Origin of the sequence: Acinetobacter pecorum (genome assembly GCF_014837015.1) — a bacterium.
GTDB classification, from domain to species: Bacteria; Pseudomonadota; Gammaproteobacteria; order Pseudomonadales; family Moraxellaceae; genus Acinetobacter; species Acinetobacter pecorum.
The window spans coordinates 94,621-152,291 of record NZ_JACSPT010000001.1 but is presented as its reverse complement, the minus strand read 5'-3'; the positions used below and the strand labels follow the sequence as shown (position 1 = coordinate 152,291).

At 44.7% G+C, this 57,671-nt stretch carries 51 protein-coding genes and 1 tRNA gene (1 of these 52 running past the window's edge); 23 read left to right on the top strand and 29 right to left on the bottom strand.

Annotated elements, in window-relative coordinates; all coding sequences use genetic code 11:
- From topA to H9629_RS00650, 4 genes are all read right to left on the bottom strand, one after another.
- Positions 1 to 675: the 5' end (the start) of a type I DNA topoisomerase gene (gene topA / locus H9629_RS00665; protein WP_191730350.1), read on the bottom strand. 1,968 nt of this gene lie to the left of the window's left edge; 675 of the gene's 2,643 nt are visible here — the first part of the coding sequence; its start codon is at positions 673 to 675; its stop codon lies beyond the left edge, outside the window.
- Between the two features lie 30 nt (positions 676 to 705).
- Positions 706 to 1,155 carry an ammonium transporter gene (locus H9629_RS00660; protein WP_144724526.1) on the bottom strand — a complete coding sequence of 150 codons (450 nt, stop codon included), beginning with the start codon at positions 1,153 to 1,155 and terminating at the stop codon, positions 706 to 708.
- A gap of 70 nt (positions 1,156 to 1,225) precedes the next feature.
- Positions 1,226 to 2,230: a hypothetical protein gene (locus tag H9629_RS00655; RefSeq protein ID WP_064102232.1), complete on the bottom strand. Its 1,005-nt coding sequence runs from the start codon at positions 2,228 to 2,230 to the stop codon at positions 1,226 to 1,228.
- Positions 2,231 to 2,610: 380 nt separating this feature from the next.
- The gene (locus H9629_RS00650; RefSeq protein WP_064094860.1) at positions 2,611 to 2,856 is read right to left on the bottom strand and encodes a SlyX family protein; all 246 of its coding nucleotides are present in this window, start codon (positions 2,854 to 2,856) and stop codon (positions 2,611 to 2,613) included.
- Positions 2,857 to 2,890: 34 nt separating this feature from the next.
- Here H9629_RS00650 and H9629_RS00645 point away from each other — a divergent pair, with 34 nt between their 5' ends.
- Both H9629_RS00645 and H9629_RS00640 read left to right on the top strand, forming a co-directional pair.
- Positions 2,891 to 4,795 carry an ATP-binding cassette domain-containing protein gene (locus H9629_RS00645; RefSeq protein WP_144724523.1) on the top strand — a complete coding sequence of 635 codons (1,905 nt, stop codon included), beginning with the start codon at positions 2,891 to 2,893 and terminating at the stop codon, positions 4,793 to 4,795.
- A gap of 107 nt (positions 4,796 to 4,902) precedes the next feature.
- On the top strand, positions 4,903 to 5,838 hold the full coding sequence (locus H9629_RS00640) for an LpxL/LpxP family acyltransferase (RefSeq protein ID WP_144724522.1): 936 nt from the start codon (positions 4,903 to 4,905) through the stop codon (positions 5,836 to 5,838).
- Between the two features lie 489 nt (positions 5,839 to 6,327).
- On the opposite strand, the gene H9629_RS00635 is transcribed toward H9629_RS00640, so the two are convergent.
- Positions 6,328 to 7,458 (bottom strand): endonuclease/exonuclease/phosphatase family protein, encoded by a 1,131-nt coding sequence (locus H9629_RS00635; protein WP_064094863.1) that lies wholly within the window; start codon positions 7,456 to 7,458, stop codon positions 6,328 to 6,330.
- Positions 7,459 to 7,646: 188 nt separating this feature from the next.
- Here H9629_RS00635 and asd point away from each other — a divergent pair, with 188 nt between their 5' ends.
- The 5 genes from asd (at position 7,647) to truA (ending at position 13,696) form a co-directional block, all read left to right on the top strand.
- Positions 7,647 to 8,765, top strand: coding sequence for an aspartate-semialdehyde dehydrogenase (asd, locus tag H9629_RS00630; RefSeq protein ID WP_064094864.1), 1,119 nt, complete (start codon positions 7,647 to 7,649; stop codon positions 8,763 to 8,765).
- 138 nt (positions 8,766 to 8,903) lie between these two features.
- Positions 8,904 to 10,415 carry a FimV/HubP-related protein gene (locus H9629_RS00625; RefSeq protein ID WP_191730349.1) on the top strand — a complete coding sequence of 504 codons (1,512 nt, stop codon included), beginning with the start codon at positions 8,904 to 8,906 and terminating at the stop codon, positions 10,413 to 10,415.
- 66 nt (positions 10,416 to 10,481) lie between these two features.
- Positions 10,482 to 11,867 (top strand): fimbrial protein FimV, encoded by a 1,386-nt coding sequence (locus tag H9629_RS00620; protein WP_191730348.1) that lies wholly within the window; start codon positions 10,482 to 10,484, stop codon positions 11,865 to 11,867.
- Between the two features lie 47 nt (positions 11,868 to 11,914).
- Positions 11,915 to 12,883, top strand: coding sequence for an asparaginase domain-containing protein (locus H9629_RS00615; RefSeq protein WP_191730347.1), 969 nt, complete (start codon positions 11,915 to 11,917; stop codon positions 12,881 to 12,883).
- A gap of 15 nt (positions 12,884 to 12,898) precedes the next feature.
- Positions 12,899 to 13,696, top strand: coding sequence for a tRNA pseudouridine(38-40) synthase TruA (gene truA, locus H9629_RS00610; RefSeq protein ID WP_191730346.1), 798 nt, complete (start codon positions 12,899 to 12,901; stop codon positions 13,694 to 13,696).
- A 49-nt stretch (positions 13,697 to 13,745) separates the two neighbouring features.
- On the opposite strand, the gene H9629_RS00605 is transcribed toward truA, so the two are convergent.
- Entirely contained in the window at positions 13,746 to 14,753 is a 1,008-nt protein-coding gene (locus tag H9629_RS00605; protein ID WP_064094868.1) for an AraC family transcriptional regulator, read from the bottom strand.
- 230 nt (positions 14,754 to 14,983) lie between these two features.
- Between H9629_RS00605 and infA the strand changes: the two genes are divergently transcribed.
- The 3 genes from infA (at position 14,984) to H9629_RS00590 (ending at position 16,259) form a co-directional block, all read left to right on the top strand.
- Complete coding sequence (infA, locus tag H9629_RS00600) at positions 14,984 to 15,205, top strand: translation initiation factor IF-1 (RefSeq protein ID WP_001284370.1); 222 nt, start codon at positions 14,984 to 14,986, stop codon at positions 15,203 to 15,205.
- Between the two features lie 133 nt (positions 15,206 to 15,338).
- The gene (locus tag H9629_RS00595) at positions 15,339 to 15,719 is read left to right on the top strand and encodes a hypothetical protein (protein WP_064094869.1); all 381 of its coding nucleotides are present in this window, start codon (positions 15,339 to 15,341) and stop codon (positions 15,717 to 15,719) included.
- 150 nt (positions 15,720 to 15,869) lie between these two features.
- Positions 15,870 to 16,259: a hypothetical protein gene (locus tag H9629_RS00590; RefSeq protein WP_191730345.1), complete on the top strand. Its 390-nt coding sequence runs from the start codon at positions 15,870 to 15,872 to the stop codon at positions 16,257 to 16,259.
- A 71-nt stretch (positions 16,260 to 16,330) separates the two neighbouring features.
- On the opposite strand, the gene leuB is transcribed toward H9629_RS00590, so the two are convergent.
- From leuB to leuC, 4 genes are all read right to left on the bottom strand, one after another.
- The gene (gene leuB / locus H9629_RS00585; protein ID WP_191730344.1) at positions 16,331 to 17,410 is read right to left on the bottom strand and encodes a 3-isopropylmalate dehydrogenase; all 1,080 of its coding nucleotides are present in this window, start codon (positions 17,408 to 17,410) and stop codon (positions 16,331 to 16,333) included.
- A 42-nt stretch (positions 17,411 to 17,452) separates the two neighbouring features.
- A complete protein-coding gene (locus tag H9629_RS00580; RefSeq protein WP_191730343.1) occupies positions 17,453 to 18,016 on the bottom strand; it encodes a hypothetical protein in 564 nt (187 codons plus the stop codon).
- A gap of 87 nt (positions 18,017 to 18,103) precedes the next feature.
- The gene (gene leuD, locus H9629_RS00575; RefSeq protein WP_064102226.1) at positions 18,104 to 18,754 is read right to left on the bottom strand and encodes a 3-isopropylmalate dehydratase small subunit; all 651 of its coding nucleotides are present in this window, start codon (positions 18,752 to 18,754) and stop codon (positions 18,104 to 18,106) included.
- Positions 18,755 to 18,775: 21 nt separating this feature from the next.
- A complete protein-coding gene (gene leuC, locus H9629_RS00570; RefSeq protein WP_064094874.1) occupies positions 18,776 to 20,224 on the bottom strand; it encodes a 3-isopropylmalate dehydratase large subunit in 1,449 nt (482 codons plus the stop codon).
- A gap of 271 nt (positions 20,225 to 20,495) precedes the next feature.
- On the opposite strand from leuC, the gene H9629_RS00565 reads away from it, so the two are divergent.
- From H9629_RS00565 to ovoA, 3 genes are all read left to right on the top strand, one after another.
- Positions 20,496 to 20,732, top strand: a complete 237-nt coding sequence (locus H9629_RS00565) for a DUF2061 domain-containing protein (protein ID WP_005107971.1) — start codon at positions 20,496 to 20,498, stop codon at positions 20,730 to 20,732.
- Between the two features lie 193 nt (positions 20,733 to 20,925).
- Entirely contained in the window at positions 20,926 to 21,801 is an 876-nt protein-coding gene (locus H9629_RS00560; RefSeq protein WP_191730342.1) for a LysR family transcriptional regulator, read from the top strand.
- A gap of 200 nt (positions 21,802 to 22,001) precedes the next feature.
- Positions 22,002 to 24,176 (top strand): 5-histidylcysteine sulfoxide synthase, encoded by a 2,175-nt coding sequence (gene ovoA, locus H9629_RS00555; RefSeq protein WP_191730341.1) that lies wholly within the window; start codon positions 22,002 to 22,004, stop codon positions 24,174 to 24,176.
- Positions 24,177 to 24,219: 43 nt separating this feature from the next.
- Here the strand turns inward: ovoA and H9629_RS00550 are convergent, their stop codons facing one another.
- Both H9629_RS00550 and H9629_RS00545 read right to left on the bottom strand, forming a co-directional pair.
- Complete coding sequence (locus tag H9629_RS00550; protein WP_064094877.1) at positions 24,220 to 24,468, bottom strand: DUF2789 family protein; 249 nt, start codon at positions 24,466 to 24,468, stop codon at positions 24,220 to 24,222.
- A 161-nt stretch (positions 24,469 to 24,629) separates the two neighbouring features.
- Positions 24,630 to 25,280, bottom strand: a complete 651-nt coding sequence (locus H9629_RS00545; protein WP_191730340.1) for an HAD family hydrolase — start codon at positions 25,278 to 25,280, stop codon at positions 24,630 to 24,632.
- A 182-nt stretch (positions 25,281 to 25,462) separates the two neighbouring features.
- Here H9629_RS00545 and H9629_RS00540 point away from each other — a divergent pair, with 182 nt between their 5' ends.
- The 3 genes from H9629_RS00540 (at position 25,463) to H9629_RS00530 (ending at position 28,881) form a co-directional block, all read left to right on the top strand.
- Entirely contained in the window at positions 25,463 to 25,945 is a 483-nt protein-coding gene (locus H9629_RS00540; RefSeq protein WP_064094879.1) for an RNA pyrophosphohydrolase, read from the top strand.
- Positions 25,946 to 26,034: 89 nt separating this feature from the next.
- Positions 26,035 to 28,332: a phosphoenolpyruvate--protein phosphotransferase gene (gene ptsP, locus H9629_RS00535; RefSeq protein ID WP_064094880.1), complete on the top strand. Its 2,298-nt coding sequence runs from the start codon at positions 26,035 to 26,037 to the stop codon at positions 28,330 to 28,332.
- A 48-nt stretch (positions 28,333 to 28,380) separates the two neighbouring features.
- A complete protein-coding gene (locus H9629_RS00530) occupies positions 28,381 to 28,881 on the top strand; it encodes a hypothetical protein (RefSeq protein ID WP_064094881.1) in 501 nt (166 codons plus the stop codon).
- Here the strand turns inward: H9629_RS00530 and H9629_RS00525 are convergent.
- Complete coding sequence (locus H9629_RS00525; RefSeq protein WP_004729442.1) at positions 28,878 to 29,057, bottom strand: DUF7230 family protein; 180 nt, start codon at positions 29,055 to 29,057, stop codon at positions 28,878 to 28,880. The two genes, H9629_RS00530 and H9629_RS00525, sit on opposite strands and share 4 nt — an antisense overlap.
- 621 nt (positions 29,058 to 29,678) lie before the next feature.
- Between H9629_RS00525 and H9629_RS00520 the strand changes: the two genes are divergently transcribed.
- The 3 genes from H9629_RS00520 to H9629_RS00510 all read left to right on the top strand — a co-directional run bounded on the left by H9629_RS00520 (position 29,679) and on the right by H9629_RS00510 (position 32,125).
- Positions 29,679 to 31,199 carry a catalase gene (locus H9629_RS00520; protein WP_064094882.1) on the top strand — a complete coding sequence of 507 codons (1,521 nt, stop codon included), beginning with the start codon at positions 29,679 to 29,681 and terminating at the stop codon, positions 31,197 to 31,199.
- Positions 31,200 to 31,296: 97 nt separating this feature from the next.
- On the top strand, positions 31,297 to 31,740 hold the full coding sequence (locus H9629_RS00515; protein WP_064094883.1) for a thiol-disulfide oxidoreductase DCC family protein: 444 nt from the start codon (positions 31,297 to 31,299) through the stop codon (positions 31,738 to 31,740).
- Positions 31,721 to 32,125: a DoxX-like family protein gene (locus tag H9629_RS00510; protein ID WP_064094884.1), complete on the top strand. Its 405-nt coding sequence runs from the start codon at positions 31,721 to 31,723 to the stop codon at positions 32,123 to 32,125. The genes H9629_RS00515 and H9629_RS00510 overlap by 20 nt, the downstream gene beginning before the upstream one ends.
- 3 nt (positions 32,126 to 32,128) lie before the next feature.
- Here the strand turns inward: H9629_RS00510 and H9629_RS00505 are convergent, their stop codons facing one another.
- The 9 genes from H9629_RS00505 to hcaE form a co-directional block, all read right to left on the bottom strand.
- The gene (locus H9629_RS00505; protein ID WP_064094885.1) at positions 32,129 to 33,184 is read right to left on the bottom strand and encodes an MBL fold metallo-hydrolase; all 1,056 of its coding nucleotides are present in this window, start codon (positions 33,182 to 33,184) and stop codon (positions 32,129 to 32,131) included.
- 418 nt (positions 33,185 to 33,602) lie between these two features.
- Complete coding sequence (locus tag H9629_RS00500; protein WP_064094886.1) at positions 33,603 to 34,538, bottom strand: cation diffusion facilitator family transporter; 936 nt, start codon at positions 34,536 to 34,538, stop codon at positions 33,603 to 33,605.
- A gap of 185 nt (positions 34,539 to 34,723) precedes the next feature.
- The gene (locus tag H9629_RS00495; protein ID WP_064094887.1) at positions 34,724 to 35,632 is read right to left on the bottom strand and encodes a DMT family transporter; all 909 of its coding nucleotides are present in this window, start codon (positions 35,630 to 35,632) and stop codon (positions 34,724 to 34,726) included.
- A 290-nt stretch (positions 35,633 to 35,922) separates the two neighbouring features.
- The gene (gene hcaD, locus H9629_RS00490) at positions 35,923 to 37,152 is read right to left on the bottom strand and encodes a 3-phenylpropionate/cinnamic acid dioxygenase ferredoxin--NAD(+) reductase subunit (protein WP_064094888.1); all 1,230 of its coding nucleotides are present in this window, start codon (positions 37,150 to 37,152) and stop codon (positions 35,923 to 35,925) included.
- Between the two features lie 4 nt (positions 37,153 to 37,156).
- The gene (locus H9629_RS00485; protein ID WP_064102221.1) at positions 37,157 to 38,122 is read right to left on the bottom strand and encodes a 3-carboxyethylcatechol 2,3-dioxygenase; all 966 of its coding nucleotides are present in this window, start codon (positions 38,120 to 38,122) and stop codon (positions 37,157 to 37,159) included.
- Positions 38,123 to 38,192: 70 nt separating this feature from the next.
- On the bottom strand, positions 38,193 to 39,008 hold the full coding sequence (hcaB, locus tag H9629_RS00480; protein WP_064094890.1) for a 3-phenylpropionate-dihydrodiol/cinnamic acid-dihydrodiol dehydrogenase: 816 nt from the start codon (positions 39,006 to 39,008) through the stop codon (positions 38,193 to 38,195).
- A 2-nt stretch (positions 39,009 to 39,010) separates the two neighbouring features.
- Positions 39,011 to 39,337, bottom strand: coding sequence for a 3-phenylpropionate/cinnamic acid dioxygenase ferredoxin subunit (hcaC, locus tag H9629_RS00475; RefSeq protein ID WP_064094891.1), 327 nt, complete (start codon positions 39,335 to 39,337; stop codon positions 39,011 to 39,013).
- Positions 39,337 to 39,855 carry a 3-phenylpropionate/cinnamic acid dioxygenase subunit beta gene (gene hcaF / locus H9629_RS00470; protein ID WP_064094892.1) on the bottom strand — a complete coding sequence of 173 codons (519 nt, stop codon included), beginning with the start codon at positions 39,853 to 39,855 and terminating at the stop codon, positions 39,337 to 39,339. The genes hcaC and hcaF overlap by 1 nt, the downstream gene beginning before the upstream one ends.
- Positions 39,852 to 41,219, bottom strand: a complete 1,368-nt coding sequence (gene hcaE / locus H9629_RS00465; RefSeq protein ID WP_064094893.1) for a 3-phenylpropionate/cinnamic acid dioxygenase subunit alpha — start codon at positions 41,217 to 41,219, stop codon at positions 39,852 to 39,854. Before hcaE ends, hcaF begins: the two co-directional genes overlap by 4 nt.
- 278 nt (positions 41,220 to 41,497) lie before the next feature.
- On the opposite strand from hcaE, the gene hcaR reads away from it, so the two are divergent.
- Complete coding sequence (gene hcaR / locus H9629_RS00460) at positions 41,498 to 42,406, top strand: DNA-binding transcriptional regulator HcaR (RefSeq protein ID WP_064094894.1); 909 nt, start codon at positions 41,498 to 41,500, stop codon at positions 42,404 to 42,406.
- A 375-nt stretch (positions 42,407 to 42,781) separates the two neighbouring features.
- On the opposite strand, the gene H9629_RS00455 is transcribed toward hcaR, so the two are convergent.
- The 7 genes from H9629_RS00455 to H9629_RS00425 all read right to left on the bottom strand — a co-directional run bounded on the left by H9629_RS00455 (position 42,782) and on the right by H9629_RS00425 (position 51,115).
- Positions 42,782 to 43,642, bottom strand: a complete 861-nt coding sequence (locus H9629_RS00455) for an alpha/beta fold hydrolase (protein ID WP_064094895.1) — start codon at positions 43,640 to 43,642, stop codon at positions 42,782 to 42,784.
- A gap of 278 nt (positions 43,643 to 43,920) precedes the next feature.
- Positions 43,921 to 45,192 carry an OprD family outer membrane porin gene (locus H9629_RS00450; protein ID WP_191730339.1) on the bottom strand — a complete coding sequence of 424 codons (1,272 nt, stop codon included), beginning with the start codon at positions 45,190 to 45,192 and terminating at the stop codon, positions 43,921 to 43,923.
- An 802-nt stretch (positions 45,193 to 45,994) separates the two neighbouring features.
- On the bottom strand, positions 45,995 to 47,014 hold the full coding sequence (gene dmpG / locus H9629_RS00445) for a 4-hydroxy-2-oxovalerate aldolase (protein ID WP_191730338.1): 1,020 nt from the start codon (positions 47,012 to 47,014) through the stop codon (positions 45,995 to 45,997).
- 11 nt (positions 47,015 to 47,025) lie between these two features.
- On the bottom strand, positions 47,026 to 47,922 hold the full coding sequence (locus H9629_RS00440; protein ID WP_191730337.1) for an acetaldehyde dehydrogenase (acetylating): 897 nt from the start codon (positions 47,920 to 47,922) through the stop codon (positions 47,026 to 47,028).
- A 21-nt stretch (positions 47,923 to 47,943) separates the two neighbouring features.
- Positions 47,944 to 48,741, bottom strand: coding sequence for a 2-keto-4-pentenoate hydratase (locus H9629_RS00435; protein ID WP_064102217.1), 798 nt, complete (start codon positions 48,739 to 48,741; stop codon positions 47,944 to 47,946).
- Between the two features lie 407 nt (positions 48,742 to 49,148).
- Positions 49,149 to 49,817 (bottom strand): HAD-IA family hydrolase, encoded by a 669-nt coding sequence (locus tag H9629_RS00430; RefSeq protein ID WP_064102216.1) that lies wholly within the window; start codon positions 49,815 to 49,817, stop codon positions 49,149 to 49,151.
- A 326-nt stretch (positions 49,818 to 50,143) separates the two neighbouring features.
- On the bottom strand, positions 50,144 to 51,115 hold the full coding sequence (locus H9629_RS00425) for an RluA family pseudouridine synthase (protein WP_064102215.1): 972 nt from the start codon (positions 51,113 to 51,115) through the stop codon (positions 50,144 to 50,146).
- A gap of 765 nt (positions 51,116 to 51,880) precedes the next feature.
- Between H9629_RS00425 and H9629_RS00420 the strand changes: the two genes are divergently transcribed.
- The 3 genes from H9629_RS00420 to H9629_RS00410 all read left to right on the top strand — a co-directional run bounded on the left by H9629_RS00420 (position 51,881) and on the right by H9629_RS00410 (position 57,670).
- On the top strand, positions 51,881 to 55,384 hold the full coding sequence (locus tag H9629_RS00420) for an Rne/Rng family ribonuclease (protein WP_191730336.1): 3,504 nt from the start codon (positions 51,881 to 51,883) through the stop codon (positions 55,382 to 55,384).
- A gap of 173 nt (positions 55,385 to 55,557) precedes the next feature.
- On the top strand, positions 55,558 to 57,399 hold the full coding sequence (locus H9629_RS00415; RefSeq protein ID WP_064094903.1) for a long-chain-acyl-CoA synthetase: 1,842 nt from the start codon (positions 55,558 to 55,560) through the stop codon (positions 57,397 to 57,399).
- Positions 57,400 to 57,594: 195 nt separating this feature from the next.
- Positions 57,595 to 57,670: transfer RNA gene (locus H9629_RS00410), tRNA-Lys, on the top strand.
- The last annotated feature ends 1 nt before the right edge of the window (position 57,671 follow it).

Below are 57,671 nucleotides of genomic sequence, written 5' to 3'. Positions count from 1 at the left end.
CAGTTTCACAGCAACCGACTGTACCCGGCCTGCCGATAAGCCGCGGGCAATTTTTTCCCACAGCAATGGCGAAATCATAAAGCCCACCACGCGGTCGAGGAAGCGGCGTGCCTGCTGCGCATTGACTTTGTTGGTATCCAGACGTGCAGGATGCTTGAAGGCATCCTGAATGGCATTTTTGGTGATTTCGTTAAACACTACACGCTGATAACGCGAATCATCACCACCGATGACTTCTTTTAAATGCCAGGCAATCGCTTCCCCTTCCCTGTCCATATCCGTTGCCAGATAGACTTCATCGACTTGCGATGCCAGTTTCTTCAGTTCGGCAACCACATGTTCTTTGCCAGGGAGGACTTCGTATTTGGCTTTCCAGTCATGTTCCGGATCAACCCCCATGCGGTTAATCAGGGCCAGTTGTGATTTTTCAGCTTTTTCTGCATCTGTCAGTTTGGTACGTGTCGCCGGCTTTTTCTCTGTCGATTTTACAGAACCGCCTGTCGGCAAGTCACGTACATGACCCACCGATGATTTTACGATGTAGTTCGGACCAAGGTACTTATTGATTGTTTTCGCTTTTGCAGGCGACTCCACAATCACTAGGGCACGCTTACTTCCAGCGTCGGGAGACTTCGCTGTGCTGCTTTTTGATGTGGACCGAGGAGCGTTCGCCATAATTAACCGTTAATCCTGTTTATTTCTAAATTAAAGTTCAGCCAAAGCATGTAACAGTGCCTTGATGTCATCAAGTTGTGTTGCTCTAAGGTCAGATTCTTCATCCCAATACATGCCGACACAGTTGGCCTGCATATCAATAGCATAAATGCCTTTTAATGCAATGGGAAAATCTTTAAATTTCTCATCACCCTGCACAATTTCGAGTTTATTATCGACAACACGGGCGCGCATCAGGGGCAAACGGGCTTCCGGCATCAACACACTGTAGTACGCAACCATACTGGCACGGCTTTCAGTCGCCTTCGGGATTTTGGTCCAGTCTGGTGCCACTACCAAACGTGGATGCAGACCCATTTTACGGGCTTTGTCACGCATCAGTCCCAAGGCTTTTTCTCGCGGACTCACGCGCAATCCGAAAATCGACCCTATAACGAAAATGATGATGACCACCGTCACCCAGATTCCAGTGTTTTCCATAGTTCAACCTTTATGTTCTATTATTAGAGTTGCATAAGCAGAATATAAAACGCAAGTTTGCACGATGAAATTAATTCAGGAACATTTCATGACTATATAAAATTTCATGACCATTCCAGTAAATATAACCTTTCTCGATCAGCTCCTTAAGCAGCAAGCGGATATCCGATTTGGGAAATAACTGTTCCAGTAAATCACGTAATTCATAAATGTCTTTGGGTTTATCACCCTGCAATTCACGCAGTTTACGCGCCACTTCGAGTTGTACCGGATCAATCCGGCCAAAGTTCTTGAACAGGTCCTGCTGGGCCGACTGGATCGGTGACTTGAGCGATTCAGATTCAACAGGAGCCTCATCAACTTTTAGCTGGGAGATGACCTGATCCAGTTTTGGATTTTCAACCGGACTTTGTTCATCTAAATCGAGTTGCAGCCATTGCTTCAGGACTTTTTTCCGGAAGCTGATTTGCTCGTCATAACGTTTGACAATTTTCAGGTTAATCAACATGCCGACCACATGCTGGGCTTTTAGCGGCATCACTTGCAGAATATTCGCCACTGAATTTTTCAGGCTTTCCACCGTATGGGGCTTGCCGCTCATTTTGCCTAAAGCATCACAGTATTTTTTTACCAGCTGCAAGGCAGGCTTGTTCTTGATGGCTTCCACACTAGGAAGGTAGTTTTTGGCATGATCTGCTGCAATAGTGACTTCATCAGGCTGGATCTGAATCAGGTGACACGGAATATCAGAAGCCTGTAGCATCTGCTGCAACATCTCGCTGCTGTCCATCGCCGAAATCAGCTCAACCTCGGTTTCCGGCTCTAATAGCGCCATGAGCTGTCCGACGATCACGGCATACTCATATTCTTTCTGAGGTGAATCAGGCGTGTCCAGTACTACAACCTGACCACTACTCACCCAGCCAGCCAGCTCGGTTAAATCCTCTAAGGAGAATTCAAATTTTCCGGCACAGCTAAACAGGTATAAAGTCGAATAATGCGCCACAATCTCACGCATTAGCTTGGCGGTGGGGAAATTATTTTCGAGATCGAGTAGAACAACTTTTGGGTGCATGGGACGCAATTCCGGAATGTACCTGAGAGCCATTATTAGAGTAGGAAGTGAGTGAAAGGTCAAATAATTTTATGGATAATCTGCCGATGGCACTGCTATAGACCTGTTTTGACAGAATCTCCCCCAAGATAGGAAATGCCGGCAAGAAAGCTTTTTTTACCAACGGGAATACGGGGGTGGCTAACAGGAAAATTTCTTTTACGTCTGATGATTACACTGCACTTTATTAATTTTATATACTCATGCAAAACGACTTAAAGTCTGAGTCAAAAAAATATTCCTCTGTTCTGAGACTTATAGATTGGTCTATCTTTATTTTTGATTAAAAAACCCTTAGATCAGCTAAGGGTCATTCTTGTAATTAAATCATTGCTTGCAAATTAATAATGCGGTGGCCGATCTGCAACTGGATCAAATTCTGCAATACCTTTAGACAGATCGGAGGACTCAACACGTTGATATAACAGCTGCATTTGCTGTTTCAGGTCAGCAATTTCCAGAGTCTGTTTGGCCACCTGATCATTCAACTGTTCAACTAAATCGTCTAAAAATGCAATTCGCACTTGCAAATCTTCAATGGGTGCGGAAAATGACGCCTGATCATTTAGATTTTGTTGTTTAGTCATTTAAAGTCCTCACTGGGGGATTTCAGGAAACATTATGGCCTATATTACCCTTAGGGATGTCCAACTTGCGTTTGGTGGACCTGCCCTGCTCAACGGCGCGAATTTTAACTTGGAACGCGGCGAACGAGTGTGTTTGATTGGCCGTAATGGTGAGGGTAAGTCTACCTTACTTAAGCTGATTGAAGGAAGCTTGCTGCCGGATAGCGGTGAAGTTTCCTTACAAAATGGCATTACCATTTCCATGCTGGCACAAGATGTGCCGATGGATTCAGGTAAAGTGGCCGATATCGTGGCAGACGGTGCCGGTGAAGCTGCTGAAGTGTTGCGTGCCTATCATGAAGCCAGTGAAGCCTGTGTGCTAGGTGACATGGACGCCTGTGAGCGTATGGGGAACCTGCAACACAAAATGGATCAGCTGGATGGCTGGGCGCTGGAAACCAAGGTCAATTCGATTTTAAGTAAAATGGGACTGGACCCGGAGGCAGATCTTGCCGATTTGTCCGGTGGTCGTAAACGTCGTGTCCTGCTGGCACGTGCTTTACTTACCCAACCCGATGTCCTGTTACTGGATGAACCGACGAACCACCTGGATGTAGAAAGTATCGAATGGCTGGAAAAATTTCTGCTCGATCAGAATAATTTAACCTTACTATTTATTTCGCATGACCGTGCCTTTGTCGATAGCATTGCCACCCGTATTGTAGAGCTGGATCGTGGTCAACTGCGTAGTTATGAAGGTAACTATTCACGTTATCTAGACCTGAAAGCGCAGCAAATGGAAGCTGAAGAAAAACAAAATGCGCTCTTCGATAAAAAGCTGGCTGAAGAAGAAGTCTGGATCCGTCAGGGCATCAAAGCCCGTCGTACCCGTAATGAAGGCCGTGTCCGTGCCCTGAAAGCATTGCGTGAAGAATCTAAGGCACGTCGTTCACAGCAAGGTAAAGTGACGATGGCAACTCAGGATGCCAACCGCTCAGGCAAACTGGTGTTTGAAATCGAGAACCTGAGTGTGAAATTCGGTGACAATGCACCGATCATCAATAATTTCTCCGCACTTGTACTCCGTGGCGATCGTATCGGTCTGGTCGGCGATAACGGTGTGGGTAAAACTACACTCATTAAAGCCATTCTGGGTGAGATAGAACACGGTGGCACGGTGAAGACCGGTACGCAGCTTGAAGTGGCCTATTTTGACCAGTTACGTAATGCGCTGGATCTGGAAAAATCAGTGAAAGATAACGTGTCAGAAGGTTCTGACCATGTGGATGTGAATGGTAACCGCCGTCATATCTATAGTTATTTACAAGATTTCCTGTTTTCGCCAGAACGTGCCCGTACACCAGTCAAAGCTTTGTCGGGTGGTGAGCGTAACCGTATCCTGTTGGCGAAACTGTTACTTAAACCATCAAATCTGATTGTGATGGATGAGCCAACCAATGACCTGGATATGGTAACGTTAGAGTTACTTGAAGAAATGCTCAGTGGCTATACAGGCACCTTACTGTTGATCTCGCATGACCGGGCCTTCATGGACAATGTGGTGACATCTACTTGGGTCTTTGATGGTAAGGGCAATATTGACGAATATGTTGGCGGTTATCAGGATTATCTGGAACAGCGTCCGGACCAAACTGTAGTTGACCAAAAAAGTGCCGTGAAAAAAGCCATGGCCAAAGCAGAAGCCGAGACTGCGCCGGTCGCTGCCAAAAAAGTTAAGCTTAGCTACAAGGACCAGCGTGCACTTGAGCAACTTCCGGCTGAAATAGAAGCACTAGAAAAAGAGCAGACCGAGATCAATGCTCAACTGGCTGATGGTGCTTTATTCGTAACCGATTCTGATAAAGCCTTGAAACTTTCTAACCGTTTGTCAGAAATTGATGAGCTGTTACTGGAAAAATTAGAGCGCTGGGAAGAGCTGGACAATATGAATAACGGCTAAATATTCTCCCAGTCTTTATTAAAGCATCTGTATTCGGACAGATGCTTTTTTATTTCAAGAATCTTCTCTGTTAGACTGCTGCTAATCTTTTAGCCCTATGTTGTTCTATGAGTACCCAGCCTGCATATCAACCCGGTGAATTTCAATGGTCATTCCTGTTACCTCAATACTGGGGTAACTGGCTAGGCATTATTTTCCTGATGATTCTGGCAATCTTACCCTGGGCCATTCAGCACCGTCTGGCTGCCTGGCTAGGCAAGCTTTCCTTTAAATACCTTAAATCGCGTCGTGAAACCACACTTCGCAATCTGCAAGTCTGTTTTCCGAAATGGTCTGCAGAGCAGGTACAGGACAATGCACGTCAGGTGTTTATTGACCAAATGCTGGGTTTGTTTGAGACCTTAAATGCCTGGTATAGCCCGAAATGGTTTCAGGGTCGTGTCAGTATCGAAGGCCTAGAACATATTCAGCAGGCACAAGATAAAGGCCAAGGCATGCTGCTCTTAGGTACGCATTCCACCTTGCTGGATGCTGGCGGTTATCTTTGTGCACAGTATTTTGAACCAGATGTGGTTTATCGTCCGCAGAACAATCCTCTTTTGGACATGCTGATTTATCGTTGTCGTGCCACAATTTATGCTCATCAGATTGATCATGACGATATGCGTGGGCTGGTACGCAACCTGAAAAATGGCCATGCCATCTGGTACAGTCCGGATCAGGATTATGGGTTAAAACAAGGGGTGATGGCACCCTTTTTTGGCGTCCCGGCCGCAACTGTAACCGCACATCGTCGTTTACTGAAAATGACTAAAGCGGCTGCCATTCCTTTATATTTTTATCGTCATGGCGATATCAAAAATCCGCGCTACCATGTGCTCATTGAACCAGCACTGGAAAATTTCCCTGGTGAAAATGAAGTCGAGGATGCCACTCGCGTGAACCGGGTGATCGAGCAGCAGTTACGCATCGCACCGACCCAGTATATGTGGTTCCACCGCCGCTTTAAGACCCGCCCTGAAGGCTATAAATCAATTTACTGATTTGGTTTAATTCCGGGGTTTTAAACCATAACTTAAAATCCTGGATCACTTTACAGTTTTCAGTGACAGGCCACTGATTCAGAAAGTAGCGCTGAAATATGCTGCTTCATTGACTGCGTTTTCATGAGTAATTAGGGATTAATACCCATTACTCTCAAAATACGGCATTAAATTAAATAAATTATTCTTATCATCAAGAATATATTATAAAAATAGGCACTTAAAATAACTTAACCCGAGCTCTACATCCTGTAAAACTCGGGTTAATGAGGTTGTGCTTCCACATATTATAATTAGTTCTGTTTATTTGTGATTTCCCTTTCATCATCATGTCCATGATGTTTTCATTCAGCTTCGTCTTCCTTATGAGAATATCCTTTCTCGACTCCTTGTGCTGATAAACCTAGAATACCCAGATTCCACAGCTTTTCCCATTCGCAAGAAGCGCAAACTCCTGTAAGCAATATCGTACACTTTTCTTCTAAAAACCTAAGAAATTTTACCGCCTTCTTTATAAGCCATCGCAATTTCATCAGTCACTGTTTTTTCCTCTTTATCTGCTTTCTGAATCCCCTCTTTGATAGCTTCTTGGGCTTCTTCTTCATCATCTTCGGTCTGCTCTAATTCTTCCTGAATATGCTCGAACACCCGACCAGTTTGTAAAATCAGAAACACCGGAAAATGATCAGAGCCTACATGGGGGAGACGCTCCATATGTACTAGGGCAAAATCGGTACTATGAAAAACATGATCGAGCGACCAGCGGAAAAAAGGATAATCGGCATGAAAAGTATTTACATAATGACGTCCCACCCGGGGGTCCAATAGTCCGCTGATGCGTTGAAACAGCCGTGTGGTACGTGACCAAGCCACATCATTCAGATCACCCATGACGATACAGCTTTCATCCATATCTTTAATCTGATCACCCACAATCAACAATTCAGCATCACGCAAGGTGGAATCTTTGGCCTCGGTCGGGCTCGGTGGTTTTGGATGCAGACAGTAAAGTCGTACCGGCTGTCCCGAGCGTAAGATCACAGTGGTATGAATTGAAGGAATCTCATCACTTAAAATAAACTTGACTTGAGTATTGCTGAGTTTGAGCTTGCTATACAGGTGCATGCCATACAAGTTATCCAAAGGTACGGCTACACGATAAGTATAATCTGCTTCAATCACTGACAGTTCATTTTGCCAGGTTTGATCCGTTTCCAGCGTTAAGACCAAGTCTGGCTGATGGGTCTGGATCTGTTCAATCAGCAGATGATATTGGTTATTGGTGGTCAGTACATTTGAAACAATCAGGGAGATTTGTCGCTGCGGATCCAGCTGATCCTGCTTGACCTGTTTGACCTGGTTTTTCCAGACAAAGGTATAGGGCAATACCATTTTGAGCTGATAGGCCAAGGCAGCAATCAGACCAATAAAAAGTAGCTGGTTAAACCACGTCCAGGGATGCTCAAGCACTAAAAACAGCACAAAGGTGATAAAGCCCACAACCAGAATTTGTAACCTTGGGAAATCCGCACCTCGAATCCACCATTGGTCACTCGGGATCAGTGACCAGAAACTTAACCAAATGACAATGATTGCCATAATTTGGATAACCCATATCATAAGTGCGCTCTTTAATAAGTTGTTATTTTTTCTAAAAGAAAAGTGACGTTATCAATTTTGTATGTATCATAAAGTAGATATTTTTCTCAAGAATATTGATGTTTTGATTGTGTAGCACTTGCAGTCACCTCCCTTTTTGATACACTCGAATCCCTTTTGATTTTTTTAACGCACCGAGGCAAAGTGACATGAAAGTAGGTCTGGTCGGTTGGCGCGGGATGGTTGGTTCCGTCCTTATGCAACGTATGGTTGAAGAGAATGATTTTGCTCATTTTGAGCCCTTCTATTTCTCTACCAGTAATGCGGGTGGTGAAGCACCGGCATTTGGCGGTAAGACTGCCCCAGCACTTATGGATGCGACAGACATCAATAGTCTGATGCAAATGGATGTCATTATTACCTGCCAAGGTGGCGACTATACCTCTGAAGTTTTCCCGAAACTGAAAGCGGAAGGCTGGAACGGTTACTGGATTGATGCAGCATCCACCTTACGCATGGATGATGAAGCGATTATCGTACTTGATCCGGTCAACATGAACGTGATCAAAGATGGTCTGGTCAAAGGCACCAAAACTTTTGTCGGTGGTAACTGTACGGTTTCCCTGATGTTGATGGGCTTGGGCGGTCTGTTCCAGAACAATCTGGTGGAATGGGCAACTTCTATGACTTATCAGGCAGCTTCCGGTGCTGGTGCGCAAAACATGCGTGAGCTGATCAATGGTATGGGTTATTTATATAACAATACCAAAGAGTTGCTAGATGATCCACGTTCTCCAATTCTGGATATCGACTCCAGAATTGCTGAATTACAACGTGGTGAAGGTTTCCCGTCTGCAAACTTCGGCGTACCTTTGGCAGGTTCATTGATTCCTTATATCGACAAGCAGCTGGAAAGCGGCCAGTCGAAAGAAGAGTGGAAAGGCCAGGTTGAAACCAACAAGATTCTGGGCAACCAGCAGATCGTACCGATTGATGGTCACTGTGTGCGTATTGGTGCCATGCGTTGTCACTCTCAGGCATTGACGTTGAAACTGAAAAAAGATGTACCTTTGGATGAGATCGAAGACATCATTGCAGGTGCCAATGACTGGTCTAAAGTGATTCCAAATACTCGCGAAGCATCCATGACAGATCTGACTCCTGTTGCTGTAACAGGTACTTTAAGCGTTCCAGTCGGCCGTCTGCGCAAGCTGAATATGGGTAAAGAATATCTGGGTGCGTTCACTGTAGGTGACCAGTTACTTTGGGGTGCGGCTGAACCATTACGCCGTATGCTGCGTATTCTGATTGACTATAAGAACGCTTAAGTTTCCGTCAGGAAATAAAGCCCTAAGCCGATCTTTATTGATCGGCTTTTTTGTGTAACTATTAAGTAAGTATTTTACAAAAAACAAACATCCCGTTAATCTATAATTTTCGCTATGCGATAATGACTGAGCTCACAGATGACTGTATATAACAAATTAAAGCTTGCCATTTTAGCCATTGTTGCTTCACAAAATATTCATGCGATAAATGTAGATCCAGTACAAATCCAGTCTGCACCTGGGGAATTACTTTATGCAGAAATGACCTTTCGGCAGTCTGATATCAATTTACCCATTGAGGTCAGTCTGGCTTCGCCTGAAGATTTAATGTCAATTGGTGCATCGCATCAGCCACCGGGTCATCTGAACTTTTTTACCCGGCGCAGCAATAATGGCACAGGTGTCATTACCATTACCTCTTCACGACCAATGACGGATCGGGAACTTAATATTATTGTCAAAATCAAGGAAGGTAATGCTGCACGCCTGCAACATGTGCGTACCATTTTAAGACCTAAAACCGATTTGTTACAGGCAAGCCTAAAACAGAATGAACGTCCGCTTGCGCCAGTTGTAGTCGTCAGTGAAAAAGATATTGCGCTGAACTTACCCGTAAGCAGCCATTACAATATTGCAGCCTCCACATCCCTAAACAAGCAACCGGTTTTAGAAAAGCCGCTGGCATTACAATCGACAACACCCCCTGCCTTATCGAACACTTCGATTCCTAAAACTGCATCGTCTGCGTCAACTGTCACGACAGCAATTCATGCTCAGACGGTCGCTCCCGTGCTTAAAAACGAATCTGTCACGGTATCCCAGACCCAAGCTTCAGATGCCGTACCAAAGCCCGCTACTGCAGCATCAACTCCAAGCAAATCAGCCAGTATGTTGCCAGAAAATCAAACCACGTCAGGGCAAAATAAAGAAGCTGTACAGAAAGCTGCAGAATCCGGTTCTGATCACCAGACAGCCTCCAGTGATCCTTTGGTGAAGAAGTTTGCTGAGGAGCAAGCCAGAAAAGCTGCTGCTTCTGCCCATCCGGTGAAAACTCCACCTCCCGCAACTGCCAAAGCTAAACCAGTCCAAGCAACTTCAAACCAGGTTAAACCGACTTATGTGGTTCAATCTAATGAGTCATTGTGGGGGATTGCTTCAAGAATTGCCGAACAGCAGCAGCGTCCGGTCAATGAAGTCATGCAGCAAATTAAAAAAGACAATGAGCATGCCTTTATTGGTGGAAATGCCAATCGTCTACGTAAGGGTGCAGCACTCAACTTAAACTCGGCCCATACCACACCTGCACCCATTAAAGTCTCTGCAGCATCTCAGACAGAGCGACCTTCCACGCCCGCTGCCAAAACAAAATACCGTTTGAATCAGGCAGAAATGAGTCTGGTGGCTGAGAACCAGCACAATTCTGGACATCTTTCTGCAAACCAGAACACAGAACGCAATCAAACTTCAAAGGAATTGTCATTAAAAGTTATGACAGCCCGAGAAAAAACCGTTAAATTACAGAGAAACGTAACTGAATTAGAATTGGCACTCAATCAGAAGGATCACAGAATTCAGTTATTAAATGCGCGTCTGGCCCAGCTACAACAACAGCTCAAAGCCCAACAAGCAGATAAAAAGCCAATTAATTAAAAAGTTACACATGACGATTTATTGGGATAGGCGAACTTAAACTACTCTATCCCCAAGGGGTAAAACATGCTGATTTATGTGATTCCATTAGTGATATTGATCATCGTATTAATTGTCTTTAAAAAACGACAAGATGCTCAAGAATCAGATAAAGCAAAAACTAAAACGGTAAAAGCGAAAAAACCTGGCTCTGCTTCAAAAGCTGCCCCACAAAGAACCAAAGTGGTAGAGCCAGTCGGGGTCACAAAAAAATCAGCAACGCCATTATCGGCAGAAACTCGTAAAAAAATTGAAGGCCTGATTCAGGAACGTAATTTTTTTGCAGCCGAAGCACAGATTAACCAGGCACTGAATCGGGATAATTCCCAGCATGAACTCTATCTGTTGTTATTGGATATTCATATCTTACAGCAAGATGATTTTGCAATTACTCAACTGATTAATCATATTCGTGCTCTGAAAATCGATGAAATTCTCTCTCAGGCTGAAGAAAAAAGAAGCGCCTATGAAAGAGAAAAATCAGTTAAACCAGATCCAGTTTCTAAGTCTGTTGTTCCCGCATCGAATACAAGTGATTTTGATGAATTGAGTCTTACATCACTTCCTGTGGATAAAAAAGCTGGTTTAGCATTCGAGCAACTACAACAAGAAAGTGCGCCAGTTAAAGAAGAACCAGCACCTCTTGAATTTAATTTTAAGCCGAGTGCTGCGCCTGCCTCAACCACCGCAACAAAGACTGAGCCTGAACAAGACAACAGTTTTGACTTTAATCCAAAGAGCAGCTTTACTCAGAGTGTGCCGACTGAATCAACACCATCAGTGGTTAATGAAGTTCAGTTTGACTTTGAATCTTTTAAAGTAGAGCCAACAACGTCAGAAATTTCTTCTGTAGCTTCTGATCGCCTAGAAACAGATTCTGAAAATAAAACGAATCTTAATCAGATTCCTGATCTTGATCTCAATTTAAGCACTAATAATGAACAGTTACCGGCTAGCGATGAAGAAATTAAGCCTCTAGATTTTTCTTTCTCGCTTGACACGCCAGTACCAGCAGCTGAGAAAACTGCAGTGCCAGCGACTGAGTTTGACCTGTCTAGCTTGACAGCTGCAGCACCTGTGGCAGAACCAGCGTCACAAACCAATCTATCAGGCATGGATTTCAAATTAGATCATTTAGAAACCACGCCAGAAGCGCCTGCTGCGACAGCGATGAGTTTCGATCTTCCTGCTACACCAGCTCAGGCAACGATAGATCAGCATGATCCGCTGGTGCAATCTTTCCCGGAATTACTGGATGTTAATGAAGCAAGTCTTAACCTGGATCTTGCCCAGCAATATATTCAACTCGGTGCCTATACTGCTGCTCGTGAAGTCATTACCGAGCGAGAAGCTGAATATACTCCTGAGCAACAACAACGCGCCGAGCAATTACTGAATCAAATCGCATCTTGATGCATTTAGATTTACACTAAAGCAGTCAATAATTGGCTGCTTTTTTTATGATAAAAAATATTGCATTAATTTATATGGGCGGTACATTCGGCTGCGTGGGAGACCCTCTTGCACCGATGCCTGCTGATTTATTTATTCCAAAGCTCGAACAACTGCTTGCAGAGCAGTATTTTGTCGAATGCCACCATGCACCCGCCATTAAGGACAGTAGTGCCTGTACAGCAGCTGACTGGTTGCAACTGGTACAGTTTATTCAGCAATTGCAATCTCAACAGATCCAGCATTTTGTGATTATTCACGGTACAGATACGCTCAGTTATGCCAGTGCAGTACTGGCACATTTTATTGGAAACTCGGCGCATGTGGTGCTGACCGGTAGCCAATATCCGCTGCTGAATGCTCAAGGCAATGAACAGCGTGAATTTAGTGATGCCCTGGATAATCTTAAATTTGCACTAGATTCCGTCAGCGAATCTAACGCCGGGGTGTATCTGGCATTCCATCATCAGCTGCTACATGCGCAAACTGCACTGAAACAGCATACTACCGAGTTAAATGCCTTTTCAGGTCTTGATGCCAATATCACAATCCAAACCAGTCAAGCGTGTTATCAGATCGAAGCTGAAGATATTGCAAAAGCGGCTAAATTCAACTGCATGAGTATCATGATGCAGCCGATCGATCTGGCTCAGCAGCTGAATAATCTAAATACCTTATTGGCTCGACCACCGCATTTTTTATTTCTGCAAGGTTTTGGCACTGGCAACTTGGCGGTCAATGACGCCATGATTGCACTCATTGATCAACTGTATGAGCTGGGCTGTATCTCTGTCCTGACTACTCAGGTGCCTTTTGGCGCGACAGATCAGCGCTATGCCATTGCAGAATGGGTCAATCACTGCAAAATTCTGCTTAATGAGAGTTATGGCCATGCCGATCTGTATGCAAAAGCCCTGAAAATGTATTTACAATATGACACTGTAGAGCAATGGCATCGTCATTGGTACGATCAATAAGATTTTGAGGTCATTATGCAGCGTTTTGCGGTGGGAATTGAGTTTTGTGGAATGCATTATCGGGGATGGCAGACTCAACAGCCGGGAGTTGCAAGCGTACAGGAAACCATTGAAAAGGTCCTGAGCAAAGTTGCCGATCAACCCATTAGCCTGCATGGTGCCGGCCGTACGGATGCGGGTGTACATGCCACCAATATGGTGGCGCATTTTGATACCGATGCTGTGCGTTCTGAACGTGGCTGGCTGATGGGCTGCAATAGCCAGCTACCTAAAGATATCTCGATCCAGTGGATCAAGGAAATGGAGCAGAGTTTCCATGCCCGATTTAAGGCGCAGGCGCGCCGTTATCGTTATGTGGTCTATAATCATCCTGTCCGTCCTGCCTTGCTGCATAAACAGGTCACCCATGTCTATGCACCGCTCGATGTCGAACAGATGATACGGGCCGCAAAAAAGTTTGAAGGCACACATAATTTTGAAAGCTTCCGCGCTGCCGCCTGTCAGTCCAATCAGCCAGTCCGCCATGTCAGTCATTGCCGTCTGATCCGGCATGGTCAATATCTGGTGCTCGACATTCAAGCCGATGGTTTCCTGCACCATATGGTACGAAACATTATGGGCTGTTTACTGGAAATTGGTCAGGGGATGTATGCTGCCGAGCATATTGATACTATTTTCGCGGCAGAAGACCGTAAAGCTGCTGGCGTGACCGCACCTGCAGATGGTTTATATTTTATTCATGCCGACTATCCGGCGCAGTTTGAATTACCGGAATTACCCTTAGGGCCACATTGGCTGAACATGCCGAATTAAAAGCTTAATTTTTAAATCCCTCCTTTTAGGAGGGACTCAGGGAGGTCGTTTAACGCTGCTTGCGCTTTCTATATTCTACCGGTGTTTCATTGGTCCAGCGCTTAAAAGCCCGGTAGAAGGTACTTGGCTCGGAAAAACCGGTCAGATACACAATTCGTTCAACACTTTCATTGGTATTTGCCAGTAAACGCTTGGCCAAACGACAGCGATAATCCGACAGAATCTGCTGAAAACTGGTACATGCCTCACTCAGTTGCGTTCTCAACCGCCGTGGCGTGATATTTAGTTGTGCAGCTACAGTTTCCAGCGTGGTGTCCCCACTTTCCAAAGTAGAGCCAATCGCACGGCGCACTTCACCAACCAGGTCATATCGTGCCAGTTCCTGCAGCTTTTCAATGGCCAGTTGCTCATGCAGCTGTAATAGCTCAGGTTCAGCCTGCCATAACGGATATTCCAGAATACTTGGGTCAAAATACAGACGGGTTTCTTTCTGGCCCAGACTCACGGGACACTCGTAAACCCGGAAGTATTCCTCATCAGGAGCTCCTTTGGAAAAATTGAAATCAATATAAATCGGTTCAAAACGCCCTTCAGTAATAAACTTAAAAAACCGGAGTACACCTGACATGGCGCATTCAGTAAAATGACGATTCACCAGACTTTCAGCAAAAGGCTGTTCACCATTGGTTAAATAGCAGCGATCATCTTCGATCACTAACTTGGCAGCAAATGCATCACTGATCAGTCGCTGATAGGCCAAAGCACGTTTCAGTCCTTCACCAAAGTTTTCAGATGAAACAAACAGGTGTTCAATGACCTGACCACGATAAAGTGGCAAGTGCTCACCCAGATGCAATCCAATGTCCGGGTCCTTGCTAACTTCCTCTGCGGCTACCCAGAAGGCATACTGGGCGCTTAGCGGCGTACGGTCATTGGCCTCGACCTGATTTAAAGCAACTCCTGCTTTGGTCAAAAGTTCTTCTGTTGGCAACCCTGCACGACGAATCGCCTGATAGCCCAAACGTAATACGACTGATGCATCCGTTAGCTGACTCACTCAAAAGCCTTCCTTGTATGTACTTCATTTATACTTAAAAAGATTAATTTTAGATTAACTGTGATTGACCAAACTGACAACAGAAACTGGTGTCTTTTTAGTTAAAAAATTATCGTGACAGTTCGCTTATTTTACTGGCAGATGATCAGTCTAACGCCCGTTTCATCTTGTTTTTTACAAAAAAATTGACTATAATTTGCGCCTTCCCAATTTATTCATTCAGGTAGGCTATGGCCAATAAAGAGGAACTCATCGAGTTCGAAGGCGTTGTCACCGAGACGCTTCCTAATACTATGTTCCGTGTACGTTTAGAGAACGGTCACGAAGTGATTGCCCACATCTCTGGTAAAATGCGTAAACACTATATCCGTATTTTAACTGGCGACAGTGTGAAGGTTGAAATGACACCTTATGATTTGACTAAAGGTCGTATCACCTATCGTGCACGCTAAGTTTTAGCGCAAGCAAAAGCCACTGTTAGTGGCTTTTTTTATGACTTTAATTATTTACCCACGAATAAATCAATTTGACAGGAGCTAATAATTTCTGGATTATTCATTTAATTAAAGTACATGCATAAAAACAATGAATATGAAGTGCTTAATCCTGCTTTCCAGCTTGTTTCTCGTTGCCTGTGCCACTGGCGGCAATCAGCATCTGCATCAGTCTCTCCAACCCTATGTCGGTCAAACTGCAACACAGGTTCGCAGTCAACTTGATCTTCGTGCCATGGGATTCAAAACCTCGCAGAAACCGATTCAAACCGCAGAATCTCTCAGCTACACGATTTTTCGGGATATGAATATTCCAATGGGCACACCGAATATTAGTCAAAGTATCTCAATCGGTGCACCCATGCCAACCCCCTCAAACGGCGGTTATAACATCGAGATGAAATGCCAAATCTGGTTTGACTTGAAAGATGACATTGTTCAGGAGATTCGCTATACCGGCAGAGCTTGCTGACTTTTCTCCAATTATTTAGAGCCTGTATCGGATTAAATGAAGACATCCAAACTCATTACGCTACCCCTTTACCGTGTGTCAAATTACAACAATCACCCTGCCATTTTCTGCCTAAACTAGTCTTCAGTCAGTCCTGTGCAGGAGTGAATTATGTTGTTATCTTCTTATCGACTATCCGTGATTCTCTTGGGTGTATGCATCGGCATGACCGGTTGTACACACTCTCCAACTACCACCCCGACTGAACGGGAAGCTTACTTGCAGCAGTTTATTGGTCAAAGCAGTCAGTTTATCGATCAAAATCTGGATCTGAAACGCCTGGGTTATCAACAGGTCAGTGGCCCCATACTCAGCGCCCGGCAATTAAGCTATGTGGTACAACGTCCTATTTCTATTCCTCTGCCTTCAGCAGGGAATGGACCCGTCCCTATCCCTATTAGCCCTGCAGACAGCTATGATGTTGATCTGCAATGTAAAATTACTTTTTTACTAAAAAACAATATTGCAACAGCTGTCCGTACTTCAGGTCGAACCTGTTAATTATTTTCAGATTCGAAATTCCAGCCATAAAAAACGCAGCCTTGAGCTGCGTTTTTTAATCAAAACTGAGCTTAATTTAATGCAGTCACAACCGCTTGACCCATTTCAACCGTACCGACTTTTTGCATGCCTTCAGACATGATATCTGCCGTACGCAAGCCTTGATCCAGGACCTGACCAACTGCATCTTCAATCGCTTTTGCAGCTGCTTCTTCACGGAAAGTATAACGCAGCATCATTGCGACGGAAAGAATCGTCGCTAATGGATTTGCCAGGTCTTGACTGGCGATATCTGGTGCAGAACCATGACAAGGCTCATACATGCCTTTGCCATTTTCATCCAGAGATGCCGATGGCAACATACCGATTGAACCTGTGAGCATCGCTGCTTCATCCGACAAGATATCACCGAACAGGTTAGAGGTTACAATCACGTCAAACTGCTTCGGTGCACGTACCAGCTGCATCGCCGCATTATCGACATACATATGCGATAAATTAATTTCCGGATATTCGGCTTCTTTCAGCGCAGTCACTGTCTGTTTCCACAGTTCAGTTACTTCAAGCACGTTGGCTTTATCCACTGAACATACTTTACCACCCCGCAAATTGGCCATTTCAAAGGCAACTTTGGCGATACGCTTGATTTCAGACTCTGAATAGACGTCGGTGTTATAGCCTTGCTTCTCGCCATTTTCCAGTTCACGGATACCACGTGGCTGACCGAAGTAAATTCCACCCGTTAATTCACGCACAATCAGAATATCCAGACCTGCGACGATTTCAGGTTTTAAGCTTGAAGCATCAGCCAGTTGCGGATAAAGAATCGCTGGGCGCAAGTTAGCAAACAGGTTCAGTTCGCTACGCAATTTCAATAAACCACGTTCCGGACGGATTGAACGCTCAATCGTATCCCATTTTGGACCGCCCACGGCACCCAGTAGAATCGCATCAGCTTTTTTAGCCTGCTCAGATGTTACGTCTGGATACGGTGAACCATGCGCATCAATGGCTGCACCACCGAGTAAACCCTGCTCCCATGTCAAATCAAGATTAAATTTCTCATTTACACGAGTCAGCACCTGCTCTGCCGCTTTGACAATTTCAGGACCGATACCGTCACCAGCTAAAATCAAAATTTGTTTAGACATGAGATTTTCCGTTTAAAACGTCAGATTCAGACCTGACAGAGGTTAAATTTTCTTTTCTACAAACTCTGCAATCCCGGTGACTGCATTATAGGGTTTGCAAAAACGACGAATGGTTTTTTGCTCTTGTACCAGATCTACGCAAAGCGGATCCGGTGCCGAAGCATTTAATAAACTGCTGCTACGCGCACTACGGTCACGGAACATCTTTAAGCTATAGCGGTTATTGGCATGAAAGCGATGGAATACATGCAAGGTTTCTGCTTTATCCTTACTGATTGGATAAAAACGCACGACCAGTTCATGCTGTCCTGCTGGCACGGATAGATAAACCGGATTGGCCTGATTTAAGTTTTTAGCCTGCAAGCGTACCAGTTTCTGCTTCAATGCTTCAGCACCAATGCGGCCATTGTCGGCATGGACGATAATGGTCTGGTTGAAACGCTCAAACTGGCAATCAGGTGTCCCTGTACAGTAAATCAGGACATTATTTTTGCTCTCAGTACTTGCTTTGGCATGCTTGAGTTTCATCGTGTCAATGCTTTGACATGCAGCCAACATCACCGATACCGTACTTAAAGCAAGCCACTGTTTCCAATAATTCGCCATAATGTCTGTCTTACCCAATCAAAAAACCTAATAATCTTCCGATATTAGCAAGAGCCTCGCAGTCACGCTATGACAATTTTTGCTGATTTATTCGTGAATTTCGGCAAATACCCAAGGGCGTGATTGTTTGGTTTTTTCCTCATAGGCACGGATATCATCCGCTACCTGCAAAGTTAAGCCAATATCATCCAGACCATTCAACAGGCAATGCTTGCGAAATGGATCCACTTCAAACTTAAAGCTTTCGCCCGTAGGGGTACGAACTTCTTGTGCCTGCAAGTCAATGGTCAACTGATAGCCTTCAGCTGCTGCACACTCCTTAAATAACTGCTCAACAATATCTTCAGCCAAAATCACAGGCAACATACCGTTTTTAAAACAGTTATTAAAGAAAATATCAGCAAAGCTTGGCGCAATTACGGTACGGAAACCATATTCGCTCAAAGCCCACGGCGCATGTTCACGGCTAGAACCACATCCAAAGTTGGCACGTGAAATTAAAATAGACGCACCCTGATAACGTGGCTGGTTCAAGACAAAGTCCGGATTGATCGGACGAACTGAATTGTCCTGACCTGGATAACCTTCATCCAGATAACGCAATTCATCAAATAAATTGTCACCGAAACCGGTACGTTTGATCGATTTCAAAAACTGTTTTGGAATAATTAAATCTGTATCGACATTGGCACGGTCTAAAGGTGCAACGATACCTTGTTCAACGGTATAAGCTTTCATGTCTGTGCTCCTACGTACCAATTAAAATGAACGAACATCAACAAAGTGACCTGCAATCGCAGCAGCGGCTGCCATGGCTGGACTCACCAGATGAGTGCGACCGCCATTGCCCTGACGACCTTCAAAGTTACGGTTCGAAGTCGAGGCACAATGCTCGCCTGGTTGTAACTTGTCGGCATTCATCGCCAGACACATTGAACAGCCAGGTTCACGCCACTCGAAGCCAGCCTCGACAAATACCTTGTCCAGACCTTCCGCTTCTGCCTGGGCTTTGACCAGTCCAGAACCAGGAACCACCATCGCCTGTTTGATTGAAGATGCGACTTTGCGACCTTTAATCACTTCGGCTGCAGCACGGATATCTTCAATACGCGAGTTGGTGCACGAACCGATAAATACACGATCTAACTGGATGTCTGCTAATGCCTGACCTGCATTTAAGCCCATATATTGATAAGCACGGTTCCAGTCATTGCGTTGTACATCATCTTTGGCTTGTTCTAAAGTCGGTACTGCTTGAGAGACCGGAATCACCATCTCAGGGGAAGTACCCCAAGACACTTGTGGCTCGATTTCTTCACCTTGCAATACAACAACCGTGTCAAAGTATGCGTCATCATCTGAATGTAAAGTATTCCAGTAAGCAACAGCCTGATCCCACTGCTCTGCAGTCGGCGCATACGGACGGCCTTTAACATACTCGATGGTTTTTTCATCGACAGCCACCATGCCGACACGGGCACCGGCTTCAATCGCCATGTTGCACACAGTCATACGACCTTCAATAGACATGTCACGGAAGACCTGACCGCCAAATTCAATCGCGTGACCAGTACCGCCTGCGGTACCAATCTTGCCAATAATGGCCAAGACCACATCTTTTGGTGTTACGCCCTGACCTAATTTGCCATCAACACGCACCAGCATGTTTTTCATCTTCTTTTGAACCAGGCATTGGGTCGCCAATACATGTTCAACTTCGGATGTCCCGATCCCATGCGCCAAGCAGCCAAAAGCCCCATGGGTTGCTGTATGCGAATCACCACATACCACGGTCATGCCCGGCAAGGTCAAGCCCTGCTCCGGCCCGACCACATGCGCAATACCCTGACGGATATCGTTAATATCAAATTCAACAATATTAAAGGTCTTGCAGTTATCATCTAAGGTTTGCACCTGAATGCGCGAGGTTTCATCTTCAATTCCGGCTACGCCCTGCTCACGCTCTTTTTTCGAGGTTGGTACGTTATGATCCGGTGTAGCAATGTTGGCGCTTAAACGCCATGGCTTGCGCCCGGCCAATTGCAACCCTTCAAATGCCTGTGGTGAGGTTACTTCATGCAACAGGTGACGGTCGATATAGAGTAAGGCAGAACCATCGTCACGTTGCGTTACTAAATGGTCATCCCACAACTTGTCATATAGTGTTTTTGCATTTTGCTTTTGTACTGTTTGGGTCTCGCCTGCCATGTCGATATACTCCACTGGACTGGGTAAATTCTTTCTCTGATTTTGATTATATCGCTGCAATCACATAAATCTAATTTATCATTTTTATTAGTTAAAAAACTTTTTGGAATCTTTTAAAAAGTGAATTAAATCAGACTTTCAGATTATTTATATTTATTTCTATAAATCTAATTTTCCGATCATTTTATAAAAATATTCGTTTGTACAAGTTAAATGAGAATTATTATTATTTATTCATCGGCAGAGATAACTTATTTAGAGGAACTTCGACATGGCACATATTCAACGTTTTGTAGACAACAATCAGCGCATGTTTAAAAAGACTTTCAGCTATTACATCATGCACATTACTGTGGCGATGATTGTGGGTTACTTGGTGACCGGCAGTTTAACCATGGCCATTGCCTTGAGTTTGTTAGAACCCACCGTACAAGCAGTTGCTTTCTTCTTTCATGAAAAAATCTGGGAGCGTAATAACCAACAGCAGAATGAGGACATTACCGTTTAAGATTTTCTGTCGGGGTTCCTGATGAAAGACTGCCTGCATAGGCGGTCTTTTTTTTAACTTCTTAAAAATACAATACGTTGAAAACGTTTAGTAATTCAGCAACCTAATATAAATAAACTAATTTTACTTTGATTTATTCTTAAAATATAACAATAATAACCTTAAGCATAAAAATTCTTTATAGGTGATTAAGATGAATCTCGCAGCCTTTGAAGCCTTTGTAAAAGTCATGGAAACCGGTTCGATTTCTCTGGCCGCAGATCAGCTTTTTATTACCCAGCCTGCTGTCACCAAACGTATTCACAGTCTGGAAGAATACTTTGGAGTCAAACTGTTTGAATCTGCCGGACGTGGCGTACAGGCTACCCATGCGGCCCATTCCCTGTTGCCTAAAGTGAAAAACTGGCTGAACGAGCTCGGTGACATTCATTATACCTTGAGCCATGAACAGGCTCTGGTACAGGGTAAACTGAAAATTGGTACCAGTCATCATATTGGCCTGCATCATCTTCCGAGCCATTTGCGCCGTTATGTCCAAGCCTATCCGGACGTGACCCTAGATGTACATTTTGTCGATTCCGAACAGGCACATGAACAGGTGATTGCCGGTGATCTGGAACTGGCATTTTTAACCCTGCCGCCACGAGGTGATGCACGCCTGAATTACGTGACCATCTGGAATGATCCTCTGGTCTTTGTGGTGGCACCGTTTCATCCGCTGGCACAGCAAAAAAATCTGTCTCTGGAAGACTTGCTCGACTACCCCAGCCTGTTGCCCTCTTCACAAACTTATACCTCCCAGATCACCTTGGCAGAGTTTGAAAAACAGGGCATTAAACCGAAAGTCAGCATGAGTAACAATCCGCTGGAATCGATCCGGATGCTGGTATCGATTGGTTTGGGCTGGTCTGTGCTGCCAAAAACTTTAGTGAATCATGACCTGCACCAACTGGACATTAATCTGGAAATGAACCGCCGTTTGGGCATGGTCTGGCATCCTGGCCGTACGCAGTCCAAAGCGGCACAAGCTCTGGTTCAGCTCATGCAAGATAGTGCCCTGCCTATTTAGCCTATTTAGCCTATTTAGCCTATTTAGCCTATTTAGCCTATTTAAGTTAAGCTGTAGCTGAACATGCTGTATCAAGCACGATGCAGCATTTTGTTACCTAAATACCCCCCATTTGGCGATATCTTTCGAGTATTTTTAAGACAATTCCATTCTTTTGCGATGCAGAAGGATGCTTAAAACTATTCCATGGAGCCTGACGGATGCAGCTCGATTTTGCCTTAAAACCCCATTCTAAAGATAAAAAAAGTACCAGCAGCCCATGGCTTTCGGCCAAACCGATGCTGCTAGCCACGCCTGCGCTTGATTTTGCCGATGAACAGACCGCCCGACAGCACTTACGTGAATATTTTCTGAATACTTTTGACACCTATGAGCAACTGTTTGAATGTCTCAAGCATGAAGATGCTTTTTTCATTAAACCGATTACCTTACGTCATCCGCTGATTTTTTATTTTGCACATACTGCCACTTTTTTTGTCAACAAACTGCTGCTCAGCAAACTGATCAGTGAACGCCTGAATCCACATTTTGAAAGTATCTTCGCAATCGGTGTGGACGAGATGAGCTGGGACGATCTGGATGAAGTACATTATGACTGGCCTAGTGTGCAGGAAGTCCGCAATTATCGTCATCAGGTGCGTGCCCTGATCTTGAACATTCTTGAACATGCCCCATTGACTCTGCCCTTAAACTGGCAAAATCCCTGGTGGACCATCATCATGGGCATTGAGCATGAACGGATTCATCTGGAAACTTCTTCCGTACTGATCCGCCAGCATGCTCTGGAACATGTACGCCAGCATCCGCAGTGGCGCGCCAATATCATTACCGGCATGGCTCCGGATAACAGCTTGCTGACTGTGCCTGAAGGTGAGATCTATCTAAAGAAAGATTTTAACGATCCATTTTATGGCTGGGACAATGAATACGGCCAGCATGAAGCGCAGGTAGCAGCTTTTGCAGCTTCCAAATATCTGGTATCCAATCAGGAGTTTCTGGCTTTTGTCGAAGCTGGTGGCTATCAGACCGAACACTACTGGAATGAAGAAGGTCTAGGCTGGCTGCAATTTTCCCAAGCTGCTTACCCCTGTTTTTGGCGCAAAACCAAATCGGGCTGGTCACTGCGACTGATGCTGGAAGAGGTACCGATGCCTTGGGATTGGCCTGTAGAAGTGAATTATCATGAAGCCAAGGCCTTTTGTGAGTGGAAATCGCAACAGCTGGGGAAAAATATTCGCTTGCCGACTGAAGATGAATGGTATCGCCTGTATGCGGTTTCAGACCTGGATCCACATTTACCAAGTCCTGAACAGGCCAATATCGAGTTGAAGTACGGCACCAGCTCCTGCCCGGTCGATCATTTCAAGCAGGGCGATTTTTATGATATTCAGGGTAATGTCTGGCAGTGGACTGAAACCCCGATCTATCCATTTCAGGGTTTTCAGGTGCATCCGTTTTATGATGATTTCAGTACACCGACCTTTGACGGTCGCCATAACCTGATGAAAGGCGGCTCCTGGATTTCGGCAGGCAATGAAGCTTTATATAGTTCCCGCTACGCCTTCAGACGGCATTTCTTCCAGCATGCCGGTTTTCGCTATGTCGCCTCTGATCAGGCACTGCAACATTTCCCTTCGAACTATGAAAGCGACCAGTTGGTCTCCCAATATCTGGAATTCCAGTATGGCACTGAATATTTTGGTGTCACCAATTTTGCCAAAACACTGGTCCATCTGGCGCAACCCTATTTTCAGCAAACGCCATGTCATCGTGCCTTAGATATTGGCTGTGCCACCGGCCGCGCCAGCTTTGAACTGGCACACTATTTTAATCAGGTGACCGGTCTGGACTTTTCTGCACGCTTTATCCAGCAGGCAGTTTATTTGGCCCAAGGCAACAGGGTACGTTATCAACTGCCACTAGAAGGTGAATTAAGCGAAGAAAAAAGCTGTTCACTTGAAGATGTCGCTTTGGATCAGTTTGCATCTAAAACGGAATTTTTTCAGGCTGATGCCTGCAATCTTAAAGCACATTTTAGCGGCTATGATTTTATTCTGGCAGCAAATCTGATTGACCGGTTACACCATCCGAAAGACTTTTTGGCACAGATTCATGAGCGTATCAATATGGGGGGTATTTTAATGCTGAGCTCGCCCTATACCTGGCTGGAGGAACATACGGCGTGTAGCGAATGGCTGGGTGGTTTTCAGCAGGATGGGGAAAATATTACGACCTTGGCAGGTATGACCAATATCTTAACCCAGCACTTTGAATTGGTGGCCGAACTCCAGGATGTCCCTTTTGTGATTCGGGAAACGGCCAGAAAGTATCAACACACGCTGTCACAAGTCACCCTCTGGAAAAGGATTCGCTAAAAGTGATGACCTAAAAAAGCCAATCATAGGATTGGCTTTTTAATTATCCTTCAATGGTTGAGTTTTCATGTAAGGATTCATTGAGTTGATCTACCACAATCGCCCATTCGCCATCAGAGGCTATTTTCTCGCTTAAAAATTGACGTTGTGCTTCTGACCAATACGGCGCATCCAGTAAAGTCAGGTCTTTATGCAATTGATGCTCGTGAATAAATGTTGCAATACCTTCTGCACTGGCATCCAGGCCAAGCTGCTGGAACAGATGTGTCATACGCGGTCGAACGTGAGTCATATCTTATACCTCAGAGTTTACTATTGTTATCATGTCCTGTTGTTTGAGCATAGCATGCCTGATTCGGCCGGACTGTGAAAAAACATTAATATTCAAATGCGGCACATAAAAAGCACAACCAGAGTTGTCCTAAATGAATCATATGAATAAAGCTGGAATGCTTAGATTGACCAGTCCTGTATTTCCCAACCCTGCTCCTTCGCCAGAGTTTCCAAACGCTCATCCGGATTGACTGCAATGGCATGATCCGCATATTCCAGCAAGAAACGGTCATTAATGGAATCTGAATAGGCCCAAGACTCGGTTACGTCACGGCCTTCCAGCCATTGTTCCAGTCGCACCAGCTTGCCTTGCTGATAGCACGCGGTATTGATGACTCTACCGGTATATTTCCCATCAATGACTTCAGCATTGGTGGCAATAATTTCAGTAATTCCGAATTCACGAAAAATCGGTGCGGTAATAAAGTCTGAAGTCGCGGTAATCCCCACTAAGGCATGCCCTGCTTCACGGTGGCGCTCAATGGCTTTAAAACCTTCAGGACGCATTTGTGGACGAATGACTTTTTGCATGAACAGTTGATGTAATTCAACCAGATAATCATTGTCATGTTGGGTTAGAAACTGGAATACAAATTCATTATAGGCATAAGGATCCAGCTGGCCTTTTTTATAATCATCATAGAACTTGTCATTCATGGCGCGATGCTGAACTGGATCGACCAGGCCCTCACTGACCAAAAACTCTCCCCAGGAATGATCCGAATCCGTGTTTAACAAGGTGTGATCGAGATCAAATAGCGCCAATTTCATGAAAATACTCGTTAAAACTGAAATTTAAGAAAAAAATTGTAAATCTATCTCCGCTAGTCGATAGAAATTCGTTAAGATCATAGCAATTTTAACATTTTTAAACTTTGCTTTTTTCGAGTTGGATAACGAAATAATGCTCCCCGATGGCAAAGGCATAAATTAAACAATTTTTAGGTAGCCAAATGATCGACTCTGAAGGTTTCCGACCGAATGTCGGGATCATTTTGGCAAACGATGCTGGACAGGTTTTATGGGCAAAACGCATTGGTCATAATGCATGGCAATTTCCACAAGGAGGTATCCAGTATGGAGAAACCCCTGAACAGGCACTCTATCGTGAGCTGAGAGAAGAAATTGGCTTACTGCCCGAACACGTCCAGATTATTGCGCAAACCAAAGGCTGGTTGCGCTATCGTTTGCCGCATCGATACATTCGTACGGATTCCGATCCGGTCTGTATTGGTCAAAAACAAAAGTGGTTTTTACTCAAACTGACGGCCCCAGCACAGAATATTCAGTTGAATCTGTCTGATCCGCCCGAATTTGATCAATGGCAATGGGTCAGTTACTGGTATCCACTTGGTCAAGTCGTGAATTTCAAACGTGATGTTTATCGTAAAGCCTTGGTGGAATTGTGTCAGCAACTTCCACAGCAAAAACCTTAAAAAATCGCATAAATAATGCAGATTTTTTACTTGGCTATTGTTATAAATAAACTTAATTACTGAAATTCTGAATTGATGGAGCAGACCTTATGTCGAATATGCAACTGGACACCTTGAGACGTATTGTTCAGGAGATCAATGCGTCCACCAGTTTGCATGAATCACTCGACATCATGGTCAATCATGTAGCCGAAGCCATGCAGGTTGATGTCTGCTCGATTTATCTCCTCGATGAACGCAATCAACGTTATCTACTCATGGCGTCTAAGGGCCTGAATGCGGAATCCGTCGGCCATGTATCCTTGCAGACAGGGGAAGGGCTGGTAGGACTGGTAGGCCAGCGTGAAGAAATTGTCAATCTGGACAATGCTCCTAAACATGAACGGTTCCTGTTTTTGCCAGAAACTGGTGAAGAACTTTATAACTCTTTTCTTGGCGTTCCAGTCATGTACCGTCGCAAGGTCATGGGCGTACTGGTTGTCCAAAACAAGGAGCCACAGGATTTTTCCGAAGCTGCCGAATCTTTTCTGGTTACGCTCTGTGCCCAGCTTTCAGGCGTAATTGCGCATGCCCATGCGGTCGGCAATATTGATGTATTCCGTAAACCGAGTAACCTGCCTGCCTATAAAACCTTTCAGGGGGTTTCCGGTTCAGGGGGTATTGCCTTAGGCCGTGCAGTGATTCTTTATCCGCCAGCGGATCTGACTGCCGTACCGGAACGTGAGGCCGATGATATCAGTGAAGAACTGATGTTATTGGATAGCGCACTGAATTCAGTCCGTGAAGAAATTCAGTGGCTGGATGACAAGATGCAGGATGCACTCATGGCTGAAGAGCGCGCACTGTTTAGTGTATTCTTGCGGATGCTGGATGAAAATGCACTGCCTGCAGAAATCAAGGCTTTTATCCGTGAAGGTCACTGGGCACAAGGCGCGGTGCGGATTGTCATTGACAATCATGTGGCACAATTTTCCCAGATGGAAGATGATTATTTACGTGAGCGGGTAGCAGACCTGAAAGATCTGGGCCGGCGTATTCTGGCCCGTTTACAGGAAGCAGATGCCAGTCACCGTGAACTGACCGATGAAAGCATCCTGATTGGTGAAGAAATTTCGACGGCGGCACTAGTTGAATTACCGGTAGATAAAATTGCCGCGATTGTCACCACTGAAGGTGCCATGAACTCGCATATGGTGATTGTGGCACGTGCCCTCGGTATTCCGACTGTGGTCGGCGTAACCGAACTGCCAATCAATACCCTCGATGATGTGGAGATGATTGTCGATGCGCATCAGGGCCGGGTCTTTATTAATCCGCCACGTCGCCTGCGCAGTCGCTATAAAGAAATTCAAAAAGAAGAAGAACAAATCGCTAAAGATCTGCGCCAGTACGAAACCAAAGATGCGATTACCCCGGATGGCATAGCGGTAAAACTATTCGTCAATACCGGCCTGATGATTGATGTAGTCCGTGGTGTGCAACGTGGTGCCAAAGGCGTTGGCCTATACCGCTCTGAAATTCCGTTTATGTTACGTGACCGCTTCCCAGGTGAAGAAGAACAACGTGCGATTTATCGTCAGCAGCTCAGTCACTTTGCCAATAAACCGGTGGTGATGCGAACGCTGGACATTGGGGCCGACAAAGACCTGCCATATTTCTCGATTGAAGAAGAAAATTCCGCACTCGGCTGGCGTGGTATTCGTTTTACCCTAGACCATCCGGAAATTTTTTCTTCACAGATTCGCGCCATGCTCAAAGCCAGTATCGGACTGAATAACCTGCATATTCTGCTGCCGATGGTGACCAGTGTCAGTGAAGTCGAAGAAGCGCTCTACCTGCTGGAACGTGATCATGCGGCGATTCAGGAAGAGGAACAGGTCAAGGTAAACAAGCCTAAACTCGGTATTATGGTGGAAGTTCCCAGCGTGCTATATCAGATTGATGAATTTTCCGAACTGGTCGATTTCTTCTCGGTCGGCTCCAACGATCTGACCCAATATCTGTTGGCCGTCGACCGTAATAATCCACGGGTGGCCAATGTCTATTCACACCTGCACCCTGCAGTAATGCGTGCCCTGACCCGTCTGGTGCAGGACTGTCATCGCAATGAAAAACCGGTCAGTATCTGCGGGGAAATGGCGGGTGATCCGCTGTCTGCCGTTTTACTCATGGCCATGGGCTTTAATACCCTGTCGATGAGTTCAAGTAATATTCTGCGGGTTCGTAAAACCATTTGTCATGTTCCGATGAGTGATGCACAGGAATTGCTACAACATGTGTTAAAAATGGACAATCCACTCATGGTAAAAAGCTGGTTAGAATATTATTTCAGAACTCATGGTCTGGGAGATATAGTGAAATCAGCCACGCGTATGGTAGGTGCTTAATACGGGGCTTTTCCAGCCCCCTCACTCTCGACATTGGTGGAGGTGGTTATGGAATTTCTGGTCATTCTGTTCATGGTAGGTGTAGTGTTCTATATTGTTATTATTGCACCTGCCTTAAAAGCCCGAAAAAATACTGATGATTCGTATTCATCTCGCTCCCGCCCTGCCAGCAATCGGACCAGCAACTCTACCGAACGGCCTAAAATGTCGCCACTACTGGGCATTGAAATTTCGGCATCGCAACGACGGCGTTTAGGCCGACATGACCCGTCCGTGATGGCCGCCAAACTTTATCAGCAACAAAAACATCAATTTGCCAGTTTTCAACAGGCCAGGCCGCAGCCTCATTCCCCTCACCCTGAAGCGCCTGTTCACACCAGACTACATAAACTTTTCAGTGATTTAATCACGGATGAATCTTCAACCCAGTCCCGTCGTCCAAATCAATATTCACAAACCCGTCGTACCCGGCCAGTCGCCCCGCTTTCTCCACTCAAATCCAACCCCAAACAGCCACCACATCGCCCCCAACCACCTTATAAACCTTAAGCTGCCATTAAAAAAGGGCGATCTTCCATGGAATATCGCCCTTGTCTGTGCTTGTTGTAGCCTCGTTTTGCATTTTTCTTTCGATCTACAAAGACCTGGCTTTTGTTGACTTCATGCATGTGTTTTGCCACAAAATTATGGATCACCACCTGCTCGGCTGTTTTCTTCTTGGCCATCTTGCTCTCTATATCATTTGGAGGAAGGAGTGAGATAATTATAAGGCTGACTGATTAATTTTCAAGCATATTTGCCAATGCTTTTTTTAAAAAAAAGTTCATTTAGACAGAATTTTACATGAGGCAAAAATGAGGGCTATAACCAGAACACCTTATTATTTTATTCATCATTTTTATGCTTTCTTTCAGCCGAGCAAGACCCAGTCAAAAACCATTTAAAATAAAATAGTTATAAAATTTATTTTAAACAATGCTCTACAGTTATTATCTTAATCTTTGGTTAAAAATATATTATGGACTTAGATATTGTTATTTTCGTTTAATCCCATTCATTATTCGAATTATGCAAAATAAGTAGAATTTGATATTGTCAGAGTGCAGAAAAGTCGTTACTTTTCAAAAAGTAAACTTTTAATTTTCAATATATTAGTCTTCATTGACCTTTAAAATCCTATTTGAGTAACTTTACTCAATCATATCCTGTGAATCCCATTTTGGGCCTTAACAGTATTTATATAAAAATATTGAAAATAGAGTAACACCTCATGCCCTTGGCAAATTACTCAATATTTTGTGAATACTGAATAGAGACTACAAAATATTCAAAACTTGGAGAGAAAGATGAGCCAAGATTTTAAAAAATGTCCTGTTACCCACCTGACTACTGAGGCTGGGGCACCTGTAGTCGACAACCAGAACAGTATGACGGCAGGTGCGCGTGGACCTTTACTTGCCCAGGATTTATGGCTGAATGAAAAACTGGCCAACTTTGTCCGCGAAGTGATTCCAGAACGTCGTATGCATGCCAAAGGTTCCGGTGCTTTTGGGATCTTTACTGTGACCAACGATATTACCCAATATACCCGCGCTAAAATTTTCTCGGAAGTCGGCAAAAAAACCGAAATGTTTGCACGTTTCTCAACAGTGGCAGGTGAACGTGGCGCCGCCGATGCAGAACGCGATATTCGTGGTTTTGCCCTGAAATTCTATACTGAAGAAGGTAATTGGGATCTGGTCGGCAACAATACTCCAGTATTTTTCCTGCGTGATGCCCGCAAGTTCCCGGACCTGAATAAAGCAGTCAAACGTGATCCGAAAACCAACAAGCGCAGTGCCACCAATAATTGGGATTTCTGGACATTACTGCCTGAAGCCTTTCATCAAGTGACTATTGTCATGTCAGACCGTGGGATTCCGGCCGGCTACCGTCATATGCATGGTTTTGGCAGTCATACCTTCAGTTTTATCAATGCCAATAATGAACGTTTCTGGGTGAAATTCCATATGCGTACCCAGCAAGGTATCCAGAACCTGACCGATGCTGAAGCTGAAGCCTTAATCGCTAAAGACCGTGAAAGCAGCCAGACCGACCTGTTTGATGCCATCGAACGTGGTGACTATCCAAAATGGAAAATGTACGTTCAGATCATGCCGGAACTGGAAGCTGAAACAGTGCCTTATCATCCATTTGACCTGACCAAAGTCTGGCCGAAAGGCGATTATCCACTGATTGAAGTCGGTGAATTCGAGCTGAACCGCAATCCGGAGAACTATTTCCAGGATGTGGAACAGGCCACCTTTGCACCAAGCAATCTGGTACCAGGTATCAGCTATTCACCAGACCGTATGTTACAGGCACGTTTAGTGAACTATGCCGATGCAGCGCGCTACCGTGTAGGAGTAAATCATTCACAGGTTCCAGTCAATGCGGCACGTTGTCCTGTACATTCGAACCGCCGTGATGGTCAAGGCCGCATGGATGGCAACTATGGTTCATTGCCGCATTACGAGCCAAACAGTTTTAGCCAGTGGCAGGAGCAGCCGGAATTCAGGGAACCGCCACTAAAAATTACCGGAGATGCCGATTTCTGGGATTTTCGTGAAGATGACAGTGATTACTTCAGCCAACCTCGTGCCCTGTTCAATCTAATGAATGACCAGCAGAAACAGGCGCTGTTCAATAATACGGCTAGAGCAATGGGCGATGCCCTGGATTTCATCAAATACCGTCACATCCGCAACTGTTATCATTGTGATCCCGCTTACGGTGAAGGCGTAGCACAAGCACTGGGGATGACTGTAGCAGATGCTCAAGCGGCTCGTGAAAGCGACCCAGCCAAAGGGCTACCTAGTTTCATCTAAGCCACTTTAGATATGTATAGAAAAACCACCTTCGGGTGGTTTTTTATTGCGGTATCCAGCACTATAGAAGCAAGCTCATACAAAAAGAAATACCAGAATGCATCCAAATATTGAAGACATCATTCAACAGCACGACATCATTGTGTTTGATGCCGTTTGCGTGATCTGTAATGGCTGGGCACGATTTTTAATTCAATACGATAAAAAAATACAGTTTAAACTGGTCTCTGCCCAATCTCCTTTAGGTATTGCCCTGCTTGAGCACTATCAGATGTCCACTGAACATTGCACCACCATGCTTGTCATCCGAGATGGCACACTGTATACCGAATCGACTGCATTACTGAAGGCGCTGCAGCATCTCGGTTTTCCATTTAATTTAATGAGCGCAGGTTATTTGGTTCCGCGTTTTATCCGGGATTTTCTGTATCGTGTGATCGCTTTAAATCGCTACACGCTATTCGGCAAAACTGAATATTGCCTGATCCCCTCCGGCGAAAATAAACGCCATTTTCTGGAAAATGCGCTTCGTGAATCCTAAGCCCGTTTTCAATCAGGTACTGTGTAGCATTGGGCTAAGTTTGGCAATGCTCTGGTTCTATCAAGGACTGATTCCAAAAATTCTGTTCCAGTCCCCTGCTGAAATCACAATCTGGCAAAATATGGGTTTTGAGCTGGCATTTGCCAAGACCTTGGTGGGCTTTTCTGGGGGATGTGAAATGCTGTGGGGTGTATGCTTTCTGAAATGGAACAGATCAATTCTATTGCATGGATTAAATATAATGGGACTTGCAGGATTACTGCTGCTGATTGTACTTACCGCACCTTTACAACTCACTGCGGCATTCAATCCCGTGGTGATGAATATCGCCATGCTCATGCTTTCTGTAGTGGCTATTCAACTCATTTGGCAAGAACAAGCATAGCGTTTAGACAATAATCCGTTTGCCTTCACGTATGCAGTAAAACGGATTAATTAACTTGGAGGAATGCTTGATAATCTCATGCAAGTCATGCTCTGGTGCATCACGGTCTTCATCAGTCAGCTGAAAAGTGCGGTAATGAATGGCCAGTGAGCATTTGGCCTGCAAATCGTGATGGGCATGATAAGCATCTTCCGGATTCATGTGAATCGCGCGCATCAGTTCACGTGGCTCATACGCACCAATTGGCAGCAAGGCGATCCGCGGCGCACCTAAACGTTTGCGGATTTCTTTAAAATGTGAGGCATAGCCACTATCTCCGGCAAAGAAACAATGCTCCTTGCCATGCAATAAAGAAAAACCTCCCCAGAGGGCACAGTTCTGATCGCGTATGCCGCGCCCAGAAGCATGTTGCGCCGGTGTATAGACAATCCTGATCTCTTCAAAAAAGGCGTTTTCCCACCAGTCCATTTCATGCACGGTATAATGTTCTGGCAAATACCAAGCATTGCCCAGTCCTGTATAAATCGGCATCTGAAAAGTCGTATGCAGCCATTCCAGACTGGCCAGATCCATATGGTCATAGTGGTTATGGCTCAGCAACACAGCATCAATATGGGGTAGTTCATCCAGGGCAATACCTGCCGGAATGACGCGCTGTGGCCCGGTAGATGCAGAAGGACCAGCATATTCGCCCCAGACCGGATCGGTCAGGAAATTATAAGGTCCAATCTGAATGAGTACGGTGGCATGACCAATAAACCAGATTTGCCAGTCATCTAGGGGAGCATCAGGACGATGCTGCGGCAAAGCACGTGGACGTGCAAAAAACTCGGCACGCTCCTCATCAAGGTTGACTTGCCAGGTACTGGATTTTCGGGTAACCAGCCATTTATATAAATCAAAACGACTGCGCGATAATGGGGAATATTCCAGATTATGAAAGCGTTGACCATCAAAATGATCGGAATGCAGATACTCAAATACCGGCTTAGACCAGACATGTTTCCAGCTGGACTGTGTGGGTAACTGAAATTTTTTAGTTTTAAAAAAATCTTGCATAAATATCCACTATTTATTATTCGTTATATGCAAGTTAGCTACCGCTTGAAATCGTCAAGTGCAGCAGCGTTTAAATGAGCATACAAACTTAAAACAGGCGCGTAGCAATATAGTATGAAATCCAATATCGTTAATCATGTATGTTTTTGTTATTTTTAATAAAAACACCATGTAAAAACCTTTCAGCTTATAAAAGTAACAGATTATAAGAAAAATACTGCTCGCAACCTTCTGCCTAAACATACAAAATGATGCCAAACCCCTTTAGGCTCATTTTGACAAAGTCATGACTCCTATGGGTAACTTTCTGACAGAGTGCATCTGCTCCCCAGACGAGGATCAGTTTCATCAGCTTAAGCATACCCGAGAGACATGCTGAAATCAGAAAAAATGGGCTCAAGCGATTTTTTTATATGAGTTATACACGGCCTAAGGTTCGCTCCAACCATACGGCCTTGGTTTGTGGCTTTACAAACAGGGCAATAATTTCCGGGTGCAATTGTTTAATCTGGGTCTCGATCCTGTTTACACAGGCTTCAATTTGATCGGATGTTAAATCATCTTTAAATTCCAGACTTAAGGATGCAATGACTTGATGCGCGCCCATCTGTTCCGTTAATACCCCGTTGGCACTAAAAACTGCAGCATCCTGTTGCGCAATATTTAATACATTTTCCCGCAGTTTAGGATCCGCAGTCTCACCGAGCAACAGGCCCTTGGTTTCACGTGCCAAAAACCAGGCCGACACCGCAAGCACCACCCCAATTAAGATTGAGGCCACCCCATCCAGTTCGGGAATATTTAGCTGATGAGCAAGAAAGATACCGACCAAGGCAATCACCAAGCCGATCAGTGCAGCAGTATCTTCAAATAAAACGGTAAAGGTAGTTGGGTCCTTACTCCGTCGAAAGGCTTCAAAATATCCCATATTTCCTTTTTGTTTACGAAATGTTTTTAGTGCCACTGACCATGAAAACCCTTCACATAAAATGGCTATGCCAAGCACGATATAGTTGATCATAGGATTCTGCATTTCTTCAGGCTGGATAATGTGATAAATACCCTGAAAAATAGAGACAATGGCACCCAGTGCAAATACCAGCAATGCCACAATAAAAGCCCAGAAATATAGTTCACGCCCATAACCAAACGGATGTTTAACGTCTCCAGGTTTTTTGGCTTTTTTCATTCCATATAACAGCAGAATTTCATTCAAGGTATCGACTACCGAATGAACAGCCTCACTCAGCATTGCAGAACTGTTAGTAATATAGGCTGCGACAAATTTAACGAGGGCAATCGCCAAATTGCCGAACATGGCTGCATAAACGACAATTTTATTGGATTCAGACATCTTGACACTGTCCCAAATAATCTTGATCAAGCTTTATTGATCTTATGTCTTGCATCTTAAAGTGTTTTGACTACCGAGTTGTTTTACAAATTGTTGTTTCGTCGTGATGGTCTAGCATTTCCAGTCTGCTTTTGGAAAATATCTAGACCTAATAAAAAAATTTTCCCTTTCCCTTCATGGAAGGGTTAGTGTCTGGAAAAATATTGCTCACGCCATTCTTTAGAGAAATACAGGATAATCCCGAACATCACCACAGCAACACCCGCAAAAGCATGGCTGCTGATGATTTCATTATTCAATGTAGCCCCCAGTACCAAGGCAATCACTGGCGTCATGACATTACTGAGAGAGACTGTTGAAGCGGCCAGACGACGAATCAGCCAGAAATAGCACAGCATCGCCACAATCGAAGACAGAATCATGGTAAATATAAATCCGATGATGGCATGGCTGCTTGGCATCTGGGTTGGAAAATGCTGCCAGATAAATGGAATCAGTAATAAAGAACCCAGCGCAGAAACCAGCAGCGAACCCGTGGCTTGCGACATTGGCTTTAATGGTGCATTGATCTGTTTAACCCAGAAGATCGAACTGATATAGGACACCATACTGATCAGCATCAGTACCACACCCCATGGGTTAATCTTGCTGTCTGCCGAGTCAGCGAAAACAAAACACAGGCCACCTACTGCAATTGCCATACCAAGCCACTGTACCCAGATCAGTTTATGAGTTTTTAAAATCACATGACCGATTAAACCGGCAATCAATGGCGAGAATCCAAAAATCAGCGCCATCAGACCTGACGTTAAATAGTTGGCAGCCAGATAAATAAACAATTGTGCCCCAATTAAATTAAGACTACCTGCCACATAACTTTTTAATGACGTTTGATCAAATGGCAATGGGTTACGCATAATTGCCAATAAAACCAAAGCAATGACACAGGCACCAAAATAACGAATCACCAGCACCCACATCGGATGCACTTCAGCCACACTCCAAACAATGGCCAATGGTGTGGCGGCCCAAATGAGCACCAACAAGGCATAAATGCTGGCTGTTAAAATCATGGGAGATGAGTTTGAATTCATATACAACTCAATTAAATATAATAAAAAGAATTAAACCAAAAGTTCTGTTCAAATCCACGATTAGCAATATTACAAGCGGCATGGATGCCGCTCGAGCGTTTGGGATACAAGGAAGTATCCTCAAACGCTCAAAAGATTTTTGTTACTTTTCATCTTTGAAAAGTAAGACACACCTGCACAAAGTAATTAAACGTCGCAATATAAATAGTGATCATGCCAAAACAATAAATAAAGTAGCCATAAAAAAGCAGACCCAGGTTGCCCGAGGTCTGCTCCTTTGTAAACCGAGATTACTTCACAAGCTTACGAAGATCCTGGCTAAGATCCAGATATTTGTCTGCTTCAAATGCAGCCTGCTTGCTGATCAGCTTTTTCAGATGACGCATTTCTTTAGCAGCATTCACCGTGATACCACCAACGATCACACCGTCAGTCACACCAAACATCACGAATGAGGATTCAGCGCGAAGTTCTGGATTGATTTCACCACGAACCTGCCATTCAGCTGCAGCCATATCGCCAACAAACTGGTAGTTGATATCCAGTTGGTCTGTCCAGAACCATGCTGGATTGGCCACTGGATGCTCGACACCCATCACATGACGTGCAAAGATGCCTGCTTGCAGGTTGGCATTTTCCCAGGTTTCTACACGACGGTGGTTACCACAGTCACGTAACTGAGTTGCTACGTCACCCGCAGCGTAAATGTCTGCATTTGAAGTCTGGCAGTTTTCATTCACTTTAATTGCAAAATCAACATCCAGACCGGCCTCTACAGCCAGCTGTGCATTTGGCACAATACCGATACCGTACACTACAGCATCAGCCCGAAGTTCTTCACCACCTTCAAGGGTAATCACAACTTCTTCACCATCCAGCTTGCAGTCTGCAATCTTGGTTTCCAGACGAACGTCAATTCCGGCCAGACGCTGTTGCTCTAACAGGAACTCGCTCAGGATACGCGGCGAGCAGCGACCCATGACCATAGGACCCATTTCAATTACAGTTACCTGACAGTCCTTGAAACGTGCAGAAGAAGCCAGTTCCAGACCGATCACACCACCACCGATCAGGACAATACGACGGCCTGCTTGAAGTACAGGAACCAGTGCCTGTGAATCTTCCAGGTTACGCAGGGTATAAACATGCTTACCTAGTGCATCGAAGTTTGGCAAACGGCGTGCTGCACCACCAGTGGCAAGTAACAGTTTGTCATAAGCAACAACGTCACCATGTTGAAGTTCAACCGTGTGGGCTTCAGCATTGATTTTTGCAACGCCATTACCACGGATAGTTGTTACGCCAAGTTCAGCCAGTTTTTCTTCTGACAGAATTTCAATCTTGGTTTCTTCAGGTTTTAGAATCACGTCTTTAGACAGTGGTGGACGCTCATAAGGCAGATGCGTTTCATCACCGATCAGAATGATTTTGCCTTCGTACTTGTTGCCACGAAGTTCTAAAATCGCACTTGCACCTGCCTGGCCAGCACCTACAATTACGATAGTTTCGATGTTGCTCATGTCATTAACCTTTTAACTCTGCAGATACGATGCCAAAGCCCGCGATCCATTCACTGATTTCTTCATAGCAATGTGTTGTCATGTCGTATTCGCCCATCTCGCTTAAAGCAGCAAAAGCAGCCATCCACGAACGGACTTCCTGGCCACCACGACCACCATCACGGCGGATTTCAGCTTCAGTCATCGCTTCGAGTGCAGCAAAATCGGCATTCTTGAATTTTTCCAGCAGTGCAATATCCCATTCTGCATTGAGAGGAACTGCAACAGAGATATCCCCTGCTGCCAGTTTCTGGCCCACAGCAATGATTTTCGCTTGACGCGCTGAACGTGCTTCCGGAGTCGGATGACGACCGGCAATCAGAAACTCTTCCACTTCTGGTGGTACTGAACCCATTTGCGGTGTAGGTGGATCATGTGACAGACCACCTGTACCTAAAACCAGTACCCGCTCATTTTCAAGGTTTAAAGACTTGATGTATTGACCGACTGCACGACCCAAAGCGATGGTACGTTTGGTGGTTGGCATTGGAGCTGCAGCACCATTAATAAACACAGGAATGGTTGGATAACGGTCCAACTGACCTTCGCACAAGAAATGCAGTGGCTGAGTCACACCATGGTCGGCCTGCATACGGTAGGAGTATGCCACGTCCACACCCTCGTCCAGTACACGACGCACCATCGCCAAGGCTTTGTCTTCTGGTACATCGATATGGTCATTGTCTTTACCATAATCCCAGTCACCTGCCGCTTTGGCACGGATACCCACACAGAAACTTGGCATCAGGTCATAGAAGAAACCATTGAAATGGTCAGGACCGAAGGTAATGATTAAGGTTGGGTCGTAAGCTTTCACTTCAGCTGCAAGTTGGTCAAAAGCTTCGCGTACTGCGACTTCCTGACGTTTTTCTTGTGGGGAAGCAAATTCCATTAAGGGGCTGTGCGATGCACAAATGAGTTTAACGGCCATGAGAGACTCCTGAAAAGGAAAGCAGCCTTAGAACAGGCTGCCGATAAGTCCATTTGATTCAGACTAGATTTTATTCGTCAAAGAAACCGGCACGTGGCTGACGCAAGCCCCGGATACCCAGACCACATTCTGCATTGATCAGAACACCGGTCAGAGGACGGTTATTTTGACGAGATGCCAACAGCACGTATGAACCTGTCATATCTTCCGGTTCAGGCAAGAAGTTCAGTGGCATGCCACGTGCGATTTTCTCAGGATCGCGTGCATCCAGCAGACCAAGATTTTCCTGGCCTAAAGATGCAGCACCCTTGATATTCACATTCATACCTGATGGTGCAACAGCGTTCACTCGTACTTTAGGCGCAAGCTCGTAGGCCAGTTCTTTCATAATTCCGACACCGGCATGCTTAGATGCAGTATATACAGGGCCTCCGCCAGCGGAGTACAGTGCTGAATTAGACAAAGTAAATATGATAGAACCTTCAGAAGCGATCAATGCATCCAGTGCAGCCTTCGCACCGAGGATCAGAGATTTGGTATTAATCCCCATAATCTCGTCAAAGGCTTTCTCTAGCTGCTCGCCTGAGGTATTGACGATATCTGCATAATGATCCCAGATACCGGCATTGCCTACGAAGCAATCGAGTTTGCCATAACGTTCCACAGTTGCCTGAACTGCACGAACGTTATCTTCATAGCTGGCCACATCACCTGCGATCGCAAGCACGCGGTCACCAAAATGTTCTTTCAGTGCATCAACTTTTGATTGTGAACGCTGAAGAACGGCAACTTGTGCGCCCTCTTCCAGGAAACGTTCAACCAATGCCCAGCCTAAGCCTGAACCACCACCGGTAATAAGTGCAACTTCGCCTTGTAGCCAACCCATGATTACTCTCCTGCCATCTCTACAAACAATTGACCATCTTCAACAATCACTGGGAAAGTCTGGATTGGATCAGTCGCTGGTAAGCAAAGTGCTTGACCTGTTTTTAAACAGAAACGTGCTGCATGAAGTGGACATTCAACAGTACCGTCATCTTCCAGATAACCTTCAGACATTGAAGCGTTACCGTGTGAGCAACGGTCGTTCATTGCAAAGAACTCACCACCGTTGTTGAATACTGCCAGCGCATCGATACCGTTTACGCCACAATCTACTTTCAATGCTTCGCCTTCGTCTAATTCGTCAACTTGGCATACAAAAATCTTATTCATTAGAAGAACACACTCAGGTTATGTGAACTGTAAGTAACTTGGTCAAGCATGATCTTACGGTTGAAAATCTGGAAGCCTAGGCCACCCTCAACTTTACGGATCTTGTCATGACGTTTACCACAGTAAATCACGACGTCTTTCTCTTTTTGCGTGCGGTACAACAGGTACGTTACGTACACGTCATATTCGCCTTCAACTTCAGTGGCTTCAACAATCACGTTAGAAACCATATGAGTTGTACGTGACGGAGGCTCTTCAGCCCAAGCCATACCGGTCTCAAGACGAGCCACACGACGCTCTAAAAGATCTTTCGTATCATTGAACACCCAAGTGGTAGGTGGTTCAACTGAACGACGACGGTCACGGGTTTGTGCGTTTGGTGTGGTACGTAGCGTGTAAGAAATGTCTTCAGCTAACGTGTCCAACCATTCGCGGAATTTCCAGTCGTCAAGCAGCTTTGCTTCACGGTAAAGGAACTGGCTAATTTGATGATGAAGTTCTAAGCTGATTTGACTCATTTCATAAGCTCCTTCTCATATTCGTCAGCCGCTTTTTCCACGTCTTCCCATTTTTCATGGATCAATAAATCTGCCCAGCGGCGGTACATACCACGTGCTGCAGTTTCAGAGAAAATGTAGTTGGTGATACCTGGGATACCATCTTCACGTACTTTCTCGTTACCTTTACCCATTTCCATAATGAGTTTGTTTTGACGCGCTTTGTAACCACGTAAAACTTTTTGAATCTCGATCCAGTTCTCAGAGTCATCTTGCTCTAGGAAACCAGCAGGACCAAAAGCACGTGTTGCAGAACGTTCAAATGCTTCCTTCACTTCTTGAGATGCTTCAGCGTCCGCAATACAGAATGCCCAAACTTCAGTTTTGTTTGGACCACGTGGGTGCCATACGCGAAGTGTTGCAGTACCGTTCAACCAAGACAATGTTGGGAACATGGTGTTGTGACCTGCAAGACGCAGTGCACGAGTCTCGCCTAGGCGCTCTTTTACTTCTTCGTAAGTTTCACGGAAGTAGTTAGCCACTTCACCGTCAACCCAAACGTTTGCGTCTGGTTTCTCTGTGAAGAAGAAGCCTGAACCATGGCCACGTGAACCGTACTGGATTGCATCTTTGGCAGTTTCCCAAACAGGACGAGCAGTTTGCGCAGCACCTAATTTCTTAGATGATTCGTCGTCTGGTTTCGCACCAAGCACTTGAATTGCAGATGCGTGAGAGAACAATGCGTGGTATTGGTCAGATGCGAACTGTTCAGCTGCAAATTTCCAGTTACACTCGATTTCCCACTTGTGGACACCACCGATGATTTCTGTACCACCTGGACGACGGTCAACAACGCCATCTAGGTACCAGGCGATATCGCCCATGTATTCTTCTAGATCTGGAGTTGTTTCATCCCAGCATCCGAATATCAGGCCTTTGTATGATTTAACACGGTTAACTTCCACCAGACCCCATTGCTCTTTACATGCGCCTTGTGGGTAAGCACGCTCTTCAAGCGGGATGTCTTTTAAAGAACCGTCAATACCGTAAGACCAGCCGTGGTACGGGCATGTGAATGCACGTGTATTCCCACAGTCTGCGAAGCTCACACGCATTGAGCGGTGACGGCACTGGTTTAAGAATGCTTTGATTGAGCCATCTTTTTGACGTGCCACGATGATCGGATCTTCACCCATGTAGGTGTTGAAAAAGTCACCAGCCTTAGGAATCTGGCTCTCATGACAAAGGAACAACCAGGTACGGCCGAAAACGCGTTCAAGTTCTAATTCGTAAATATCTGGATCTGTATAAATAGATGGAGTGATACGTCCATTTTGTGCATCGACTAAAGCGTCGATTTCACGCACATCAATTTTTCCACTCATGAAAATCTCCTGTGACCCATCAAGGCACAAAGTAAATAGACTCAATTCGAATGGATAATGGATTTTAGGCGGGATTTGGGGAAATATTTTTTTTGTTTCAATTAATAGCTTAAAGCAATTATTAAGGACGTGGATTTTTATATTAAAACATCCATTAATCCTTTCAGAGCATTTAGTTTATGAATGGCAAAATAATCTTCACGACATAGTTATTTATAGATTATACTTTGATGAAATTATAGTAAGACATTTTTTGGATTACTCTTTGGGTTGATGACATGGAATTACGACACCTCCGCTACTTTATTACCGTTGCTGAAGAACTGAACTTTAGCAAGGCCGCACTTAAACTTTATACGGCTCAACCCTCTCTTAGCCAGCAAATCAAGGACCTGGAAGAAGACGTCGGCGTAAAGCTGTTGAACCGAACCAAACGTAAAGTGGAGCTGACCGAAGAAGGTGCCGTATTCCTGGAACAGGCTCGCCTGACCCTGGCACAAGCAGACAAGGCCGTTGCCATGGCGCGTCAGGTGTCACAGGCCAAGCAGCAAATGCTCCGGATTGGCTTTGTTCCAGTAGCCGAAATGAAAATTTTCCCGTATATCTTGCCTAATCTGCGGGTGCAGAATCCGGATTTAAAAATTGAACTGCTCAGTCTGAACAACAATGAGCAAATGCGCCTGTTAAAAAAAGGTGATCTGGATCTGACCTTTACCCGTCATAATTTCAATAGCGATGAAATTGAAAGTCAGTTCGTGATTCGTGAACCGCTGATTTTCCTGCTACCCAAAGACCATCCGCTGGCAAAATATGACCGTATTCCAGTTAAGGCATTGAATGGTATTGATTTTATCATTCCATCAGCAGAGCAGTCTTTTACCTTGCACCATACAATTTTGGATTTTGCCAAGGCTAACGGCATTGAACTTAATATTGTCCAAAAAGCTGACAATATCCTGTTTAATATCAACTCGATCGGTATCGGATTGGGGTGCACGATTTTACCTGGTTATATCGCACCGCTGACTATGGAAAATACTGTGATTCGCCCTCTGGACGTAGAGCTGCCATATTTGGACCTGTATGTCAGTTACCACAAAAACAATAAATCCTATGCAGTCAGCAAATTTCTTGAGCTTCTGACCCGGGTGTTCTATCTCGATATTAACCGCAACGAACAGAATTAAACTCCTTCTTGGTTAAGCATATGTCATTCGAATTTTGGTAGACATATGCTTTTTTCGTTTTATTATTTTTTGCTTAAAGATTTATTTTTAATTCTATTTTTTGATAAGGACTGCTTGGCGAGTACTTAAGTTTATAGTTTAGCCCCGTCCAATCATGCATCTTTTTCACTCTAAATGTGCTCCGTTTACAACTTAAGTCTAATAAAACTTAATTCAGGTTTTTCTCGGTTTAAATTCAACAAGTATCTAAAAATCATGATTTTTTCGAACCCACTTTGGTGAATGAGAATCATATTCATTTATATACGGTGCGTTGAATATATAACGTATAAAAAAGGATGGCCGAGCCATCCTTTTTTTAAAACTGTATCAAACTTATTTTACGCCGTGAACAGCCAGGTAGTTTTTGATTACAGTGTTGAATTCATCTGATTTTTCAACTTGAGACCAGTGACCACATTGGCTGAAGATGTGCGCATCAGCATTTGGTACCACATTCAAGATATCCCATGTACGGGATACTGGAATTACTACGTCTTGCGTACCGTGAATCAATAGTACTGGCACAGTGATGTCTTTCATTTTCTCAAAGTCGAGCGGGAATTCAAAACGGTCACGGTCACGTGCGCCTACCACATCCATCAAACGGTTTGAAGCATAGTCATTTGCTGCTGAAGCAAAACGTACTTTTACCAGTTCATCTGTAATCAGGTCTTTGTTCACTACGAACATAGACAGGGTTTTCTTGATCCCTTCTTCTGTAAGAACTGGGTTTGCATGTGCTTTCAATGCAGCAGTCTGTTTTGCGCCGCCCGTACCCATAGATACGATACCGAGTACACGCTCTGGATAATCCAGTGCCAACTGGAATGCCAACCAGCCACCTAAAGAGTTACCCACCAGCCAGGTTTTTTCGATACCTAACGCATCTAAAGTCCGGATCGCATGGTCTACCCATGCGCGGATACCATATTGTGTACCTGGAGCAACCACTGTCTGACCATAGCCAATCGTGTCAATTGCGATACAACGTGCTTGTTCACCAATTGAAGGCAGGTTCAACCACCAGTTCGCTGCAGCCGATACACCTGTACCTGAACCGTGCAAAAACAGAATTGGTGTACCTTCACCAATTTCGTGGTAATGGGTCAACTCACCTTCAGCGGTTTCAATCCATTTGTCTTCTAAGCCAAAGAATGGATCTGTTTGATAGTCAGGGATTTGAACAGTGCTCATATTGCTTCCTCTTACAGTCTTTAGCTTGCGTGTCCCTCTATTTTCAAGAACGCCACGTCAAGTTGACTCATTAAAATGACTTGTGTACACCCTTATATTAACCGCTCAACTGCAATCAACTGATACAAAATTTCGATTGCACCCTATAAAATAGATATAATTTAAGTCATTGTTTTAATTATTAATTTAAAATAAACCCTACTAAATTTAAGGCTTTAATTGGTTTCTTAAACATTAAAGGCAGCCAGAAAACTGACTGCCTTGAAAATACGCTGATATTAGAATTTATAGGTATAAGTGGTGGCCACGCGGTATTCCTGCAGATCTGGTTTTGCCGGATTGGCAAAATTCACATCAATATACATCCCCTGTACGCCTAAACCTTTTAACTTACCTTCTGGCACAGTGTAGTTGATGATCGCATTCACCTCATCGGTATTGAAGTTCTGACCTTGATAGGCCCCAGTACCTTTCTGATCGTATCCTTTAAAATAAATCGCTGTAGCATTCAGGCCCTTCAAACCGACTTCAGAGAAGTCATAGCCATAAGAAACGTTCCATGATTTTTCTTCTGGTGCAGTAAAGGTTGCTACTCCCCAGTTCGCCAGATAAGGCTGTGGCACCCAGCCACCTAACGTCGGGAATGCGCTATTACCAAACATTTGCTGGTAACCCACACCGACGGTATGTGCACCATGATTCACTTTTGCAGCTGCAGATAAGGCCTGATTGTCGATCTCACCATATAGCTTATCGCCAGATTCAGAGTTATTGAAATAACGGACATTGCTGTCTAATCTGGTTTTTTCACCCAACTGGGTTTTATAACTCAGGCCCAGATAATGCTGCTGGTAAATGTCCTGAACATCGGCATACCAGTAACTTGCGCCCACTTCTTTGCTGAGCTGATGGTCTACACCTGCAATCCACATACCGTCAGAAGCTTCACCATTATCGTAATAGTTTTTGCCTCTAGCAGGCGCAAACAAGGTTAAATCACGGAACTGATTGTCGTAACGGTTATTGATTTTATCCACATACGCCAAAGTCAGTTTAGTATCTTTAATCTCTTTGGATTCTAACCAGGCACCGTTATAAGTCGTTAATAACTGACGCGATGGATCGAATACCAGAACAGGAGATACCGGAAGTAACTCCCCTACTTTTAATTCAGTCTGTGAAATTCTGGCTTTCAACGTTGCACCAATTTTACCGAAATGGTCTTTTGATTTCTTGCCATCATGCGGTAAAACCCAGTCTGGATTGCGATCACGAGCTTTAAGTTTGACTGCATGCTGAACCAGAACGTCAGCCCCGACCTGCACCCCCGCACCGATATCATGATAGCCAGACTTGGCATCCAGCGTTATACCTTGCGACCATGAACCCCAGTTACGTGCCGAATAATTATCCTGATATTGGCGGTCTAAATAGAAATTTTTAAACTTCAGTTGAACATTGCTGTCGTCAATAAAATCTGCATTCGTTGCAGTTGTCCCTAAAGTTGCTGTCGCAGCAAGTATTGCTATCCATAAATTGTGACGATGCATGATGAGTTCCCCATTCAGCAGATAAAATCCATGCCGCCATCATGCGTAAGTCAATTTCAATAAAAAATCCGACCACAGTATTAAAGTTTTCCCCCTTTGACTCTTCATATTACCGAGTCCTATTTAAGCGATAAATCTCTTAGATTTTAAAGCGATTAATAAAAATAAAAATTTGACCAGACATTTAATTCAATTTTTTGTTTCTTCTATTAATAAGAGCAAATTTTTAAAAAACTTTAAAATATTAGTTTTTATTTATCGTTTTTATGTTTAAGGAAATTATCAGAATTATTTTTAATAAATAAAGTTTAATAAAAATAATATCTCATGCTATCGTTTTAATATATTACTAATATCCAAATATAACTCGCTAGATCTCTCTTTCAACTCCTCAACATTTTGATTTAAATATCCAAAAATAAATATTTTATCTACGAATATTTCTTCTTCATGCCAAGTTCAACAAAGATATCAATACAGCTCAAAATTTATAATAAAAACATGAATGAGGACTTACCTTATTGCATCTCAAACGACATTTAGCTGTTGTGGTCCTGGCTATAGCATTCCTACTTTTGAGTTCAAGGCTGGCTATTCTTTACTGATGGCATTATTGAGCCTTGCTGAACCAGTATGGATTTACTTAAACTTCGACCGGCCATCTCATTTGACCGCGGCATAGGCATCACCGCTCATTGAAGAAAAAGTTCTCCAATAATCATCCAACTCTTAGGGATGGCAATGCTGGAAGCAATAAAAAAGCGCCCTTTCGGACGCTTTTTTTCACATCAACTTCAAGCCATTAAGCTTGTAATTCACGTGCTTTAGACATCGTCAAAGCTAAATCTTCAATCATGTCTTCCTGACCGCCAACCGTACCACGGCGACCAAGTTCCATCAGGATTTCACGCGCAGATACGCCATATTTCGCTTCAGCACGTTTTGCAAACAATAGGAATGAAGAATAAACACCCGCATAACCTAAAGTCGCCGCATCACGGTCCGCACGAATTTGATGCGTCATCATTGGAATGATGAGGTCTTCTGCAACGTCCTGCACCTTAAACAAGTCAACACCTGTTTCAAGTTGCATACGGTTCGCTACCGCAACAAACAATTCAAGTGGCGTGTTACCCGCACCTGCGCCAAGACCTGCTGAGGCCAAGTCAACACGAGTTGCACCTGCTTGTACTGCTGAAACAGAGTTCGCAACACCCATACCTAGGTTATGGTGACCGTGGAAACCGATTTCGATATCAGAACCAAGGTTTTCACGTAGAATACCAACGCGATCAGTCACGTCTTGTGGCAACATGTAACCTGCAGAGTCAGTTACATACACACAGTTTGCACCGTATGACACCATTTTTTGTGCTTCTTCAAGCAATTTTTCTGGAGAAGCCATGTGCGCCATCATCAAGAAGCCCACAGTGTCCATACCCAATTTACGTGCAGCAGTAATATGCTGTTCAGATACATCTGCTTCAGTTGAATGTGTTGCAACACGAATCGTTGTTACACCAACGTCATGTGCCATTTTCAAATGATCAACTGTACCAATACCAGGAAGTAAAAGTGCAGATACTTTCGCTTGTTTAAGGTTTGGAATCACCGCTTTCAGGTATTCTTCGTCAGTTGCTGCTGCAAAACCGTAGTTTACAGAGTTACCGCCAAGACCATCACCATGTGTCACTTCGATTAACGGTACACCCGCGTCATCAAGTGCAGTTGCAATCGCAACCATTTGCTCAGGTGTAGTTTGATGGCGCATTGGATGCATACCATCACGTAAAGTCATATCATTAATAATAATTTTAGACATGTGGTAACTCCTTAAGCTTCAGCTGCGTTTAAAACACGTTCTGCAAACATTTCTGCTGTACGTGCAGCTGCTGCAGTCATAATGTCAAGGTTACCTGCATATTTAGGTAAGAAGTCACCTAAACCTTCTACTTCTAGGAAGATAGAAACACGGTTACCATCAAATACTGGACCATTCACAAGTTTGTAACCTGGTACATATTTTTGAACCTCGAGGATCATCGAGTGAACAGATTCAGTAATCGCTGCTTGATCCGGCTCGCCTTTAACGAGACAGTGAACAGTGTCACGCATCATTAACGGTGGCTCAGCCGGGTTAATAATGATGATCGCTTTACCTTGTTTCGCGCCACCCACTTGTTCAATTGCGTCAGCAGTTGTACGTGTGAATTCGTCGATGTTTTTACGTGTACCTGGACCTACAGATTTTGTAGATACAGTTGCAATGATTTCACCATATTCAACAGGTTGAACACGTGAAATTGCAGCAACCATCGGAATTGTTGCCTGACCACCACATGTCACCATGTTTACGTTTGGCACTTCACCTTGTTCAAGCAATGCTTCAAGGTTTACAGGTGGTACGCAGAATGGACCGATTGCAGCAGGTGTTAAGTCAATCATTAACACGCCAAGTTCATTTAACTTGCGGCTGTTTTCAGCATGTACGTATGCAGAAGTTGCATCAAATGCAATTTTAATGTCATCTTCAAGAACGTGAGGAAGAAGACCATCTACACCTTCAGCAGTCGTTTTTAAACCCATTTTCGCTGCACGCGCAAGACCTTCAGAAGTTGGGTCAATCCCCACCATCCATACTGGTTCTAACCATTCGCTGCGTTGTAATTTGTAAAGCAGATCCGTACCAATATTACCTGGACCGATCATTGCACATTTAATCTTTTTCATGAATGTACTCTCAATATTTTCTTATTCAGCAGCAAATGCAGCTGTTACTGAACCAAAGCCTTCAATCTCAACAACGAATTCGTCGCCTGCGTGGGCTACAACCATTGGACCAAGCGCACCAGTCAAAATGATGTCACCTGCAAGTAATGGACGACCACGGCGTACCATTTCGTCAGCCAACCAAACTGCGGCATTTAATGGGTTTGCAAGACAAGCTTTACCTATACCTTGAGACACGACTTCTTCACCGCGAGTCATGGTCATTTTGCAATTTACAAGGTCAAGATTGTCAAGTTTCACAGGACGTGAACCCAATACGAAAGCCGCTGAAGATGCGTTATCAGCAACCGTATCGATTAGACTGATTTTCCAGTTTTCAATACGGCTATCCACGACTTCTACTGCAGGAAGTGCATAGTCGGTTGCACTGATAATGTCTGCATAAGTGTGTTTTTCTTTGGTTAGATCTGCTTTGATCACCAATGCAATTTCTGCTTCAACTTTCGGCTGAATCAGAAGGCCGGCCGGAATCGCTTCACCGTCACCGTATGCCATATCCGCGAACAACATACCAAAATCAGGCTGATCTACACCCAGTTGTGCTTGAACGACTTTAGAAGTCAAACCAATTTTACGACCGACCAGACGGCGACCTTCAGACAAAGCACGTTCGGTATTCACTTCCTGAACGGCATAGGCGATATCTACGTCAGCACTTTCACCGCCAAGTTCCGGGCGAATTGGTGTGATCGCGGTTTGTGATAATTCAGCGCTACGCAGTGCTTGTGCAACTGATTCAACGACAGCAGAATTCGACATCAATGTTTCCTTAAACTGCAAAAATTAGGCTTATGCTGGAATCTGACAGGACAGAAAATATGCACATAATCAGGCCGATCACGTGCATGACCTACCTTTATCAGAGTGAGCATAGGAGTAAACGGTTTTAGGATGGGAAAAATCCGGCATTTGTGCCAATAGTTATTTTATTTTTTGCTATAGCTATTATCTATAAGGACCAATTATAAAAATCAATATAAAACAAAATCTTAAATCTTAGATTAAATCATTATTTAGCAGAATAGTGACCATAACCTGATTCCACAAAATCAGTATAATTATGGTCTTAGACTAAAAGATAAGAATAAATGCTTAAATCTGCAGCGTTCCCCCAGCCAATTTAAACCCGGGAAATCAGTCCTTTTTGCTGTAACTAAGATAATAAATTAAACGGCCTGTTTCCATTGGACTTTAGCCAATAGTTCTTTATGTAAATCAGCCACATCGTCCACGATACTGGCCGGATTAAATTGCGCCAGAAGTTCAGGCTGATGCACGCCATAACTTACGCCGATACTTGGCATGGCGATATTCATGGCCATTTCCAGATCATAGGAAGTATCGCCAACCATGATCGCTTCATGTGTCTCTACACCGGTTTCAGCCAGAATTTCCTGCAGCATAAGTGGATGAGGTTTGGAACGGGTCTCACTCGCAGCACGCGTGCTGATAAACAGGGCCTCACTGTTGGTCTGTCTTAATACACGATCCAGACCTTTACGGCTTTTTCCTGTGGCCACTGCCAGCTTGATACCTTGATCTTTTAATGCATATAACATTTCAGATACGCCCTCAAACCAAGCATCCTCAACCGAGTTCGCGACATAGTGTTCTGAATAGGCCTGTAAAATATCGCTATGTAGTTCTGGCACACCTGGAAAAAGTCGCTGTGCAACTTCAGGTAAACCCAGCCCAATAATACTCTTCGCATCTGCAGCGGTTAAAGGTTGCTGAAATTGCTGTGCGGCAAATTGCAGGCTTGCCACAATCTGACCGACAGAATCAAATAAAGTGCCATCCCAATCAAAAATGACCAGTTTTACAGGTGAGTTCATCTAAGGTTCCTAATATTTGATTCAGTCTAAATCCACCCCGATCCTCCTTTAAAAAAGGAGGGAGAACGGCATACAGGTATTCGCTACTCGATTGCGACATGGATGTCGCTGTAGATCTGTGGCGCAAGGACGCGCCATCATATCTACAAAAGATTTTTGTTACTTTTCATCTCTGAAAAGTAAGCCAACGCCCACACAATGCTTCGAATAAAACAAATACCTATTGCAGCATTACCTTAATTTCACATTGCGATAACTTTTCAAATCCCCCTCACTCCTCTTGAAAAAGTAGGGCATCAAAGAGGATTCATTAAAAAGCTAAAAAATTACTCATCATCTTCCGTAGCAATGACAACCTTATCTGCCTTCTGCGCTCTTAACTGCGCCACCAGACTTTGCATATCTTCTGGCAATGGCGCTTCAATGGTCGGATAACCCGGAATCTCTAAACGCATGGCATGCAGACACAGACGGCGTGGTTTTGGGCCACGATATTCGGTTTCATGTCCATACTTTTCATCACCGACCAACGGATGACCAATACTCAAACCGTGTACACGAATCTGATGGGTACGACCAGAAAGTGGAGATGCATAAACCAATGTGGCATGCATAAAACGTTCTTGCACGTTCCACTGGGTTTTAGACTCCTTGCCTTCTTTCGGTGACACGCAGACCCGGCGCTCGCCGTTGGCCAGCTCATAACGATGTAAAGGCGCATCAATCAGCTGCTTGTCTAAAGTGACCTGCCCTTTTACCACCGCTGCATAGGTTTTTTTGATCTTATGTTCACGCAGCATGTCTTGCAGAGTTTTAAGCACACTGCGCTTTTTGGAAATCATCACCAGACCGGAAGTATCACGGTCAATCCGATGAATCAGTTCCAGATATTTTTTACCGGTTGCGGCACGCAAGCCTTCAATCAGGCCATAGGCTACACCGCTACCGCCATGCACGGCAATTCCTGATGGTTTGTTGACGACCATCAGGCCCTCATCTTCATAAATCACGCGAGCAAGCAGGCCTTGTGCGACCTTGTCCGAAACAGGGGCCGCGGTTTCGTCTTTCTGCTCATAGCGGATCGGTGCAACGCGAATCTGATCGCCGATTGCGAGTTTGGTTTCTGCTTTAATGCGTTTTTTATTGACGCGAACCTGGCCTTCACGAATCAGACGATAGATACGACTTTTTGGCACACCTTTCAGACGACTAAACAGAAAATTATCGATACGTTGTCCATCTTGATGTTCATCCACTTCAAACCAAGTGACGTTTTGCCATTGTTGCGTAGAATTCATACAGTTACTATGACCTAAAAAATACTAAAATTGATTAAAAACTGATCATTTAGGTTATGCTTTACACAAGAAACATAAGCTTAGCCCATAGGCAGATGATGCAAGGTTTGATATAGTCAGCGCACGGAAACCATCGTTTGTGAGTAAAAATTAAATCATTTCAGATTTTTCTGAACTTGATTGTTCAATTAAAGACTCACATGATACGAGAAGGTCCCCAAAGAATTATGCCACGCCGAAGGCTTATTATATCGGCAAACAAAGCAAACTGTTGCGTTTAATTGTACCTCAGGTACATAAATCAGTTTGTCTTAAAAAATATGTCGCCAACCTAGTTGGTTTTTAAACGTAAACTGATACACATCAGATTAGTCGCAACCTGAAGACGACTTCAGGCTACAGCGTTGATGCATTGGATCTGCACAGTTTGTAAAGATACGACGACAATTCCGTATCAAGACACTTTCTATAAAGAAGGGATGATCTTCGAGCAATGTGACAGTGAAAGTTACACACATCCAATGTACCGCTCGTCCGCCAGTGAAGCGTTCAGGTGACTTTAATCCGTTTAAAGATTGAAGCCGTATTGCCATCATCAATACGTGAATCAAAACCGAAGCCCATCTATATTAAATAGAGCTCGGTCATAAAAGACTCAAACCACAATGAAATTCATTGCAGATTTGAGCCATTGATCCGTGATGTGTGATGTTTGCTACGTGTATAGCGATTTTTTGCTGTGTATCACTATAAGGTGTTACACCCATGAAACGTATGTTGATTAATGCAACACATGCCGAAGAAATTCGCGTTGCACTTGTCACTGGTCAGCGTCTTTACGATTTTGATTTAGAAAATCGTACCCGTGAACAAAAAAAATCCAATATTTACAAAGGTCACGTGACTCGCGTTGAACCGTCTTTAGAAGCTGTATTCGTTGAATACGGTGCAGGTCGTCAAGGCTTCCTGTCAATGCGTGAAATCGCAAATTCTTATTACAAAGCCGACCCTCGCCAGACTTCAAATATCCGTGAACTGATCACTGAAGGCACCGAGCTTCTGGTTCAGGTGGAAAAAGAAGAACGTGGCAACAAAGGCGCTGCCCTGTCTACCTTTATCTCTCTTGCCGGCCGTTATCTGGTCTTGATGCCAAACAATCCGAAAGGTGGTGGTATCAGCCGTCAGATCTCAGGTTCAGTGCGTGAAGAACTGAAAGAAATGCTGGCCTCTTTAAACGTGCCACGCGGCATGAGCGTCATCGTGCGTACAGCCGGGATCGGTCGTTCACAGGAAGAACTGCAACTCGACTTGCAACACTTGCTCGACCTTTGGGCACAAATCCAGAAAACAGCAAGTTCTGGCCCTTCTCCAATGTTGGTGCATCAGGAAGCGGGCGTGGTAACACGTGCCATTCGTGATTACTTACGTGATGACGTTGCAGAAATCCTGATTGACTCTGAGCAAGCTTATAACGAAGCCTATAACTTCGTAAAAGCGGTGATGCCACTTCAATTAGACAAATTAAAAACTTATACCTTAAATGAGCCTCTATTCGCTCACTTCGGTATCGAAAGCCAGATCCAAACGGCTTATGAACGTGAGGTGAAACTTCCTTCTGGTGGTTCGATCGTGATTGACCAGACTGAAGCTTTGGTGTCCATCGACATTAACTCAGCAAAATCAACCCGCGGTAGCGACGTTGAAGACACTGCGTTGAACACTAATATTGAAGCAGCAGAAGAAATCGCGCGTCAACTGCGTTTACGCGATATCGGCGGTCTGGTGGTGATCGACTTTATCGACATGACCAAAGATCGTAACCAGCGCATGGTTGAAGCGAAACTTCGTGAAGCCACTCAAAGTGACCGTGCCCGTATCCAATTCGGTCAATTATCACGTTTTGGTTTAATGGAAATGAGCCGTCAACGTCTGCGTCCTTCTCTGGAAGAAGCGACTGGCTACGTTTGCCCACGCTGCCATGGTACCGGTATGGTACGTGATCTTCGTTCTTTATCCCTTTCGATTATGCGTAAAGTGGAAGAGATTGCCCTGCGTGAACGTCATGGTGAAGTTCAAGTCGAAGTTCCAGTCGAAATCGCAGCTTTCTTATTGAATGAAAAGCGTCATACCCTGGTATATTTGGAACAGACGTCAAATGTGCGTGTTACTGTGTTGCCGCATCCGCATCTGGAAACACCGCATTATGAAATTACCTATAATGCCGAAGGCTTTGCACCAACCAGCTATGAACGTACTGAAGCAACTCGTTCAAGTGAAAAAGAGCTGGGTTATGAGTCGTCTGAATGGCATTTAGAAGAAGAACAACATACGCATGCTGCTGCGCCAGCGCCTGCCCCACAGCAAAATAACGGCAGAAACAATAAACGCCGTAATAATCAGCAAAATCCAAATGTACAGCAAGCACCTGTTGTTCAACCGGCTCCTGTCCAAGCGCAAGTTGCTGCACCTGCAACCAGCCCATGTGCATGGTTAGAAAACCTGTTTGTACAAAAGCAAGCTACGACTGTTGATCAATCGCGTACCGCCAACAATGCAGCAGCAGCGATTGAACAGATGATCAATGGCGGTGCAGTAAGTCGTGGTCAGTTCGGTCACGTCGCAGCACCTGTGGCACAGCCCGCTGCACAACAGGTACAAAACCATGTACAGCCACCTGTACAACAACAAGTTGTAGCACCTGCGAACAATGCTTATTTGGTACCATCAACAGTGGCCCACAAGCAGGAACGTGATGCTACAGAAAAACCGGCAGAGCGTGAGGAAAGAACACCTCGTCACAATAATAAAAAGCCGCGCAACCCGAAGCACAGAGAACCGCGTGAGCAGGTTCAGTCTGAAGCCTCTGCCCCTCAGCAACACCAGGTGCATGAAGAAGTCGTTCAGGTATCTCGTCAAGAGCAACGTCATGAAGCACGTGAAAACAAGCGTAATTCTCGCCGTCAGCATCACAACGAGCCAACTCAGCAAAATGATGTTCAAAACAATGAACAGTCACAACAGGCTGTACCACGTCGCGACCGCCGTAACCAGCCACGTCAGGAACGTCCAAATCGCCACCGCGATCCAAGCGTGCTGAATGAGCAGGCATCACAAACTGTACCTGCTGTTGTTGAGGCTCCAGCAGTCGATGACAAACAGCTTCGTGTTGAATTGGTCGATGCGCCACGTCAAGACGTGATGGCAACAGCTATGGTGGTGAATATTGACCAGGCGAAAAGCGAAATCGTGGCATTGAATGACAATGCTGCAATTGTAACGCCAGCGGTTGAAGTTACTGCTCCAGCAGATGCGCCAGTTGAAGAAGCCGCTGCTGAAAATGTGGTGGAAGCTACACTAACAGCAGTCGACGAGAAAGCTGTGCCAGCTGAAATCAGTGCTGAAAAACCACGTGCCAGCAACGATCCGCGTCAGCGTCGTCGCCAGCAACGTGAACGACACTCTCAACAGCCGGCAGTTCAGCAGTTGACCCCGTCACAAGTGCCAACTCTGGGCCAGTTCACCATTGGCAGCCTGATTCGCCATGTCTATGGTGAAGACTGCTCGGTGCTGATTGAGCAGTTTGGTTTGTTGCCAACGTTCAACCGCGCTTTAGATAAGTTCACAAAAGAGTACAACGCGAGTCTGGTGCGTGCAGCAACGCCTGCCGCAGAGAAAAAGCCAGTCACTCGTGATGTTCAGGTGACAGTAGCCAAAGTGGAAGTAGAACCAGCTCCAGTTCTGGATCTGACACCACCAAAACCGGTGTCGGACAAACGTGTCGCAAACGATCCACGTGAGCGCCGCCGTCTGGCTAAACTGGCTGCTGAACAAGCCTTACAACAAGCCAAACAGGCTAAAACAGAAACAGCTCCGGTGGTTGAAACTGCGCCTGTAGCAACTGAAGCGCAAGCAGAGCCTGCCCAACCTGTGGTAACTGAAGCTGCAGTACAGGAAGTAACTGCTGAAGAAACCGTAAATACTCAGCCAGCTGAACAGGCGACTGAAACCACGGCACAAGTGGAGGCTGCTCCTGAAACTGAAGTGGTAGTTACCGAAACTCAGGCTGAAGATACTACCCCAGTTGAAGCAAATACTGAGTCAGAAGTATCTGAATCAGAAGCACTTGTGGTAGAGACCCAAGGCCAGGCCGAAGTAGAGGCAGAGAAAACTGAAACCAGCGAAGCTGAAAAAGTGGAGAAGCAGGCCGCTCGCCCACGTCGTCCACGTGGTCGTCCACCGAAAAAAGCAAATACTGCAACTGAATCATAATTTGCTCAATTGCAGTCATATAAAAAAACCTAGTCATTTCGGTGACTAGGTTTTTTTTGCTAGATTTAGTCAGAATAGGTTGATTGCACTAGCTTTTTAACGCTAAAAGATGGATAGCTCGCCTACTGTATATAAATCGAACGTATCGGATATGAAAAATAAATAGGATTCTCATGACCCAAATGAAACCACATGATCTTATTGGTATTGCAGATGTTGCTGCCAAGCTCCCGACTTTCTTGACCAAAGTACCCCATTTACTTACTGGTCTAAGACAGGCGTATTTACGTACTCCGAATACACCAGCCGGGCTGGGTCTGGCTTTTGAAAAAGCAACCAAGCGCAACCCGGACGGTATCGCCTTGCGTTTTGAAGACCAAAGCTACAGTTATGCCGCTCTCAATGCCTGGGCCAACCAGATTGCACATTTTTATCTGTCTTTGGGTGCCAAGAAAGGTGATGTCGTAGCTGTAATGATCGAGAACCGACCTGAACTGATTGCCAGTGTGATTGGTCTGGCTAAACTGGGGGTGACGAGCGCTTTGGTCAATACCTCACAAGTAGGCAAGGTATTGGCACATAGTATTAATCTGGTCAAACCAATTGCCCTGATCGTCGGTGAAGAGTGCGGTGAGGCTGTGAATGAAATTCGTAATGACCTGAATATTAGTGGTGAACGCCTGCACTGGTTTGCAGATCAGAATACTCAAACCGATCCGGGTCAGGCACCGGAAGGCTTCGTTAACCTGGCTGAAAAAATTGATCTTGCTCCAAAATTCAATCCGCCGACTACCCATTCAGTACAAGGCAAAGACGGGCTGTTCTATATTTATACCTCAGGCACTACCGGCCTGCCCAAAGCGGTCATTTTTACCAATGGTCGCTGGACCCTCGCTTATGGCACCTATGGGCATGTGCTGAATCTCCATAAAGATGATGTCATGTACTGTACCCTGCCACTTTATCACGCTACTGGCATGGTCGTGTGCTGGTGTGGTGTCATTGCAGGGAGCAGCACCCTGGCCATTCGGCGTAAATTTTCAACCTCCTCTTTCTGGAAGGATGTGAAAAAATTTGATGCCTCTGCGATTGGCTATGTCGGTGAGTTATGCCGCTATTTGATGGACGCTCCCCCATCTGAACTGGAGAAAGGCCACCGCGTGACCAAGATGATTGGTAACGGGATGCGTCCGAATATCTGGGACAAATTTAAATCCCGTTTTGGCATTCAGGAAGTGCTGGAACTGTATGCGTCCAGTGAAGGCAATGTCGGTTTTAGCAATATTTTCAATTTTGACAATACCGTCGGTTTCTCCCCGACACCTTATGCCATTATTGCTTTTGATAAAGATAAACACGAGCCGGTACGGGATGCCAAAGGACACTGCAAGCGGGTGAAAAAAGGTGAAACTGGTTTACTGATTGGTAAAATTACCCGTCGTTCACCTTTTGATGGTTATACCGACCCGGAAAAAAACAAGTCTGTGATCATGCAGGATGTATTTAGCAAAGGTGATGCTTATTTCAATACCGGAGATCTGGTACGCAATATCGGCTTCCGTCATGCCCAGTTTGTCGATCGTTTAGGTGATACTTTCCGTTGGAAAGGTGAAAATGTTTCTACAACTGAAGTGGAAAACATGCTGACTGAGTATGACAAAATCGTTGAAGCCGTAGTTTATGGTGTAGAAATTCCAAATACCAATGGTCGTGCCGGTATGGCTGCGATTACCCTGAAGCCCGAGGTAGAATTAAATGATGCAGATTTAGCCGCCATGGCTGCTTGTTTTAAAAAATGCTTACCGGCTTATGCGGTACCCGTATTTCTGCGTATACAACAGCAGGTTGAAACTACAGGCACCTTCAAATACCAGAAAAATAAATTGAAAGAGCAAGCATTTGATCCAAGTAAAACCGATGAACGCCTGCTGGTGTTATTGCCAGGTGCAACTGCGTATTCGGAGCTTACAGCAGAGGTTTTTTCCAATATCCAAGCCTATCAATATCGCTTCTAAGTACTGAAGTTGCCTGTTTTTTGTTTAGATAAAGCATAATTGTTGTATTTATAATCAAACATGGGCAACTTTGTTATTTTTTACTTGCGCTGCAATGAGATCTTGCTACAATACGCTCCATCAAACAAAGTGGTGCTTTGAGCTATTTAGCTTGACTTGCACTGCATATTCAAACCTAGTTTGAATACTGGTTCAGGGCCGTTAGCTCAGTTGGTAGAGCAGTGGACTTTTAATCCATTGGTCCCGCGTTCGAGTCGCGGACGGCCCACCAT

Excerpts from the sequence above, each read along its gene's own strand:
- H9629_RS00565 (WP_005107971.1), top strand. The coding sequence starts at position 20,496 with ATGGCACATATTCAACGTTTTGTAGACAACAATCAGCGCATGTTTAAA.
- H9629_RS00420 (WP_191730336.1), top strand. The coding sequence starts at position 51,881 with ATGAAACGTATGTTGATTAATGCAACACATGCCGAAGAAATTCGCGTT.
- leuD (WP_064102226.1), bottom strand. The coding sequence starts at position 18,754 with ATGAAAGCTTATACCGTTGAACAAGGTATCGTTGCACCTTTAGACCGT.
- H9629_RS00435 (WP_064102217.1), bottom strand. The coding sequence starts at position 48,741 with ATGTCGAATTCTGCTGTCGTTGAATCAGTTGCACAAGCACTGCGTAGC.
- H9629_RS00450 (WP_191730339.1), bottom strand. The coding sequence starts at position 45,192 with ATGCATCGTCACAATTTATGGATAGCAATACTTGCTGCGACAGCAACT.
- H9629_RS00500 (WP_064094886.1), bottom strand. The coding sequence starts at position 34,538 with ATGTCTGAATCCAATAAAATTGTCGTTTATGCAGCCATGTTCGGCAAT.
- H9629_RS00660 (WP_144724526.1), bottom strand. The coding sequence starts at position 1,155 with ATGGAAAACACTGGAATCTGGGTGACGGTGGTCATCATCATTTTCGTT.
- ptsP (WP_064094880.1), top strand. The coding sequence starts at position 26,035 with ATGTCGAATATGCAACTGGACACCTTGAGACGTATTGTTCAGGAGATC.
- hcaD (WP_064094888.1), bottom strand. The coding sequence starts at position 37,152 with ATGAGCAACATCGAAACTATCGTAATTGTAGGTGCTGGCCAGGCAGGT.
- H9629_RS00590 (WP_191730345.1), top strand. The coding sequence starts at position 15,870 with ATGTTGTTATCTTCTTATCGACTATCCGTGATTCTCTTGGGTGTATGC.
- H9629_RS00655 (WP_064102232.1), bottom strand. The coding sequence starts at position 2,230 with ATGCACCCAAAAGTTGTTCTACTCGATCTCGAAAATAATTTCCCCACC.
- hcaB (WP_064094890.1), bottom strand. The coding sequence starts at position 39,008 with ATGGGTTGGCTACAAGGCGAAGTTGCACTTATTACCGGTGGTGGTTCA.
- H9629_RS00650 (WP_064094860.1), bottom strand. The coding sequence starts at position 2,856 with ATGACTAAACAACAAAATCTAAATGATCAGGCGTCATTTTCCGCACCC.
- H9629_RS00495 (WP_064094887.1), bottom strand. The coding sequence starts at position 35,632 with ATGAATTCAAACTCATCTCCCATGATTTTAACAGCCAGCATTTATGCC.
- H9629_RS00415 (WP_064094903.1), top strand. The coding sequence starts at position 55,558 with ATGACCCAAATGAAACCACATGATCTTATTGGTATTGCAGATGTTGCT.
- H9629_RS00530 (WP_064094881.1), top strand. The coding sequence starts at position 28,381 with ATGGAATTTCTGGTCATTCTGTTCATGGTAGGTGTAGTGTTCTATATT.
- H9629_RS00620 (WP_191730348.1), top strand. The coding sequence starts at position 10,482 with ATGCTGATTTATGTGATTCCATTAGTGATATTGATCATCGTATTAATT.
- dmpG (WP_191730338.1), bottom strand. The coding sequence starts at position 47,014 with ATGTCTAAAATTATTATTAATGATATGACTTTACGTGATGGTATGCAT.
- infA (WP_001284370.1), top strand. The coding sequence starts at position 14,984 with ATGGCCAATAAAGAGGAACTCATCGAGTTCGAAGGCGTTGTCACCGAG.
- H9629_RS00550 (WP_064094877.1), bottom strand. The coding sequence starts at position 24,468 with ATGACTCACGTTCGACCGCGTATGACACATCTGTTCCAGCAGCTTGGC.
- H9629_RS00520 (WP_064094882.1), top strand. The coding sequence starts at position 29,679 with ATGAGCCAAGATTTTAAAAAATGTCCTGTTACCCACCTGACTACTGAG.
- asd (WP_064094864.1), top strand. The coding sequence starts at position 7,647 with ATGAAAGTAGGTCTGGTCGGTTGGCGCGGGATGGTTGGTTCCGTCCTT.
- H9629_RS00640 (WP_144724522.1), top strand. The coding sequence starts at position 4,903 with ATGAGTACCCAGCCTGCATATCAACCCGGTGAATTTCAATGGTCATTC.
- H9629_RS00440 (WP_191730337.1), bottom strand. The coding sequence starts at position 47,922 with ATGAAAAAGATTAAATGTGCAATGATCGGTCCAGGTAATATTGGTACG.
- H9629_RS00525 (WP_004729442.1), bottom strand. The coding sequence starts at position 29,057 with ATGGCCAAGAAGAAAACAGCCGAGCAGGTGGTGATCCATAATTTTGTG.
- ovoA (WP_191730341.1), top strand. The coding sequence starts at position 22,002 with ATGCAGCTCGATTTTGCCTTAAAACCCCATTCTAAAGATAAAAAAAGT.
- hcaC (WP_064094891.1), bottom strand. The coding sequence starts at position 39,337 with ATGAATAAGATTTTTGTATGCCAAGTTGACGAATTAGACGAAGGCGAA.
- H9629_RS00545 (WP_191730340.1), bottom strand. The coding sequence starts at position 25,280 with ATGAAATTGGCGCTATTTGATCTCGATCACACCTTGTTAAACACGGAT.
- H9629_RS00455 (WP_064094895.1), bottom strand. The coding sequence starts at position 43,642 with ATGAGCACTGTTCAAATCCCTGACTATCAAACAGATCCATTCTTTGGC.
- leuC (WP_064094874.1), bottom strand. The coding sequence starts at position 20,224 with ATGGCAGGCGAGACCCAAACAGTACAAAAGCAAAATGCAAAAACACTA.
- leuB (WP_191730344.1), bottom strand. The coding sequence starts at position 17,410 with ATGTCTAAACAAATTTTGATTTTAGCTGGTGACGGTATCGGTCCTGAA.
- H9629_RS00425 (WP_064102215.1), bottom strand. The coding sequence starts at position 51,115 with ATGAATTCTACGCAACAATGGCAAAACGTCACTTGGTTTGAAGTGGAT.
- H9629_RS00485 (WP_064102221.1), bottom strand. The coding sequence starts at position 38,122 with ATGGCCGTTAAACTCATTTGTGCATCGCACAGCCCCTTAATGGAATTT.
- H9629_RS00505 (WP_064094885.1), bottom strand. The coding sequence starts at position 33,184 with ATGCAAGATTTTTTTAAAACTAAAAAATTTCAGTTACCCACACAGTCC.
- H9629_RS00540 (WP_064094879.1), top strand. The coding sequence starts at position 25,463 with ATGATCGACTCTGAAGGTTTCCGACCGAATGTCGGGATCATTTTGGCA.
- hcaF (WP_064094892.1), bottom strand. The coding sequence starts at position 39,855 with ATGAGTCAAATCAGCTTAGAACTTCATCATCAAATTAGCCAGTTCCTT.
- H9629_RS00645 (WP_144724523.1), top strand. The coding sequence starts at position 2,891 with ATGGCCTATATTACCCTTAGGGATGTCCAACTTGCGTTTGGTGGACCT.
- hcaR (WP_064094894.1), top strand. The coding sequence starts at position 41,498 with ATGGAATTACGACACCTCCGCTACTTTATTACCGTTGCTGAAGAACTG.
- H9629_RS00515 (WP_064094883.1), top strand. The coding sequence starts at position 31,297 with ATGCATCCAAATATTGAAGACATCATTCAACAGCACGACATCATTGTG.
- H9629_RS00510 (WP_064094884.1), top strand. The coding sequence starts at position 31,721 with ATGCGCTTCGTGAATCCTAAGCCCGTTTTCAATCAGGTACTGTGTAGC.
- hcaE (WP_064094893.1), bottom strand. The coding sequence starts at position 41,219 with ATGAGTGGAAAAATTGATGTGCGTGAAATCGACGCTTTAGTCGATGCA.
- H9629_RS00615 (WP_191730347.1), top strand. The coding sequence starts at position 11,915 with ATGATAAAAAATATTGCATTAATTTATATGGGCGGTACATTCGGCTGC.
- H9629_RS00595 (WP_064094869.1), top strand. The coding sequence starts at position 15,339 with ATGAATATGAAGTGCTTAATCCTGCTTTCCAGCTTGTTTCTCGTTGCC.
- H9629_RS00560 (WP_191730342.1), top strand. The coding sequence starts at position 20,926 with ATGAATCTCGCAGCCTTTGAAGCCTTTGTAAAAGTCATGGAAACCGGT.
- truA (WP_191730346.1), top strand. The coding sequence starts at position 12,899 with ATGCAGCGTTTTGCGGTGGGAATTGAGTTTTGTGGAATGCATTATCGG.
- H9629_RS00635 (WP_064094863.1), bottom strand. The coding sequence starts at position 7,458 with ATGATATGGGTTATCCAAATTATGGCAATCATTGTCATTTGGTTAAGT.
- H9629_RS00625 (WP_191730349.1), top strand. The coding sequence starts at position 8,904 with ATGACTGTATATAACAAATTAAAGCTTGCCATTTTAGCCATTGTTGCT.
- H9629_RS00580 (WP_191730343.1), bottom strand. The coding sequence starts at position 18,016 with ATGGCGAATTATTGGAAACAGTGGCTTGCTTTAAGTACGGTATCGGTG.
- H9629_RS00430 (WP_064102216.1), bottom strand. The coding sequence starts at position 49,817 with ATGAACTCACCTGTAAAACTGGTCATTTTTGATTGGGATGGCACTTTA.